Origin of the sequence: Methylobacterium sp. Leaf469, from assembly GCF_001424745.1 — a bacterium.
Lineage (GTDB): Bacteria > Pseudomonadota > Alphaproteobacteria > Rhizobiales > Beijerinckiaceae > Methylobacterium.
On the sequence record NZ_LMRE01000004.1, the window covers coordinates 1 to 57213 of the forward strand.

The 57213-nt window shown below is 69.9% G+C and carries 48 protein-coding genes, 1 other RNA gene and 2 pseudogenes; 29 read left to right on the top strand and 22 right to left on the bottom strand.

Annotation, left to right across the window (positions count from 1 at the left end; translation table 11 throughout):
• Window positions 1–117: 117 nt before the first annotated feature.
• Window positions 118–1545 carry a DEAD/DEAH box helicase family protein gene (locus tag ASG60_RS04970; RefSeq protein WP_056384408.1) on the top strand — a complete coding sequence of 476 codons (1428 nt, stop codon included), beginning with the start codon at window positions 118–120 and terminating at the stop codon, window positions 1543–1545.
• A gap of 191 nt (window positions 1546–1736) precedes the next feature.
• On the opposite strand, the gene ASG60_RS22490 is transcribed toward ASG60_RS04970, so the two are convergent.
• Window positions 1737–1901 carry a hypothetical protein gene (locus ASG60_RS22490; RefSeq protein ID WP_156398795.1) on the bottom strand — a complete coding sequence of 55 codons (165 nt, stop codon included), beginning with the start codon at window positions 1899–1901 and terminating at the stop codon, window positions 1737–1739.
• On the opposite strand from ASG60_RS22490, the gene ASG60_RS04980 reads away from it, so the two are divergent.
• Window positions 1888–2238 carry a hypothetical protein gene (locus ASG60_RS04980; RefSeq protein ID WP_056384409.1) on the top strand — a complete coding sequence of 117 codons (351 nt, stop codon included), beginning with the start codon at window positions 1888–1890 and terminating at the stop codon, window positions 2236–2238. The genes ASG60_RS22490 and ASG60_RS04980 overlap by 14 nt on opposite strands.
• 38 nt (window positions 2239–2276) lie before the next feature.
• Window positions 2277–2650, top strand: a transfer-messenger RNA (tmRNA) gene (gene ssrA, locus ASG60_RS21800).
• A 163-nt stretch (window positions 2651–2813) separates the two neighbouring features.
• On the opposite strand, the gene ASG60_RS04985 is transcribed toward ssrA, so the two are convergent.
• The 3 genes from ASG60_RS04985 to ASG60_RS22495 form a co-directional block, all read right to left on the bottom strand.
• Window positions 2814–3467 (bottom strand): general stress protein, encoded by a 654-nt coding sequence (locus tag ASG60_RS04985; protein WP_056359902.1) that lies wholly within the window; start codon window positions 3465–3467, stop codon window positions 2814–2816.
• 44 nt (window positions 3468–3511) lie between these two features.
• Window positions 3512–3898, bottom strand: a complete 387-nt coding sequence (locus tag ASG60_RS04990) for a hypothetical protein (RefSeq protein WP_056168604.1) — start codon at window positions 3896–3898, stop codon at window positions 3512–3514.
• Between the two features lie 255 nt (window positions 3899–4153).
• Complete coding sequence (locus tag ASG60_RS22495; protein ID WP_156398796.1) at window positions 4154–4324, bottom strand: hypothetical protein; 171 nt, start codon at window positions 4322–4324, stop codon at window positions 4154–4156.
• Between the two features lie 379 nt (window positions 4325–4703).
• On the opposite strand from ASG60_RS22495, the gene ASG60_RS04995 reads away from it, so the two are divergent.
• The gene (locus ASG60_RS04995) at window positions 4704–5357 is read left to right on the top strand and encodes a hypothetical protein (protein ID WP_082531617.1); all 654 of its coding nucleotides are present in this window, start codon (window positions 4704–4706) and stop codon (window positions 5355–5357) included.
• Window positions 5358–5360: 3 nt separating this feature from the next.
• Here the strand turns inward: ASG60_RS04995 and pgl are convergent, their stop codons facing one another.
• From pgl to ASG60_RS05025, 6 genes are all read right to left on the bottom strand, one after another.
• Window positions 5361–6083 (bottom strand): 6-phosphogluconolactonase, encoded by a 723-nt coding sequence (pgl, locus tag ASG60_RS05000; protein WP_056384410.1) that lies wholly within the window; start codon window positions 6081–6083, stop codon window positions 5361–5363.
• 59 nt (window positions 6084–6142) lie between these two features.
• Window positions 6143–7117 carry a phosphogluconate dehydrogenase (NAD(+)-dependent, decarboxylating) gene (gnd, locus tag ASG60_RS05005; RefSeq protein WP_056304721.1) on the bottom strand — a complete coding sequence of 325 codons (975 nt, stop codon included), beginning with the start codon at window positions 7115–7117 and terminating at the stop codon, window positions 6143–6145.
• A gap of 148 nt (window positions 7118–7265) precedes the next feature.
• On the bottom strand, window positions 7266–10118 hold the full coding sequence (locus ASG60_RS05010; RefSeq protein WP_056384411.1) for a bifunctional transaldolase/phosoglucose isomerase: 2853 nt from the start codon (window positions 10116–10118) through the stop codon (window positions 7266–7268).
• A 126-nt stretch (window positions 10119–10244) separates the two neighbouring features.
• Window positions 10245–12320, bottom strand: a complete 2076-nt coding sequence (tkt, locus tag ASG60_RS05015) for a transketolase (RefSeq protein WP_056384412.1) — start codon at window positions 12318–12320, stop codon at window positions 10245–10247.
• Between the two features lie 120 nt (window positions 12321–12440).
• A complete protein-coding gene (locus tag ASG60_RS05020) occupies window positions 12441–14351 on the bottom strand; it encodes a glycoside hydrolase family 15 protein (protein ID WP_082531618.1) in 1911 nt (636 codons plus the stop codon).
• Window positions 14352–14506: 155 nt separating this feature from the next.
• Complete coding sequence (locus ASG60_RS05025; RefSeq protein ID WP_156398797.1) at window positions 14507–15145, bottom strand: hypothetical protein; 639 nt, start codon at window positions 15143–15145, stop codon at window positions 14507–14509.
• Between the two features lie 284 nt (window positions 15146–15429).
• On the opposite strand from ASG60_RS05025, the gene ASG60_RS05030 reads away from it, so the two are divergent.
• The 11 genes from ASG60_RS05030 to ASG60_RS05080 all read left to right on the top strand — a co-directional run bounded on the left by ASG60_RS05030 (window position 15430) and on the right by ASG60_RS05080 (window position 30512).
• Entirely contained in the window at window positions 15430–16017 is a 588-nt protein-coding gene (locus tag ASG60_RS05030; RefSeq protein ID WP_056168611.1) for an ANTAR domain-containing protein, read from the top strand.
• A 13-nt stretch (window positions 16018–16030) separates the two neighbouring features.
• Window positions 16031–17056, top strand: coding sequence for a CmpA/NrtA family ABC transporter substrate-binding protein (locus tag ASG60_RS05035; RefSeq protein ID WP_056384414.1), 1026 nt, complete (start codon window positions 16031–16033; stop codon window positions 17054–17056).
• A gap of 460 nt (window positions 17057–17516) precedes the next feature.
• Window positions 17517–18806, top strand: a complete 1290-nt coding sequence (locus ASG60_RS05040) for a CmpA/NrtA family ABC transporter substrate-binding protein (protein ID WP_056384415.1) — start codon at window positions 17517–17519, stop codon at window positions 18804–18806.
• Window positions 18806–19675, top strand: coding sequence for a nitrate ABC transporter permease (gene ntrB, locus ASG60_RS05045; protein WP_056304734.1), 870 nt, complete (start codon window positions 18806–18808; stop codon window positions 19673–19675). The genes ASG60_RS05040 and ntrB overlap by 1 nt, the downstream gene beginning before the upstream one ends.
• A 10-nt stretch (window positions 19676–19685) precedes the next feature.
• Window positions 19686–20480, top strand: a complete 795-nt coding sequence (locus tag ASG60_RS05050; RefSeq protein ID WP_056168452.1) for an ABC transporter ATP-binding protein — start codon at window positions 19686–19688, stop codon at window positions 20478–20480.
• Window positions 20481–20489: 9 nt separating this feature from the next.
• The gene (locus ASG60_RS05055) at window positions 20490–21704 is read left to right on the top strand and encodes an FAD-dependent oxidoreductase (protein ID WP_056384416.1); all 1215 of its coding nucleotides are present in this window, start codon (window positions 20490–20492) and stop codon (window positions 21702–21704) included.
• A gap of 11 nt (window positions 21705–21715) precedes the next feature.
• The gene (locus ASG60_RS05060) at window positions 21716–23503 is read left to right on the top strand and encodes a NirA family protein (protein WP_056384417.1); all 1788 of its coding nucleotides are present in this window, start codon (window positions 21716–21718) and stop codon (window positions 23501–23503) included.
• Window positions 23500–25098, top strand: a complete 1599-nt coding sequence (locus ASG60_RS05065; RefSeq protein WP_056168459.1) for a sulfite reductase subunit alpha — start codon at window positions 23500–23502, stop codon at window positions 25096–25098. The genes ASG60_RS05060 and ASG60_RS05065 overlap by 4 nt, the downstream gene beginning before the upstream one ends.
• 254 nt (window positions 25099–25352) lie before the next feature.
• A complete protein-coding gene (locus ASG60_RS05070) occupies window positions 25353–28022 on the top strand; it encodes a nitrate reductase (RefSeq protein WP_056384418.1) in 2670 nt (889 codons plus the stop codon).
• A gap of 39 nt (window positions 28023–28061) precedes the next feature.
• A complete protein-coding gene (gene cysG / locus ASG60_RS05075; protein ID WP_056384419.1) occupies window positions 28062–29555 on the top strand; it encodes a siroheme synthase CysG in 1494 nt (497 codons plus the stop codon).
• 378 nt (window positions 29556–29933) lie between these two features.
• Window positions 29934–30512, top strand: a complete 579-nt coding sequence (locus ASG60_RS05080; protein WP_056168470.1) for an SCO family protein — start codon at window positions 29934–29936, stop codon at window positions 30510–30512.
• A gap of 59 nt (window positions 30513–30571) precedes the next feature.
• On the opposite strand, the gene ASG60_RS05085 is transcribed toward ASG60_RS05080, so the two are convergent.
• Window positions 30572–32425: a glycosyltransferase family 2 protein gene (locus ASG60_RS05085; RefSeq protein WP_082531619.1), complete on the bottom strand. Its 1854-nt coding sequence runs from the start codon at window positions 32423–32425 to the stop codon at window positions 30572–30574.
• A gap of 140 nt (window positions 32426–32565) precedes the next feature.
• Here ASG60_RS05085 and ASG60_RS05090 point away from each other — a divergent pair, with 140 nt between their 5' ends.
• From ASG60_RS05090 to ASG60_RS05110, 5 genes are all read left to right on the top strand, one after another.
• On the top strand, window positions 32566–33387 hold the full coding sequence (locus tag ASG60_RS05090) for a transporter substrate-binding domain-containing protein (RefSeq protein WP_082478973.1): 822 nt from the start codon (window positions 32566–32568) through the stop codon (window positions 33385–33387).
• Window positions 33388–33750: 363 nt separating this feature from the next.
• Window positions 33751–33936: a hypothetical protein gene (locus tag ASG60_RS05095; RefSeq protein ID WP_056168573.1), complete on the top strand. Its 186-nt coding sequence runs from the start codon at window positions 33751–33753 to the stop codon at window positions 33934–33936.
• Window positions 33936–34154: a hypothetical protein gene (locus ASG60_RS05100; RefSeq protein ID WP_056168577.1), complete on the top strand. Its 219-nt coding sequence runs from the start codon at window positions 33936–33938 to the stop codon at window positions 34152–34154. The genes ASG60_RS05095 and ASG60_RS05100 overlap by 1 nt, the downstream gene beginning before the upstream one ends.
• Before the next feature lie 75 nt (window positions 34155–34229).
• Window positions 34230–34550 carry a hypothetical protein gene (locus tag ASG60_RS05105; RefSeq protein ID WP_056384420.1) on the top strand — a complete coding sequence of 107 codons (321 nt, stop codon included), beginning with the start codon at window positions 34230–34232 and terminating at the stop codon, window positions 34548–34550.
• A 131-nt stretch (window positions 34551–34681) separates the two neighbouring features.
• Window positions 34682–36361 (top strand): lysine--tRNA ligase, encoded by a 1680-nt coding sequence (locus tag ASG60_RS05110; RefSeq protein ID WP_056384421.1) that lies wholly within the window; start codon window positions 34682–34684, stop codon window positions 36359–36361.
• A gap of 280 nt (window positions 36362–36641) precedes the next feature.
• Here ASG60_RS05110 and ASG60_RS05115 read toward each other — a convergent pair whose 3' ends face one another.
• The 7 genes and pseudogenes from ASG60_RS05115 to ASG60_RS05145 form a co-directional block, all read right to left on the bottom strand.
• Window positions 36642–37523, bottom strand: a complete 882-nt coding sequence (locus ASG60_RS05115; protein ID WP_056384463.1) for an SDR family oxidoreductase — start codon at window positions 37521–37523, stop codon at window positions 36642–36644.
• A 34-nt stretch (window positions 37524–37557) separates the two neighbouring features.
• Window positions 37558–37737, bottom strand: coding sequence for a DUF1328 domain-containing protein (locus tag ASG60_RS05120; protein ID WP_056168587.1), 180 nt, complete (start codon window positions 37735–37737; stop codon window positions 37558–37560).
• Between the two features lie 113 nt (window positions 37738–37850).
• Window positions 37851–39173 carry a chloride channel protein gene (locus ASG60_RS05125; protein WP_056168590.1) on the bottom strand — a complete coding sequence of 441 codons (1323 nt, stop codon included), beginning with the start codon at window positions 39171–39173 and terminating at the stop codon, window positions 37851–37853.
• Window positions 39174–39271: 98 nt separating this feature from the next.
• Window positions 39272–40669: a deoxyribodipyrimidine photo-lyase gene (locus tag ASG60_RS05130; RefSeq protein ID WP_056384422.1), complete on the bottom strand. Its 1398-nt coding sequence runs from the start codon at window positions 40667–40669 to the stop codon at window positions 39272–39274.
• 448 nt (window positions 40670–41117) lie between these two features.
• Window positions 41118–42227, bottom strand: coding sequence for a TRAP transporter substrate-binding protein DctP (gene dctP, locus ASG60_RS05135; RefSeq protein ID WP_056264708.1), 1110 nt, complete (start codon window positions 42225–42227; stop codon window positions 41118–41120).
• A 136-nt stretch (window positions 42228–42363) separates the two neighbouring features.
• On the bottom strand, window positions 42364–43449 hold the full coding sequence (locus ASG60_RS05140) for a branched-chain amino acid ABC transporter substrate-binding protein (protein ID WP_056264711.1): 1086 nt from the start codon (window positions 43447–43449) through the stop codon (window positions 42364–42366).
• 420 nt (window positions 43450–43869) lie between these two features.
• Window positions 43870–44945, bottom strand: a pseudogene (locus ASG60_RS05145) (polysaccharide biosynthesis/export family protein); the annotation flags it as partial.
• 441 nt (window positions 44946–45386) lie between these two features.
• On the opposite strand from ASG60_RS05145, the gene ASG60_RS05150 reads away from it, so the two are divergent.
• The 8 genes from ASG60_RS05150 (at window position 45387) to ASG60_RS05185 (ending at window position 52762) form a co-directional block, all read left to right on the top strand.
• Window positions 45387–46691, top strand: a complete 1305-nt coding sequence (locus tag ASG60_RS05150; protein ID WP_056262418.1) for a hypothetical protein — start codon at window positions 45387–45389, stop codon at window positions 46689–46691.
• Between the two features lie 160 nt (window positions 46692–46851).
• Window positions 46852–47406 carry a gluconokinase gene (locus ASG60_RS05155; RefSeq protein ID WP_056384423.1) on the top strand — a complete coding sequence of 185 codons (555 nt, stop codon included), beginning with the start codon at window positions 46852–46854 and terminating at the stop codon, window positions 47404–47406.
• A 7-nt stretch (window positions 47407–47413) separates the two neighbouring features.
• Window positions 47414–48238, top strand: a complete 825-nt coding sequence (locus tag ASG60_RS05160) for a Cof-type HAD-IIB family hydrolase (RefSeq protein WP_056262423.1) — start codon at window positions 47414–47416, stop codon at window positions 48236–48238.
• 214 nt (window positions 48239–48452) lie between these two features.
• Window positions 48453–49340, top strand: a complete 888-nt coding sequence (locus ASG60_RS05165; protein ID WP_056169013.1) for a transglycosylase SLT domain-containing protein — start codon at window positions 48453–48455, stop codon at window positions 49338–49340.
• Between the two features lie 444 nt (window positions 49341–49784).
• A complete protein-coding gene (locus tag ASG60_RS05170) occupies window positions 49785–50675 on the top strand; it encodes a helix-turn-helix transcriptional regulator (protein ID WP_056169010.1) in 891 nt (296 codons plus the stop codon).
• A 271-nt stretch (window positions 50676–50946) separates the two neighbouring features.
• Window positions 50947–51804 (top strand): serine O-acetyltransferase, encoded by an 858-nt coding sequence (cysE, locus tag ASG60_RS05175; protein ID WP_056169069.1) that lies wholly within the window; start codon window positions 50947–50949, stop codon window positions 51802–51804.
• A gap of 179 nt (window positions 51805–51983) precedes the next feature.
• Complete coding sequence (locus ASG60_RS05180; protein WP_056096383.1) at window positions 51984–52196, top strand: DUF3126 family protein; 213 nt, start codon at window positions 51984–51986, stop codon at window positions 52194–52196.
• Between the two features lie 236 nt (window positions 52197–52432).
• Window positions 52433–52762, top strand: a complete 330-nt coding sequence (locus ASG60_RS05185; protein ID WP_056169007.1) for a hypothetical protein — start codon at window positions 52433–52435, stop codon at window positions 52760–52762.
• A gap of 3 nt (window positions 52763–52765) precedes the next feature.
• Here ASG60_RS05185 and ASG60_RS05190 read toward each other — a convergent pair whose 3' ends face one another.
• The 4 genes and pseudogenes from ASG60_RS05190 to ASG60_RS05205 form a co-directional block, all read right to left on the bottom strand.
• The gene (locus ASG60_RS05190; protein ID WP_056169005.1) at window positions 52766–53467 is read right to left on the bottom strand and encodes a transglutaminase-like cysteine peptidase; all 702 of its coding nucleotides are present in this window, start codon (window positions 53465–53467) and stop codon (window positions 52766–52768) included.
• Window positions 53468–53643: 176 nt separating this feature from the next.
• Window positions 53644–54211 (bottom strand): annotated as a pseudogene (locus ASG60_RS05195) (transglutaminase-like cysteine peptidase).
• Between the two features lie 224 nt (window positions 54212–54435).
• The gene (locus tag ASG60_RS05200; protein ID WP_056168998.1) at window positions 54436–55062 is read right to left on the bottom strand and encodes a PilZ domain-containing protein; all 627 of its coding nucleotides are present in this window, start codon (window positions 55060–55062) and stop codon (window positions 54436–54438) included.
• Window positions 55063–55424: 362 nt separating this feature from the next.
• Window positions 55425–56030, bottom strand: a complete 606-nt coding sequence (locus ASG60_RS05205) for a PAS domain-containing protein (RefSeq protein WP_056169067.1) — start codon at window positions 56028–56030, stop codon at window positions 55425–55427.
• Window positions 56031–56290: 260 nt separating this feature from the next.
• On the opposite strand from ASG60_RS05205, the gene ASG60_RS05210 reads away from it, so the two are divergent.
• Entirely contained in the window at window positions 56291–57103 is an 813-nt protein-coding gene (locus tag ASG60_RS05210; protein WP_056384424.1) for a rhomboid family intramembrane serine protease, read from the top strand.
• The last annotated feature ends 110 nt before the right edge of the window (window positions 57104–57213 follow it).

The window sequence follows — 57213 nt, forward strand, 5'->3', positions numbered from 1 at the left end:
TCATAACCTGAAGGTCACAGGTTCAAATCCTGTCCCCGCAACCAACATCACAACAACAAACCAAAAGCCCCCAACCTCACGGTCGGGGGCTTTTCGCTGTGCCAAGGAGCCCGTCCCATCGCCGAGTCGCCAGACCTCCTCGTTCCTCGTCCGCATCAGGAGGAGGCGGCTCGGACCATCCTTGAGGCGCGGGCCGACAGGAAATCCGGTTTCCTGCTCGGAGACATGACGGGGCTGGGAAAGACCCTGTCGGTGTGGAGCGCCCTGGCGCGCATGCCTGAATCCGAGATCCTCATCGTCTGCCCGAAGGGCGCCATGCCGCAATGGCGGCGGACCATCGCGCAGGCGGGCCTGGCGCCAAAGGCCGTGACGCTCATCAATTACGAGCGCACCAAATCGCTCATGGCTCCCCCGGCCACGAGCACGAAACGGTCGACGCGGGCGAAGAACAACGAACTCGCCAAGCGCGGGGTCCTGAAACGGACCTGGCCCATCGTCGCCTTCGACGAGAGCCACCGCCTGCGCAATCCGACGGCCCAACAGAGCCTGGTCTGCCGCCAGATCGCGGAAGCTGCCACCTTCACGGTCTATCTCAGTGCCACCGCGGGTCAGGCGCCGCACGAACTGTCCTATCTCGGCCGACTCCTCGGGGCTGCCGCCGGCTCGCCCTGCGAGACCCTGGCCGACTTCCGCATCCTCCTGCGAAGCCTCGGCATCGGTGGGGCGAAGGGCCGGTGGGTCAATTGGAGCTGGACCGCCAATGCGCGCGACTGCGCCGTGATGGCGGATCTTCTCTATGGGGGATCGAAGGCCATCGGCCTGCGCCGGCGTCCGGGCGACATCGCCGGTTGGCCCGAGGTGCAGCGTGAGCTCGCCGCCACCGCCCTCGATCCAGCGGCGCGCCGGCTCTACGATGCCAACTGGCGGGAGTTTCGCCGGGCCTGGGGCCTGCTCGGCGGGAGCGGCCGCCGCCCGGCCGGGTGGGCGGCCGATCTGCGCTTTCGGCAGAAGGCCAGCCTTCTGCGCGTCGACGGCACGGCGGATTTCGTCGAGACCTTGCTCGAAGCCGGCCAGGCTGTGGCGATCTCCGTCGCCTTTCTGGAAACGGGCGCCGCCCTCACCGAAATTCTAGCCCGACGCGGCTGGCGTGTGGGCAGCATCGACGGAACGCGGGACGCCGGGACGAACGAGAGCGAACGGGTGGCATTCCAGTCCGGTGCACGCGACGTCATGGTCTTCACCGTCACGGAATCGATCTCGCTCCACCGCAACGAGATGGCGGGGGGCGAGGCGGTGCGTGCCCTCGTCATCCACGACATGCGCCACAGCGCGATCCAGGTCGCACAGATCGAGGGCCGCTGCCATCGCGACGGGGAGCAGGCGACGATCTACTATGCGTTCGCGGAAGCCACGGTGGAGGAAGCCATCGCCGGTACGGTTCTGCGCCGCATGAGAGCCATGGACGCGATGGCCGGCGAGGATACGGCGCTGCTCGATGCGATTGCGGTCCTCATCGAACGGTCCCCCGAGCCTTGCGACCTCTGATCCCTGTTTCCGACCGATGCGAATTCCGAGCGCTTTCGGAGACTGGCTTCGACGATTCCGGCGAAACGTCTTCGGATGAACCCGATCGGCGAACGACGTTGCGGACAAGTCCGCAGGCAGTCGTCGGCCGGGTCGGCTTTCGCCAGAATCGGATTCCACTTTGCCGAGCGATGCCGTAAGGCGAGCCCATGTCAGACTTGGAAGCTCTTCTCGACCGCCTGAAGAATGCTCAGCGCGATCTCATCCTGGACGCTGCGAAAGTCGCCATGTTGCCACCCGACAGCATGTTGCGCCGGATCGCCGATCTGGAGAATACCATCGCGGCCGTCGAGGCGCTCATCGATGAACAGCGTCACGCCCGCGCCTGACCGTCGGGTCCTGGAGACGCCGGACGGTCGCTACATCGTCGTGCGGGGACGGCTCTGGCGACGGGCCCGGCCGGATCTGCCCGCAGATGTCCGCGATCGTCTCGTGCATGGTCTCATGGATGCCCGGCGTGCGGTGAAGGCCGGCCGAAAGGGCGACGACGCGGCCGCCGTCGCGGGCGCCCGAGCGGCCGTCGATCGCGCCAAGCGAGGTCTCGGCGAGCGTGGACCGGTCTGGTGGACGGATGGGGCGCCGGATCTCAACCGCCGCCTCGCGCGCAACACGCCTTACGCGGACTGGTATGCCGGCCAAGATGAGACGGCATAGGGCGGGAGCGGACCGTGGGCATCGTTTTGGTGCAGCCCGGACTGGACCCGGAGCGAGGCATCACCTATATTCCGAGTGCGGTTGATGACCGGTTCATAATAACGTTTCAGGACCCGGAGGGCAGTACTCCGGCGCCTCCACCAAAAGCCCATCGCGGGACATTCCGGTAGCGTTGGGCTTCTGATGGGGGCGAAATAGGATCGACTGGGCGGTAAAGGGATCGCGAGTTCAGTCTCACTTCGGTGGGATACGATGCGACTGTCGGTAAGGTTTCGACCGGTTTGGCGTAGGTAACCCCTATTCCAGGCATCTGACCAAAACTCTAAATGCCAACGATAACGTTGTCATGGATGCCCGCCTCGCGGCGTAAGCATCTTGCGGTAGGGTAACCGTCGAAACAGAACCCGGGGCTTCGGCTCCGGGACCCATCTTTCTCCTTGCAGCCCTGTCAGCATCCGGATCGCACGAAGTGCGGTGCGGTTCTTTCGCGTGCGTGGCGCGACCGGGGGTTCGGTCACGAAAAACGCCCCGCGACGGATCGCGGGGCGTTGTCTTTCACCGAAGCGGCGCGAACCTCAGACGGGGTTCGTCGGGTATGCCCGAACGCGGGTCCGTCCATCGGCAGCGCTCGGAAGTGCGCTCGGATGCGCGGCGGAAGCGGCCTGCGGTGCCGTCCAACCCTCGGCGCGCCAGCCCTGAGCGCGCTCGTCGATGTCGATGGAGCCATGCTCCTCCAGAACGTCCATGACGGTCGCCGAGCGGGTCTCGTCCGCGCGCACCGTCACGAGGGTGCCGCCGCGGCGCACGCCCTCGGAATAGGTGTGCGCATCCGTCTCGCTCAGGCCCGCACCGGTGAGACCACCGGCCAGACCGCCCGCTGCCGCGCCGATGCCGGCACCCGTGAGGGTGGCGACGAGCCAGCCGGCCGCGACGACGGGGCCGACGCCCGGTATGGCGAGGAGACCGAGACCGGTGAGGAGGCCGGCGGCACCGCCCAGGACCGTACCGACGGTCGCGCCGGTACCGGCGCCGGTGGCCGCGCTTTCCGTCGTATCGGTGTGGCCGGTCGTGGTCGCGTGCGTACCGACGCGTCCGCTGTGGCGATCGCCCTCGTTGCTGCCGACGATGCTGATGTCGCTGTGGGGAATGCCCTGCGCTTCGAGCTTGGCGACGGCGGCGCTCGCATCATCGTAATTGTCGTAGAGGGCCGTGATGGTCTGGTGTGCCATGGTGGACTCCTGTTCGGATCGTGAAGGATTGGTCGAGCTCGCGCTTACTGCGCGGCGACGTTGCCCTTGAAATCGACGCCGACCTTGACGGGCTTGCCGTCGAGCATCGCGTTGGCGCGCCAGATGCCCTTCTCGTCCTTGGTCAGACCTTTGACGTCCTTGTACCCGGCTTCCGTGAGGCGGTGATGCGTCTGGGCCTCGGTGAAGCTGTTCGCGCCCTCTTCGAGCTTCGCACCCGTGGCGGCGTGGGCCGTTCCGGGCTTGGTGGCATCGGGCTTGTCGGTGTTCGGCCGGGTCACGGCCTCCTGGCCGCCGGACGTGGCGCTGGACTTGGCGTCGGGGGCGGGAGTTCCGGTCACGGTGGTCTGGGCCAAGGCCGGGCCGGCGCCGAGGACCGTCAGGATAGCGAGGGTTTGCAGGGTCCGGTTCACGGTATTCTCCTTGAGCTGAGGACCCAATCAATCATCGGGATCGCCCAATCGTTCCGCTTGCACAGCGATTGGGTCAGTCTTGATCGCCACGATGCATGCGTTTGACCGGGCGTCGTTCGCCGGCTCACCGTAGCGATCGGGCCTAATCCGACCTGGATACGAAAAACCGTCCCCCGCCGAATGAACCTGATCCTTCCCGATACGGTGGCTTTGCTGTGCCGAGCACCCGAGCGCGGCGTCGGGCGTCCGAGCGGATCAGGATGCGGCGTCCGATCCCTCTGCGTCCTGCGGCGTGGCTTCGTCGCCGGCGAGTCCCGCCGGGTGCTCCACGGGCGGAAACATCTCGGACAGGCCCTGGGCGACGCCGTAGGTCACGGGATCGAAGGCGGCGGCACCGCAATAGAGAAGGGAATTGGTTTCGTTCACGGACCGCTTGCTCCCGGGGCGATCTCTCCCACCGCGGCGATCCATTCGCCGGGAGAGATGAGTTACAGGGACGTTCAAGTCGTCAGATGCCGATCGTTTCCCATGTCCCAATAAAAAGTCGTCGGTGTGGCCTTGCATGCCGCCTCGCGCTCCCGCCTCACGACGGATGCATCGAGGATCTATCGGTGGCGGGAAGAGCTATATCCGGAGTCCGGCCATCGGCACTCCCGACCCGCCGGAGGAATTCGCGCGATCGGCCTCAGACGATCCTAAGCATTCGCGACAAACCCCACGAATCGGTGGGAACTGTTCAGATTGAGGATCCGTTAACGGCTCATCCCAGCGTGCAGCGGGGATTGACAACGAGAGCCGAATTCCCATGACCCGAGCCCGGCCTTTCGTGCGTGGCGCCGCTGCCGCCACCCTCCTCGCCAGCCTGTGCCTCGCCCTGTCGAGGCCCGCCTTCGCGGCCGATGACGGATTGGGCGGCCTGTTCCAACGACTGTTCCAGCCGAGCCCGCCCGCGGCGGTGCAACCCGTGCCCGCACCGGACACCCTGGGCGCGCGTCAGACGGATGTCCGCCGTGCCGCCCGGGCCCTGAACAGGCGGCCACGCCCGATGACGCGCTACGCCGCCCTGCCGAAGGCAGAACCGCTCAAGCTCCACGTCGGCGACCGCCAGGTGCCCCTGGACATGAGCGCGGGTGCCGCCGCCGCGTTCATGAAGGATCCGACCTTGCGACCCGGCGACATCGTCGTTCTGAAGGACGGCGTGAAGGTGTTCACCGGCGATCCGGACAAGCGCCACGCGGCGCGCGATTTCGAGAGCATCGGGCGGTCCGCCTTCATCGACAGGCATACCCGGACGTTGCTCTCCGCCATGGTGATGCCCGCCGGAGCGATCCCGGCCGCGGAAGCCCGGCGAATGACGGCCCAGGCACGCAAGGTTCCGCCGACCGCCGTCGCCCCGGTCCAGGCCGAGACGGCGTCCATGCGCATCATCTCGCCGTGGATCGTCGCGACCTCGAACTGATCGTCAGGCGTCGGCGGCGGCGCGATCGAGGAGCCACGTCACCGGTCCGGCGATGCGGGCCGCCGGCAGGTCTTCACCATCGGCGAGGCGCTCGAGCGGTCGTCGCTTGGACGCCCCCGTGACCAACACCAGAACATGCCGCGCGGATGCGAGGGCCGGGAAGGTCAGGGTAATCCGGGGAACGAACGGGGCGAAGCCCGCCTCCGGCACCGGAGCGACCCAGGCGCCGCTTTCCTCGACGGCCGGTTTGCCCGGGAACAGCGAAGCGGTGTGCCCATCCTCGCCGAGGCCGAGGAGAACGAGGTCGAACAGGGGGCGGTCGGGATCGAGGGTCTCGGCTCCGTAGAACGCCTTCAGTACCGATTCATAGGCGGCGGCGTCGGCCTCCAAGGCACCCCCCGTGGGGATGGGATGGAGGTGCCCGGGCGGGATCGGCGCATCCCCGAATGCGTCCTGGGCGGCGCGGACATTGCTCTCCGGATCGTCCCACGGCACGTGCCGGTCGTCCCCGAAGAACCAGTGCAGGCGCGCCCAGGGGAGGGCGTCCGCATACTCGGGGCGAGCCAACAGGGCGTAGAGGCGCTTCGGCGTCGAACCGCCCGAGAGGCAGACGGCGATGGCCCCCTCGGGCGATGCTTCGCAGAGGGCGACGAACCGGTCCGCCGCCGCCCGTGCCACGGCGTCCGCATCGGCGAGAAGGTCTGCATCGTCGGGCAGGGGGATCATCGCGGCTCCTCGTTTCGGAAGGTCTCGGCGCGTCGATCGAAGGGGATGCGGTGCGGCCCCTATTTCGGCTCCTGGTGTCCGCCGAACCCCTTGCGCATGGCGGACAGCAGCTTGTCGGCGTAGCTCGCATCCTCGCGGGAGCGGAAGCGGGCGTAGAGGGCCGCCGAGAGGACGTTGGCGGGCACGGATTCCTCGATGGCCGCATTGAGGGTCCAGCGACCTTCACCGGAATCGGCAACGAAGCCCGAGAAGTTCGACAGGCTCTCGTCACCCGCGAGTGCCCCGGCCGTGAGGTCGAGGAGCCAGGACGAGACGACGCTGCCGCGGCGCCACACCTCGGCGATGTCGCCGATGTTGAGGTCGAAGCGCTGGCCCTCGGGGAGGTCCGTCGAGTTCGCATGCTTGAGGATGTCGAAGCCCTCGGCATAGGCCTGCATCAGGCCGTACTCGATGCCGTTGTGGATCATCTTGACGAAGTGGCCGGCGCCGCTCGGGCCCGCATGGATGTAGCCGTCCTCGGCGCGGGCATCGCGCCCCTCGCGGCCGGGGGTCTTCGGGATGGTGCCGGGGCCCGGCGCCAAGGTCTTGAAGATCGGGTCGAGGCGCGCGACGGCCGCGGCGTCGCCGCCGATCATCATGCAATAGCCGCGCTCCAGGCCCCAGACGCCGCCGGAGGTGCCGACATCGACGTAATGGATGCCCTTCGGCTTCAGTTCGGCGGCGCGGCGGATGTCGTCCTTGTAGAACGAATTGCCGCCGTCGATGATCACGTCGTCGGCGGCCATGAGGCCGGCGAGGGTGGCGACCGTGCCCTCCGTGACGGCGCCGGCCGGCAGCATCACCCAGGCGGTGCGCGGCCCATCGAGCTTGCCGACGAACTCTTCCAGGCTCGCCGCGCCGGTAGCGCCTTCGGCGACGAGGGCCGCCACGGCCTCCGGACTCTGGTCGAACACCACGGCCGTGTGCCCGTCGCGCAGCAGCCGGCGGACGATGTTTCCGCCCATCCGGCCGAGGCCGATCATGCCGAGTTGCATGGGTGATCTCCGTCGCGTGAGGAACGCGGGGCGCCGAGGCCCCGCGCCGAAACAACCAATAGAAGGCTCTTCATCACCGGCGCCGTCATTCCGGGGCGCCAGAGGCGGACCCGGAATGACGCAGCGCTGGAACGTCGAACTGCCCGCCCTACGCCAAAGCCGCCTTCAGCGCGGCGGCGATGCGCTTCAGGCCGGCCTCGACCTCGCCGCCCCTGATGTGGACGCGCAGGGCCCGCCGGCCGCGTTCGGCGAGCACCGAAAAATCACCACGCGCCTGGGCGGCCACCACGGTGCCGAAACCGAGTTTACGGCCCGGGATCGACAGGTCCTCCGAGGGATCCGCGGTGATCTGCAGGAAGACGCCGGTGTCGGGCCCGCCCTTGTAGGCCTGGCCCGTGGAGTGAAGGAAGCGCGGGCCGAATTCGAGGCAGGTGGCGAGCCGGGTCTTGTCGCGCAGCGCGACGCGGGCATCCTGCAGGATCGCGTGATGCTTCGGGTTGCGCGCCACGTAGGCGAGCAGGGCGACGTAATCGCCGGCCTTGGTGCGGGCGAGGTGCGCCTTCAACGCCGCGTCGAGACCTTCGCCGGCCTGGGGCAGGGCTTCGGCGTTCTTCGCATCGGCGTAGAGCGCGAGGGTGTCGTCGGAGAAGAGCGGCGTCTCTGCGGGCAGGGACCCGCTCGCCTCGGCGGCGTCGAACAGCTTCTTCGTCTCGATCTTGCTCGCTTCCACGTCGGGCTGGTCGAACGGATTGATGCCCAGCATCGCGCCGGCCACCGCCGTGGCGATCTCGAAGCGGAAGAACTCCTGCGGCAGTTGCTCCTCGTTCGCCAGGGTGATGTGGACGACGGGATGGCCCTCGCGCTCGAGGTTGCGCACGGCCTCGTCCTGACGGGCGTCGGCCCGGCTGTCGAGGCGCAGGTACACGAAGATCCGGTCGAGGCCGTAGACGGCCGGCACGTCGACGGGCTCGCCGTCGATGGGGATCAGGCCCTTGCCGTCCTTGCCGGTGGATTCGGCGATGAGCTGCTCGGCCCAGGCGCCGAAGGTGTCGATCCCCGGGGAGGCGATGAACGTGACCTTGTCGCGCCCGGCTGCGAGCGCGGCGGCCCCGAGCGCCGTTCCGAGGAGGACGCCGGGGTTCTGCGCCGGCGGCACGGCCGGTCCGCAGGAGCGGACCATGGTGCGGGCGGTGTCGAGGAACGCCTTCACGTTGATGCCGGAAGCCGCCGCCGGCACGAGGCCGAAGGCCGAGAGCACGGAGTAGCGTCCGCCGATCTGCTTCACGCCGTAGAAGATCTTGCGGAAGTTGTCGGCCTTGGCCGCCGCCTCCATGGCCGAGCCGGGATCGGTCACGGCGACGAAATGCGCTCCGGCGCGCTCGCCCACCGCCGCCTTCATCCGGCCGAGGAAGTAGTCGCGGAAGACGTTGGGCTCCAGGGTGGAGCCGGACTTCGAGGCGACGATGAACAGCGTCGTCTCGAGGGTGATCGCGGCCTCGGTCTCGCGCACCTGATCCGGGTCGGTGGAATCGAGGATGCGTAAGCGTGGGAAGCTCTCGCGTGTGCCGTAGGTCTCGGCCAGCACCTCGGGGCCGAGGCTCGACCCGCCCATGCCGAGCACCACCACGTCGGTGAAGCCGGTCTGGCGCACGTCGTCGGCGAAGGCGGCGTAGTCGGAGACGCGGGCGAGCTCGTCCTCGACGATGCGCAGCCAGCCGAGCCAGGTGTCCTCGTCGGCATTCGACCACACGGTCTTGTCGTGGGCCCACAGGCGGCGGATGGCGCCGGACGCGCGCCAGGCTTCCACGGCCTTCTTGGCTTCCGCCGCGATGGGCTCGGGGAGCACCAGGGTCTGGCCGTCGAGCTTGGGCCCGAGGAAGTCGATGCGCTTGCCCGCGACCGCGCCGAGGAGCTTGTCTGCGGCGTCGATGAAGAGCTGCACGCCCTCGTCCACGAGCTGGTCGCCGACCGTCTCGATGTCGATGCCGGCACGGGCCAAACCGTCCATCACGGCCTTGGCCCCAGGAACGTCGGTCTCGATGGCGGCCTTCACGGTGCCGTGATCGCGAAAGGCGTCCATGGTGGCCGGCGGCATGGTGTTGACGGTGTCGGGGCCGATGAGCTCCTCGACGTAGAGCACGTCGGAATAGGCCTTGTTCTTCACGCCCGTCGACGCCCACAGCAGGCGCTGCGCCTTCGCGCCCCTGGCAGCGAGGCCCTGCCATTTCGGCTCGGCGAAGACCGCCTTGTAGCGCTGGTAGGCGAGCTTGGCGTTGGCGATGGCGACCTTGCCCTTGAGAGCCTCCAACGCGGCCTTCTCATCCGCGCCTTCCGTGGCGGCGATCCTGTCGTCGAGGGCCTTGTCGACGGCCACATCGATGCGGCTGATGAAGAAGCTCGCGACGCTCGCCACCTTCGAGACGTCGCCGCCCTTGGCGCCGAATTCCTCCAGGCCGTCGATGAAGGCGCGGGCCACGGCCTCGTAGGTCTCCACCGAGAACAGCAGGGTGACGTTGATGCTGATGCCGTCGGCGGTCAGCGCCCGGATCGCCGGGATGCCCTCACGGGTCGCCGGCACCTTCACCATCAGGTTGTCGCGCGCCACCGTCTTGTGGAGCCGCCGGGCCTCGGCCAGGGTCTCGTCGGTGTCGAGGGCGAGGTAGGGCGAGACCTCGAGGCTGACGTAGCCGTCGGCCCCGTCGCTCGCCTCGTAGACCGGCCGAAGCACGTCGGCCGCCGCCTGGATGTCGGCGATGGCGCAGCCCTCGTAGAGGTCGATGACCCGGGCGTCCCCCTGGTCCATCACCGATTTGAGGGCGGCATCGTATTCCTGCGAGCCGCCGATGGCCTTCTCGAAGATCGACGGGTTCGAGGTCACGCCGCGCAGGCCGTCCTCGTCCACCAGGGCCTTGAGCTTGCCGTCGAGGACGAACCCGCGGGCGACGAAGTCGAGCCACACGGCCTGGCCCTGTTCGGGGAAGAGAGCCTTGAGCGGATTCATGGAAACTCCTCGTCGTCCGTCGCGGTGCGTGGCGCTCACGCGGGGGAGCGCCGTTCAGCAATCGTGTCGGGATGCGCGCCCCTCCAACGAGGGGAGCGCATCCCACCTTCGAGAAACCCCCGAACCCTACTTCTTGTGCCGCGCGATCTGGTCGCGTGCGGCCTGAAGCACCTTCTCGGGGGTGAAGCCGAACTTGGCCTGCAGGTCCTTGATCGGCGCCGAGGAGCCGAAGGTGTGCATGCCGATGATCGTGCCGGCGGAACCGGCGTAGCGGTCCCAGCCGATGACCGAGCCCTGCTCGACGGCGACCCGCGCCAGCACGTCCGGGATGAGGACGGAGTTGCGGTAGGCCTCGTCCTGGCGCTCGAACAGGTCCCAGGAAGGCATCGAGACCACGCGGGCCTTCACGCCCTCGGCCTTGAGGGCCTCGTAGGCGCCGACGCAGAGTTGCACCTCGGAACCGGTGCCGATGAGGATCACGTCGGGCGTGCCTTCACAGTCGGCGAGCACGTAGGCGCCCTTGGCGGTTCCGGCGGCGCTCGCATACTGCGAGCGGTCGAGGGTCGGCAGGGGCTGGCGGGAGAGGGCCAGCACCGCCGGCTGGTTCTTCAAGCCCATGATCACCCGGTAGGCTTCCGCGACCTCGTTGGCGTCGGCCGGGCGCAGGGTGACGAGGCCCGGGATCGCCCGCAGGGTGAGGAGCTGCTCCACCGGCTGGTGGGTCGGCCCGTCCTCGCCGACCCCGATGGAATCGTGGGTGAAGACGTGGAAGACCGGCAGCTCCATCAGGGCCGCGAGGCGGATGGGCGGGCGCATGTAGTCGGCGAAGACCAGGAAGGTGGCGCCGTAGGCGCGCAGGCCGACGAGGCCGAGGCCGTTGACGATGGACCCCATCGCATGCTCGCGCACGCCGAAATGGATGTTGCGGCCGCCCGGCTCGAACGGCGTCAGGGTGCCGGCGCCCTCGAATTCGAGCTTGGTCTTGTTGGACGGGGCGAGATCGGCCGAACCGCCGAGCAGGTGGGGCACGTTCTTCGCGATCGCGTTGAGGACCTTGCCCGACGATTCGCGCGTCGCCATGCCCTTGGCGTCGGCCGGGAAGACCGGGATGTCGCGGTCCCAGCCCGCGGGCAGGCGGCCGGCGTGCAGGGCGTCGATCTCCTCGGCCAGCGCCGGCTCGGCGGCCTTGGCCTCCCCCATGAACCGCTCCCAGTCGGCGAAGAGCGCCGCGCCGCGCTCGCCGATGCCGGCCTGGAAGTTTTCGCGCACCCCCTCGGGCACGAGGAACTGCGCGTCCTCGGGCCAGCCATAGGCGCGCTTGGCTCCCCGGGCCTCCTCCTCGCCCAGCGCGTCGGAATGGGCCTTGGAGGTGTTCTGCTTCTTCGGGGCGCCGAAGCCGATGATCGAGTTGACGACGATGAGCGTCGGCCGGTCGCTGGATTGGAGGAAGGTCTCCAGGGCCCCCGAGATCGCGTGGACGTCGTTGGCGTCGGCCACCCGCAGCACCTGCCAGCCGTAGCCGAGGAAGCGTGTCGCGACCTCCTCGGAGAAGGCCAGTTCCGTATGCCCCTCGATGGTGATGGTGTTGTTGTCGTAGATCCAGCACAGGTTCGACAGGCGCAGGTGCCCGGCGATGGAGGCGGCCTCGGAAGCGACGCCCTCCATCAGGTCGCCGTCCGAGCAGATCGCGTAGACGTTGAAGTCGAACAGCGGCAGGTCGGGCCGGTTCAGGGTCTCGCCGAGGAAGCGCCCGCCCATGGCCATGCCGACGGAATTGGCGACCCCCTGGCCGAGCGGCCCGGTGGTGGTCTCGACGCCGGTGGTGAAGTGGTATTCCGGGTGGCCCGGCGTCTTGCTGTCGAGCTGGCGGAAGTTCTTGATGTCGTCGAGGGACACCGCCGGCTCGTTGCCGCCGTCGGTCTGGGCGACGCCGGCGAGATGCAGCAGGCCGTAGAGCAGCATCGAGGCGTGGCCCGCCGAGAGCACGAAGCGGTCGCGGTTGGGCCAGTGCGGATGCGCCGGATCGTAGCGCAGGTACCGGTTCCACAGGGTGTAGGCCACGGGCGCGAGCGCCATCGGGGCGCCGGCATGACCGGAATTCGCCTTCTGCACGGCATCGATGGCGAGGGTGCGCAGGGTATCGATGCTGAGCTTGTCGATGGGGCTCAGGGCCTCGCTCGGCTTGGTGTCGGCTCCGCTCATGATCTCACGTCTTCCTTCGTGTCGCCTGGGCCGCCCGCGCCGCGGATCCGGCCCTCGTCCCGTGGGGGGTCGCCGACGCGACGCCGGACCCGCCCACCTCGATTCCCATAGTGCCGGCCGTCAGGCCGACATCTCGACCGCCTTGATTTCGTCGACCTTGGGTTGGTCGACCTTGGCCTCGCCGGCCTCGTCCCCCTGGAAGCATGCCCCCTCGGACCCGGTTCCATCCTCCGCGCCCGCGCTGCGTTCCCGGGCCGGCCCGTTGGCGCGGCTGTAGTTCAGGATGGTGTTCACCAATGTGACGTGGCTGAACGCCTGTGGGAAGTTGCCGACGAGGCGCTTGGCCTTCACGTCGTACTCTTCCGAGACGAGGCCGACGTCGTTGCAGACGCCGATGAGTTTCTCGATCAGGGCCCTGGCTTCCTCGCAGCGGCCGAGCCCGATGAGGTTGTCGGCGTACCAGAAGCTGCACGGCAGGAAGGCGCCCTCGTCGCCCGGCAGGCCGTCCGTGGTCTGGTCCTCGGTGTCGTAGCGCAGCACGAACCCGTCGCGCATCAGGGTCCGGCCGATGGCCTCGACGGTGCCGACGACGCGCGGATCGTGCTGGGGCAGGAACCCCATATGGGCGATGAGCAGCAGGCTCGCGTCGAGGCGCTTCGAACCGTAGGACTGCACGAAGCTGTTCAGCTCCGTGTCGAAGCCCTTCTCGCAGACCTCGGCGTGGATCTGGTCGCGGATCTCGCGCCAGCGCTCCACCGGCGCCCCTGGGCGGGTTTCGCCCTCTTCCTGGGAGCGGATCGCCCGGTCGAAGGCCACCCAGGCCATCACCTTGGAATGGACGAAGTGCCGACGCCCGCCGCGCACCTCCCAGATGCCCTCGTCCGGCGTGCTCCAGACCTTCTCGAGGTGGCGCAGGAGCGCCAGGCCGACGCGCCAGCCATCGGCATCGCCGAGCAGGCCGCGCTGGCGCGCCTGATAAAGGGCGTCGAAGATCTCGCCGTAGACATCGAGTTGGAACTGCTCGACGGCCGCGTTGCCGATGCGCACGGGCTTCGAGTTCTCGTAGCCGGGCAACCAGTCGAGTTCGATCTCCGGCAGCATGCGCTCGCCGGCGATGCCGTAGAGGATGTGGGCCTGCTCGGGGTTGCCGGCCACCGCCCGCACGAGCCAGTCGCGCCAGGCGCGGGCCTCGTCGAGGTAGCCGCCATCCATCATCGCGATGAGGGTGAAGGTGGAATCGCGGAGCCAGCAGAACCGGTAATCCCAGTTGCGCACGCCGCCGAGGTCTTCCGGCAGGGAGGTGGTGGGCGCGGCGACGATGCCGCCGGTGGGATGGTAGATCAGCGCCTTCAGGGTCAGCAGCGAGCGCTGCAGCATGGCGTCCCACGGCGTGCCGCGGGCGCAGCGGTTCGACCAGTCGCGCCAGTGGCGATCGGTCTCGAACAGCACCTTGCGCGGCTGCACCGGCGGGGGGTCGTCCTCGTGGGAGGGGCCGTAGCTCAAGGTGAAGGCGACGCTCTCGCCCGCCGCCACGGTGAAATCGGCCGCCGTGGTCTGGCCCTCGCCGTGGAGCGACACGAGGGTGCGCAGGACCACCTTGTGCGGCCCCGAGATGGCGCGCAGGTCCCCGAGCTCGTTGTGCGACACCCACGGCACGGCCAAGCCGTAATCGAACCGCACGGCGAGATGCATCCGCATGGCGACGTCGCCGCGCAGTCCCTCGACGATGCGCACGAGGTGCGAGCCGTCGTTGGCCGGCATGTAGTCGGTCACCCGGACGCATCCGGCCTCGGTCTCGTGTTCGGTCTCGAGGACGAGGCTGCCGGTCCGGTACTGCCGCGAGGTCTTCGCCGCCGGGTCGGCGGGGCCGAGCTTCCAGAAGCCGTGATCCTCGGTGCCCAGGAGGGCGGCGAAGCAGGCGGCGGAATCGAACCGGGGCCAGCACAGCCAGTCGACGCTGCCGTCGCGCCCGATCAGGGCAGCGGTGCGGCCGTCACCGACGAGCGCGTAATCCTCGATCCGTCCCGCCATTCACGCCCTCGTCGCGGCCACCTCTCGATGGGCCCCGCCGCGTGGCGCCGCACCATCGATGGCGTCCACCTAGTCCCCCGAGGGGGCAGGGTCCAGGGTCCATTCGGCGATTGCCCGAAGCCGGGCGGCGAAACCGGGGTGAAACCGGACTGCGTTCAGCGCAGGGTCCCGACGAAGTCCACCACCGCGCCGCCCAGCGCAGAGGCCTGCGTGCGCGCCGCAGCGCCCTGAACGCCGACGAAATCGCGAGCCCGGCCCACGGCCCGGATCGCCGGGGCGAAGGGCAGGGCGAGATCGGGCAGGAGGCCGCCCGCCTCGACGGGCACCTCCGCCTGCGCCACGGTCCCGACCGGATCGGCGTGCTGCGCCGCAGCGGGGGCGGCAATGGCCTTGGCGGGGGCGGGCCGACGCAGGGCGGCGACACGGGGCCCGGAGGGCCGGTGCTGCGCGACGGCGGGCGCCGCGACGGTGCCTTGTACCGGAGGGGTGCCTTGTACCGGAGCGGCGACGTGCGCCGCCACCATCAGGGGGAACTGGCGCGGAAAGGTGAGGGCGGCGGGCACGAAGGGCGTCGCGGGAACGGCCTCGGACACCAGGGTCGCGGGCGCCGAAGCGATCCGCGCCGCGAGGGTCGTGGGGGCCGGGGCGGGCACCTCCGGTTCGCGGCAGAACAGCGAGGCCGCGCCGAGCACGAGGGCCATGACGAGGGTGGGGAGCAGGGGCGGGGTGACGCCGGAGGTCGCATCCATGGCGAGGCCGTCATTGGCACACCCGCACTGGCTTCGCTCCGTCATGCCGGCGTCCTCGCAATCCATCGTCTTCGAAACCCCATTAGCGGCGCCGTTTACGGCGGAAGCTGGGCTATTTCCTTTCGCAAAGGTAAACCACGCCGGGCGCGATGCATCCCGCTCCCCGCTGCTTCGGGCCGAGGCCGTTGCCGACACGACGAACCGCCCGTGCCCAAAACCTCGCCTTGCCGAGAATCGTGAGGCCGTGCGATCAGCGGAAGGGCGGCCTTCCCCCAATGTCGGACCCCGCGCCCTTCGCTTCGGACACCCAGCCCCGCTTTCGGACACCGATGACCGAGCCGTCCCTCACCGTGGCCGTGATCGACCCGAGCCCGGCGCGCGCGGCGATCCTCGAAGAGGGTCTGGCGGCGGCCGGCATCGCCCGCGTGGTGATCCTGCCCGACACCGCCGATCTTCCCGCCCGCGTCGCCGCCCTGAACCCCGACGTGGTGGTGATCCATGTCGAGAGCCCGAGCCGCGACATCCTCGAGCAGATGTCCGGCCTGTCGCGCCACGTCGAGCGGCCGGTGGCGATGTTCGTCGACCGCTCGGACGTGCCGATGATGCAGGCGGCGGTGGATGCGGGCATCTCGGCCTACGTGGTCGACGGCCTGCACCCGCAGCGCATCCGCTCGATCCTCGATGTCGCGATCCTGCGGTTCAACGCCTTCGCGCGGCTGCAGCGCGAACTGCTGGAGGCGCGGGGCGAACTCGCCGACCGCAAGCTCATCGAGCGGGCCAAGGGCATCCTGATGACGGCCAAGGGCCTCCCCGAGGAGGAGGCCTACCGGCTGATGCGGCGGAAAGCCATGAACGAGAAGCGCAAGATCGCCGACATCGCCCGCGCCATCGTCACGGCGGCGGATCTGCTCGGATGAGAGCCGTGGTCAGATGAGACTCGCTCTCGGATACGTGCCCCTCGTCGATGCGGCGGCGCTCATCGTCGCCGTGGAGCGCGGGTTCACCGCGGCCGAGGGGCTGGCGGTGGATCTCGTCCGCGAGCCCTCGTGGGCGACCCTGCGCGACAGGCTGGCCCTCGGCCACCTCGACGGCGCCCACATGCTGGCGCCCCTGGCCCTGGCCAGCAGCCTCGGGATCAGCGGACCCGAGACGCGCCTCGCCGTGCCCCTCGCCCTCAACCTCAACGGCAACGCCATCACGGTGTCGCGGCCGCTCTGGGCCGCCATGATGCGCGACGGACCGGGGGACGAGGGCCTCGACACGGTGGCCACGGCCTTCGCCGGGGTGGCCCGCGCGCGCGCGCGGGAGGGGGCTCCGTTGACCCTCGGCACCGTGCATCCGTTCTCGAGCCACACCTATCAGCTCCGCCTGTTCGCCGCGCGCGGCGGCCTCGACCTCGATGGGACGGTGCGGATGGTGGTGATCCCGCCACCGCGCATCGCCGAAGCCCTGCGGGACGGCCACATCGACGGCTTCTGCGCGGGAAGTCCCTGGAACAGCCTCGCGGTGGAGGAGGGCTACGGCCGGATCGCGGCCTTCGGCTGTGCGCTCGCACCGGACTGCCCCGAGAAGGTGCTGGCCCTGCCCGCCTACGCGGCGCCGACCTGCGGAGCCCTGGTGCGGGCGGTGCGTCGGGCCGGCCGCTGGTGCGCGCGGCGCGAGAACCACGAGGAACTCGCACGCCTGCTCGCGCGGCCGGACCACCTCGCCATCGCGCCCGCCCTCGTCCGCCGCGCCCTGGCCGGCACGGTGGTGGTGGATCCCGACGGCACGCGACGGGACGCGCCGGACTTCGTCCTGTTCGGCGAGACGGCCGAGCGGCCGAGGCCCGCCCAGGTCGATTGGCTCCTCGACCGAATGACGGAGGCCGGCCAGATCGTCGCCACGCTCGAGGTGAGCGAGCGCGCCCACGCCCTCTATCGCCCGGATCTATACGACGCCGCTCTGCCGGATTGATGCGGCTCGCACTGGGCGGGCACATGCCCGTGCCACCGGCATTCTGCACGCGGATTGTGCAGTGCGGGAGCGAGGCTCTCCACCGAGTCGGAGGACGATATGGTTCCGGCACGTGGAATCACAGGTTCGTGAGGCCGTGGGTCGCGCTCGGGCCCGTCTCGCCCGACCATTACGGAGGGGCCTGAGACAAACTCGAAAAATTCCAGAACTGGCATCCGCTTAGGTCGCGCGCAGGATCCCCGACAGGATCGCCGGGACGCACGCACGGAGGCCGTCCCTTCATCCTGGCACGCCTCCTGCTAGGAGCTGGAGGCCCGTCAACGACGACGGGCCTTATCCGTCGGCAGAGCCGCTGACCCGAGTCTCCCCAAGGCACGCACCGTTATGCGTCCGACGGATGTGCTTGGTCGGCGGCTTTCTGTTTTGGCGCTTTGCAGTCCTGGCGAGGATTCCGGTTTCGATGAGTGATGGTTTTCGCAACAGCCGGCGCAACGTCCTGAAGGGGGCCGCCGCGACCCTCTCCCTGGCGGCACTCGCCCGGACGGCCTTCCCGGGCGGCGCCTTCGCGCAGGGGGCGGGCCCGGAGGTGAAGGGAGCCAAGCTCGGCTTCATCGCCCTCACCGATGCCGGTCCGCTGTTCGTCGCCAAGGAGAAGGGCTACTTCGCCAAGCACGGCATGCCCGACGTGGAGGTGCTGAAGCAGGCGAGCTGGGGCACCACCCGCGACAACCTCGTGCTCGGCTCCGAGGGCAACGGCATCGACGGCGCCCACATCCTCTCGCCGATGCCCTACCTCATCACCGCCGGCCGGGTGACGCAGAACAACGTCCCGGTGCCGATGCAGATCCTGGCGCGCCTCAACGTCAACGGCCAGTGCATCTCGGTGGCCAAGGAATACCTCGACCAGAAGGTCGGGCTCGATTCCAAGGTGTTCAAGGCGGCCGTCGAGAAGAAGAAGGCCTCGGGCAAGTCCGTGAAGGCGGCCATGACCTTCCCGGGCGGTACCCACGACCTCTGGATCCGCTACTGGATGGCCGCCGGCGGCATCGACCCCGACAAGGACATCGAGACCATCGTCGTGCCGCCGCCCCAGATGGTGGCGAACATGAAGGTCGGCACCATGGACTGCTTCTGCGTCGGCGAGCCGTGGAACGCGCAGCTCGTGCAGCAGGGCCTGGGCTACTCGGCGCTCACCACCGGCGAACTCTGGAAGGACCACCCCGAGAAGGCCTTCGCCATGCGGGCCTCCTGGGTCGAGAAGCATCCGAACGCCGCCAAAGCCCTGACCATGGCGGTGCTCGAAGCGCAGATGTGGTGCGACAAGCCCGAGAACCGGGACGAGTTCGCCGCCATCGTGGCCAAGCGCCAGTGGATCAACATCCCGGTGGCCGACGTCGCCGGCCGGATGAAGGGCACCATCGATTACGGCGACGGCCGCATGGTCGAGAACAGCCCGCACATCATGAAGTTCTTCTCCGACAACGCCTCCTACCCGTACCAGTCCCACGACCTGTGGTTCCTCACCGAGGACATCCGCTGGGGCAAGTTCGATGCGCAGACCGACACCAAGGCCCTCATCGCCAAGGTGAACCGCGAGGACATCTGGCGCGAGGCGGCCAAGGCCCTCGGCGTCGCCGCGATCCCGACCTCCACGTCGCGCGGCCAGGAAACGTTCTTCGACGGCAAGGTCTTCGATCCGGCCGATCCCGCCGCCTACCTGTCCAGCCTCGGCATCAAGAGGACCGCGTGATGGCCAACACCTCCACCATCGCCGCCAGCCCCGCCGTCGCGAAGGCGGCCGCCAAGCCCAAGCGCGCGCCGTTCGTCACGATGGCCACCCTGAACACCATCGCGAAAAACCTGATCCCGCCCGTGGTGGTGCTCATCGCCTTCCTGGTGATCTGGGAGCTGCTGTGCTCGCGCCCCGGCGCCGGCCTGCCGCCGCCCTCGCGCGTCGTCACCGAGGCGTGGGACATCATCGCCCACCCGTTCTACGACAACGGCGGCACCGACAAGGGGCTGTTCTGGCACATCTCCGCCAGCATCCAGCGCGTGGCCCTGGGCTTCGCCCTCGCCACCGTGGTGGGCATCCTCGTCGGTACCCTGATCGGGCAGTCGGAATGGGCCATGCGCGGCCTCGACCCGATCTTCCAGGTGCTGCGCACGATCCCGCCGCTCGCCTGGCTGCCGCTCTCGCTCGCCGCCTTCCGGGACGGCCAGCCGTCGGCGATCTTCGTGATCTTCATCACCTCGATCTGGCCGATCATCATCAACACGGCGGTCGGCATCCGCAACATCCCGCAGGATTACCGCAACGTCTCGGCGGTGCTGCGCCTCAACCCGCTGGAGTTCTTCTCCAAGATCATGCTGCCCTCGGCGGCGCCGTACATCTTCACCGGCCTGCGCATCGGCGTCGGCCTGTCCTGGCTCGCCATCGTGGCGGCCGAGATGCTCATCGGCGGCGTCGGCATCGGCTTCTTCATCTGGGACGCGTGGAACTCCTCCCACATCTCCGAGATCATCGTCGCCCTCGTCTATGTCGGCATCATCGGCTTCATCCTCGACCGCTTCGTCGCCTTCGTCGGCAATCTCGTCACCCGCGGCACCGCGACGGCCTGAGGATCATCCCATGACCTATCTCAGCATCGAGAACGTCGGCATCTCCTTCACCCGCGGCGGCCGCACCAACGAGGTGCTCCGCGACGTCAGCGTGAAGATCGACAAGGGCGAGTTCGTCTCGCTCATCGGCCATTCCGGCTGCGGCAAGTCGACGGTGCTCAACATCGTCGCCGGCCTGCTCAAGGCCTCGACCGGCGGCGTGCTGCTCGAGGACAAGGAAGTGAACAGCCCCGGCCCCGACCGCGCCGTGGTGTTCCAGAACCACTCTCTCCTGCCCTGGCTCACGGTGCGGGAGAACGTGGCGCTCGCCGTCGACAAGGTGTTCAAGGGCAAGAAATCGCGGGCCGAGCGTGGGGCCTGGATCGACCACAACCTGGCGCTGGTGAACATGACCCACGCCGCCGACCGGCGCCCGAGCGAGATCTCGGGCGGCATGAAGCAGCGCGTCGGCATCGCCCGGGCGCTGGCCATGGAGCCGAAGGTCCTGCTCCTCGACGAACCGTTCGGGGCGCTGGACGCGCTCACCCGGGCGCATCTCCAGGACTCGCTCATGGACATCCATGCGCGGCTGAAGAACGCCGTGATCATGATCACCCACGATGTCGACGAGGCGGTGCTGCTCTCGGACCGCATCGTGATGATGACCAACGGCCCCTCCGCCACGGTGGGCGAGATCCTCACCGTCGATCTCGAGCGGCCGCGTCGCCGCCTCGATCTCGTGGAGGACGCCACCTACACCCACGCCCGCGCCGCCGTCCTCGAGTTCCTCTATGCCCGGCACGCCAAGCCGGCCATGGCGGCCTGAGACGCGGCGATGAAGGATCGGCTGGTCGTCATCGGCAACGGCATGGCGTCGTTGCGGTTTCTGGAGCGCCTCACCGAGCGCGCGCCGGGGCGCTACGACGTCTGCGTCGTCGGCGCCGAACCGCAGGCGGCCTACAACCGTGTCCTGCTGTCGTCGCTGCTGGGCGGCGAGGTCGACGAGGCCGGTTGCGCGTTCCGGGGCCTCGACTGGTACGAGAGCCACGGCATCCGCCTCATCACGGGCGCGCCGGTCACCGAGATCGACCGCGAGAACGGCCTCGTGATGGTGGGCGAGACCCACGTCCTGCCCTTCGACAGGCTCGTGCTCGCGGTCGGCTCCGTGCCGATCCGGCTGCCGAAGCCCGGCATGGACCTGCCCGGCGTCCTCACGTTCCGCGATCTCGCGGACGTGACGGCCATCCGCAAGGCGGCCGTGGAGCACGCCCGCGCCATCGTCATCGGCGGCGGCCTCCTGGGGCTCGAGGCCGCCGTCGGCCTCGCGCGCCTGGGCGTCGACACAACGCTTCTCCACGTCATGGACCGGCTGATGGAGCGCCAGCTCGATCACGCCGCCGCCGGCCTGGTGAAGCGCGCCATGGAGGCGCGGGGCGTCAAGGTGCTGCTCAAGGCCGACACCGCCACCGTCGAGGGTGACGGAAAAGTCGAGCGCCTGATCCTATCGGACGGCACCGTGCTGCCCGCCGACCTCGTGGTGATGTCCGTGGGGGTGCGCCCCAACGTGGCCCTGGCCCAGAATGCCGGGATCGCGGTGGGCCGCGGCATCAAGGTCGACGACCGGATGCAGTCGTCCGATCCCCGCATCTTCGCGCTCGGCGAATGCGCCGAGCATCGCGGCCAAGTCTACGGCCTCGTCGAGCCCGCCTACGAGCAGGCCGAGACCTTGAGCCGCCACCTCGTCGGCGAGGAGGCGGCCTATACGGGCACGTCGCTCGCCACCAGCCTCAAGGTCTCGGGCCTGCCGGTGTTCTCGGCCGGCGCCATCGAGGCGCCGGAGGGCTCCGAGACGATCCTCATGAGCGATCCCGGCCTCGGGCTCTACCGCAAGCTCATCGTCGCCGACGACCGGCTGCTCGGCGCCGTGTTCGTCGGCGACATCGCCGAGCAGGGCTGGTGCAAGGACCTCATCCGCACCGGCGCCTCCGTCGCGGCGCATCGCGACGACCTGATGTTCGGGCGAACCGCCCCCCAACCCCTCGCAGCCTGACGGAGGCTTTCATGGCTGACGATTTCAACGCCGAGCAGAAGCGCTACCTCGAAGGTTTCGCCTCCGGCATCTCCGCGGCCCGCCTCACCGGCGGCCTCGCCCTCGGGCAGGCAAGCGCCCCCCCGGCCGAACCCACTGGGCCCGACGCCATCCACATCAAGGCCCAGGACGCCACGGTGAAGGCCGGCGGCAAGCTCTGCGACCAGGAGAAGTGGAAGCGCGCCGAGAACGCCTTCGACGGCCACAACCGCCTCATCGCGGAGGCCGCCACCGGCAAGGCCCCGAAACCGGAGGACAATTTCCGCTGGCGCTATCACGGCCTGTTCTGGGTGGCACCGACCCAGAACTCCTACATGTGCCGCCTGCGCATCCCCAACGGCATCCTGCAGCACTGGCAGTTCGCCGGTATCGCGGATCTCGCCGACGCCCATGGCGGCGGCTACAGCCACGTCACCACCCGGGCGAACCTCCAGGTCCGCGAGATCACGCCCGAGCACGGCCAGCCCTTCCTCGACGGCCTCATCGACCTCGGCCTGACCGCGCGCGGCGCGGGCGCCGACAACATCCGCAACGTCACCGGCTCGCCGGTCGCCGGCATCGACGCCCAGGAACTGCTCGACACCCGGCCGCTGGCCAAATCCTGGCACAACCACATCCTCAACGACCGCTCGCTGTTCGGCCTGCCGCGCAAGTTCAACGTCGCCTTCGACGGCGGCGGGGTCATGCCGGTGCTGGAGGAGACCAACGACATCGGCTTCCAGGCCATCCGGGTTCTCGACGGCGCCGCCGTGGCGCCCGGCATCTGGATGCGCCTCGTGCTCGGCGGCATCTCGGGCCACCGCGATCTCGCCCGCGACACCGGCGTCGTGCTGAAGCCCGAGGATTGCAACCGGTTGGCGGACGCCATCCTGCGGGTCTTCATCAAGAACGGCGACCGGACCAACCGCAACAAGAGCCGGATGAAGTACGTCCTCGACGCCTGGGGCTTCGACAAGTACCTCGCCGCCGTCGAAGACGAACTCGGCCGCAAACTCGACCGCGTCGATCCCGCCCATGTCGCCCCGCGCGGCCCCATGGACCGCTTCGCACATGTGGGCGTGCACGCCCAGGTGCAGCCCGGCCTCAACTGGATCGGCGTGATCCTGCCCGTCGGCAAGCTCACCACCGACCAGATGCGGGATCTGGCCAGCATCGCGACCGAATGCGGCGACGGCGCCATCCGCATGACCGTCTGGCAGAACTTCCTGTTTTCCGGGGTTCCCGACGCGAAGGTGGCCGAGGTCCAGGCACGGGTCGCCGCCTTGGGCCTCACCACGGAGGCGTCGAGCATCCGCGCCGGTCTCGTCGCCTGCACGGGCAACCGGGGCTGCAAGTTCGCCGCCTCGGACACCAAGGGCCACGCCCTCGTCATCGCCGATTACATCGAGGCCAACCTCAAGGAACTCGACGTGCCGGTGAACGTGCACCTCACGGGCTGCCACCATAGCTGCGCCCAGCACTACATCGGCGACATCGGGCTCATCGGCGCCAAGGTGGTGGTCTCGGAGGAGGGCGACACCGTCGAGGGCTACGACATCGTCGTCGGCGGCGGCTTCGGCGACAGCCCGAAGATCGGCACGGAGATCTGGAAGGCCGTGAAGGCCGAGGATTGCCCGGCCCGGATCGAGGCGCTCCTACGCAGCTACCTCGGCAGCCGCGAGGGCCCGCAGGAGAGCTTCCAGGCCTTCACCCTGCGCACCGGTCCCGAATCCCTGCGCCACAGTGCCGAAGAGCAACCCGTCCTGAAGGCAGCCGCATGAGCGAGCACGTCACGCCCCCGCTGGTTCTCATCCCCGAGAACGCCCCGTTCAACCCCGACCAGCGCTCGTGGCTGTCGGGCTACTTCGCCGCCCTTCTGGGCCCCGCCGTCGAGGGCGCCACGGCGCTGGCCCCCGGCGACATGGGCGGCGGCCAAAAGCTCGCCGACAACGACGACGCGCCGTGGCACGACCCGTCGATGCCCCTGCCCGACCGGATGGAGCTCGCGCGTGAACGGCCCGAGGCGCAGAAGCTCATGGCCGCCATGGCGCAGCAGGATTGCGGCCAGTGCGGCTACAACTGCGCCGACTACGCCAACGCCATCTTCCTCAAGAGCGAGGAGCGCCTGAACCTGTGCCAGCCCGGCGGCAAGGACACGCTCCGGATGCTGAAGAAGCTCGACGAGGAGTTCGGCGCCGGCGGCGGGGCCGCCCCGAAGACCGCCGGCGACACCGCGCCCAAGGCCGAACCGACCCTCGGCCCCCTCGGCTTCTGCCGCGAGAACCCCGTGGAGGCGACGTTCCTGTCTCGGCTCCGCTTGAACGCGCCTGGGGGCGAGAAGGAAACCTGGCACGTCGAGATCGATCTGACCGACACGCCCATCGAGTACGTGGTCGGCGACTCCCTCGGGCTGTTTCCCGCCAACGCCCCGGCCCTGGTCGACGCGGTCATCGCCGAGCTCGGGGCCCGTCCCGAGCGCAGGATCGGACGCAAGACCCTGCGGGATTGCCTGCTCACGGACTATGCGCTGGGCGGCGCGCCCGACGGGCTCTACCAGCTCCTCTCCCTCCTCACCTCGGGCGAGGCGCGCAAGAAGACCCAGGCGCTCGCCGCCGGCGAGGATCCGGACGGCGACGCCGCCCATCTCGACGTGCTCGGCGCGCTCCACAAGTTCCCCGGCGCGCGGCCCGACGCCGAGGTGTTCCTCGAAGCCCTCGACGAGTTGCAGCCCCGGCTCTACTCGATCTCGTCCTCGCCGAAGGCCGATCCCGGCCGGGTCTCCCTCACGGTGGACGCGGTCCGCTACAGCCACCGCTCGCGCCTGCGGCTGGGCGTGGCCTCGACCCATCTCGGCGAGCGCATCCCCGAGGGCATGAAGGTCAAGGTCTACCTCCAGAAGGCGCACGGCTTCGCCCTGCCCGACGACCTGTCGAAGGACGTGATCATGGTCGGCCCCGGCACCGGCATCGCGCCGTTCCGCGCCTTCCTGCGCGAGCGCGACGCCACGCAGGCGCCGGGCCGCAACTGGCTGTTCTACGGCCACCAACGCCAAGCGAGCGACTTCTTCTACAGGGACGAACTCAACGCCCTGAAGGACAAGAAGCTGCTCACCCGCCTGTCCCTGGCCTGGTCCCGCGACGGCGGCGAAAAGACCTACGTGCAGGACCGCATGCGCGAGAACGGCGCCGAACTCTGGAAGTGGTTCGAGGGCGGTGCCCATTTCTACGTCTGCGGCGACGCCAAGCGCATGGCCAAGGATGTGGAGCGGGCGATCATCGACGTGGCCGGCCAACACGGGGGCAAGAACCCCGACGAGGCCGTGGCCTACCTCGCCCATCTGAAGAAGACCGGGCGGTATCAGGCCGACGTGTACTGAGAGGCAAAACCCTCCCGGCGCCGTGGGCTATCGAACTCCGCATATCTGGCGCTCTTCAGAACGGGCGCGTCCCTCTCCCCCTTGTCGGGAGAGGTTAGGAGTGGGGGCGGTTCCGCCAGACCCCGCAGCATGAGGGGCACCCGCCCCCCCCACCTCCAACTCCTCCCCACAAGGGGGAGGAGGGCTGGCCGGCGCTTCAGGCCCGACTCTTGCTCCCATCCATGCTGACAAAAAACCCCGCCGAGGATCACGCCATGAACGCGCACGTCCAGGCGCCCGCCCCCGTCAAAACCACCTGCCCGTATTGCGGCGTCGGCTGCGGCGTACTCGCGACGCCGGACGGGCAGGGCGGGGTCGGCATCGCCGGGGACACCGCGCATCCGGCCAATTTCGGCCGCCTCTGCTCCAAGGGCTCGGCTTTGGGCGAGACCGTCTCCCTGGACGGCCGCCTGCTCCATCCGCAGGTCGACGGCGCGCGCGCGAGCTGGGAATCGGCGCTCGGCACCGTCGCGGGGTCCCTGCAGAAGATCGCCGCGCAGCACGGGCCGGAGTCCATCGCCTTCTACCTGTCGGGCCAGCTCCTCACGGAGGATTACTACGTCGCCAACAAGCTCGCGAAGGGCTTCCTCGGCACCCCCCACGTCGACACCAACTCGCGCCTGTGCATGTCGAGCGCCGTGGCCGCCCATCGGCGCGCCTTCGGCTCGGACACCGTGCCGGGCTGCTACGAGGACCTCGACGAGGCCGACGTCATCGTGCTCGTCGGCTCCAACACCGCCTGGTGCCACCCGATCCTGTTCCGCCGGATGATCGACGCACGCGCCAAGCGCGGCACCAAGCTCGTGGTGGTCGATCCCCGCCGCACCCAGACGGGGGAGGAGGCCGACCTGTTCCTCGGCCTCGCGCCCGGCTCCGACACCGCCCTGTTCTCGGGCCTGCTCGTGCATCTCGCCGCCACCGGCGCCGTCGATGCGGCCTACGTCGCCAACCATACCAGCGGCTTCGACGGCGCCCTGGAGCGCGCCGCCGCCATCGCCCCGAGCGTCGCCGCCACCGCCGCCGCGACGGGCCTCGCCGAGGCCGATGTCGCCCGGTTCTTCGCCCTGTTCGCCGGCACGAAGCGCGTGGTCACGGCCTTTTCGCAAGGGGCGAACCAGTCGGCGCAGGGCACCGACAAGGGCAACGCCATCATCAACTGCCATCTCGCCACCGGCCGCATCGGTCGGCCCGGCGCGGGGCCGTTCTCCCTCACCGGCCAGCCCAACGCCATGGGCGGGCGCGAGGTCGGAGGGCTCGCGAACATGCTCGCCGCCCACATGCACTTCGCCCCCGAGGAGGTGGACCGCGTCCGCCGGTTCTGGAAGGCGCCCAACATCATCACCGGCGAGGGCATGAAGGCGGTGGCCCTGTTCGAGGCGGTGGCGCGCGGCAAGATCAAGGCCCTGTGGGTGATGGGCACCAATCCCGTCGTCTCCATGCCCCGGGCCGACGCCATCCGCGAGAGCCTGAAGGGCCTCGACCTCTACGTGGTTTCCGAGGCCGTGGCCGACAGCGACACCGCCCGCGCGACGGGGAAGAAGACCGTGCTGCTGCCAGCCTTGGCCTGGGGCGAGAAGGACGGCACGGTGACGAATTCCGAGCGCCGGGTCTCGCGCCAGCGCGCTTTCCTCAAGGCGCCCGGCGAGGCGCGGGCCGACTGGCAGATCATCGCGGACGTGGCCAAGCGCCTCGGCCACGGCGAGGCCTTCGCCTATCCCAACGCGGCCGCGATCTTCCGCGAGCACGCGGCCCTGTCGGCCTACGAGAACAACGGCACCCGCGATTTCGACATCGGCGCCCTCGCGGACATGCCCGATGCGACCTATGCGGGAACGCCCCCCCTGCAATGGCCCCTGCCGAAGCGCGGCAAGGGCCGGGCCCGCCTGTTCGCCGACGGCCAGTTCTACACCTTCGACAAGCGTGCCCGCTTCGTCGCCGTGCAGGCGCCCGCCCTGGCCCAGCCCGTCACGGAGGAACACCCCTTCGTCCTCAACACCGGCCGGGTGCGCGACCACTGGCACACCATGACGCGCACGGGAAAGAGCCAGCGCCTCTCGGCCCACCGCGCCGTGCCCTTCGTCGAGATCCACCCCGACGACGCCGCGCGGCTCGGCGTCGCGGAGGGCGATCTCGCCCGCGTCTCCACGCCCCACGGCACTGCGATCCTCGAGGCGATGGTCACCGAGGGCGTGCGCCGGGGCGATCTCTTCGCCGCCTTCCATTGGAGCGACGCCACCGCGTCGGATGCCCGCGTCGGCGCCCTGGTGCTCGGCGTGCCGGACCCGGTCTCGGGCCAGCCCGAACTCAAGGCGACGCCGGCCGCGTTGAGCCCAGCGCCCTACCGCAATCGCGGCTTCCTGCTCACCCGCGAGGCGCATACCCCGCCCGCCGGCTGGTGGTGGGCGCGCGCCACGGTGGAGGGCGGGTCCGGCCTGCACTTCGCCACCCAGGAGAGCTCGCGCGCCGTCGCCCTGATGATGCGCGGCCTGTTCCAGGGCCTGGAACTCGCCGAGTACGCCGACCACGCGCGGGGGCATTACCGCTGCGCCGTCTATGACGGAGTTCGCTTGGTCGCCTGCCTGGCGCTCGCCCCGAGCGAGGCCCGACCGAGCTGGGAGGCGGCCAAGGCGTACTTCGCCGCCGAGGAGATCGAGCCCGCCGCCCGCCGCGCCCTGCTGTCGGGCCGGGCCGAGACGGCCTCGGCCGGTCCGACGATCTGCGCCTGCCACGGCGTCGGCCTCGACGTGATCACGGGCGTGATCGCGGCCGGCGCCGGCTCCGTCGAAGCCGTCGGCGTCGCCTGCAAGGCCGGGACGAATTGCGGCTCGTGCATCCCCGAGATCCGCAAGCTGCTGCCGCAGGCGCTTGCGCGCAACGCAGCATAGGCTCACTTTGTGGGTACGAAGGACCCCGATCCGAGATCCATGAGCACACCTCGCCAGCCCCGCGAAACCCGCCCCGCCAGTCCCGAATCCGCCCGCGGCGCCAATGCCGCCGGCCTCGAGCCCCTGGCCGTCCTGCCGGTCTTCGTGCCGTTGCAGGGCAAACGCGCGGTGCTGGCCGGCTCCAACGGCGGCGCGCCCTGGAAGGTGAAGCTGCTGGCCGCCGCCGGGGCGGACGTGGACGTCTACGCCCCCGAGTCGAGCGAGGAACTCCGCGCCGTGCCGGGCGAGATCGTCGCCGGCTCCGTCACCCTGCACGCGCGTCAGTGGGCGGAGGCCGACCTCCAGGGCGCGGCCTTCGTCATCGGCGCCATGGAGGACGAGGCCGACTGCATCGCCTTCGTCGCCGCCGGACGCCGGGCCGGCGCCATCGTCAACGCCGTCGACCGCCCGCATCTCTGCGACGTGAAGTTCGGCGCCATCGTCAACCGCTCGCCCATGGTGGTGGGCATCTCGACGGAGGGCGCCGCCCCGGTCTTCGGCCAGACCGTACGCGCCCGCATCGAGGGCATGCTGCCGCGCGGCTTCAAGGCCTGGATCGGCGCCGCCCGCGACTGGCGCGAGGAGGTCACCGGCCGCTTCCACGGTTTTTCGGACCGCCGCGCCTTCTGGGAGCGGTTCACCGACCGCGCCTTCGCCGAGCCGGACCGGGCGCCGACCGCAACCGATCTCGCCGAGTTGCTGGGCGAGACCGAGGCCGCGCCGAAGGGCGGCGCCGTCACCCTCGTGGGTGCCGGACCGGGCGACGCCGAACTCCTCACCCTCAAGGCGCTCAGGGCGCTGCGCAATGCCGACGTGATCCTCTACGACGACCTCGTGGCGCCCGAGATCCTCGACTACGCGCGCCGCGAGGCCCGCACCATGCTGGTGGGCAAGACCGGGCACGGCCCCTCCTGCCGCCAAGACGACATCAACGCCCTGATGGTGCAGCTCGCCAAGTCCGGCAAGCAGGTGGTGCGCCTGAAATCCGGCGACCCCCTGGTGTTCGGTCGGGCCGGCGAGGAGATCGACGCCTGCCGCGAGGCCGGCATCCCCGTTTCCATCGTGCCCGGCGTCTCGGCGGCCCAGGGGGCCGCGGCCTCCCTCTGCGTCTCGCTCACCAACCGCGACGCGGCGCGGCGCCTGCAATACGTCACCGGCCACGACCGGCGCGGGGCGCTGCCCGAGGACCTGAACTGGGGCGCCCTCGCCGATCCGAGCGTGACCACCGTGGTCTACATGCCGAAGAAGACCCTGCGCGTGCTGCTGGAGCGCGCCATGACCGAGGGCCTCGCCCCCGGGACCCCGGCGCTCCTCGTCTTCAACGCCACCCGGCCGAACCAACAGGTGGTGGAGGCCAGCGCCATCGACATCGCCGACCGCGTCGAGGCCTTGGGCCACGAGGGGCCGGCGCTCCTCATGGTCGGCGAGGCGCTGCGTCGGACGAGTGCGCAGGCCGCCCCCGCGATGGCCGAGCCGGACAAGCTCGCGATCTGACGGGCGCCCAGTTGCGGCGCGGCGTTCAGTTCGGCCACGGCGAACGTATCGGGCTCCGAACCGCATTCCCCATGATCGCGAAGTCCCCGCCAGCGGAGACGTGAAGCACCGCGACCCAAGAAGCTATCGTCCCCGAGAACCCATCGTCCCCAAGAACCATCGCCCACAGGGCCCTTCTGCTCCGGTGGTGACCCTGTGGAGATCCGCGGCGTCGGGACCGGAGCGAGCCCGTTCATATCGCGCGCGACGCCGGGGCCGGTTGCCCGAATCCCGGTCGCGTGGTCTTGCAGACCTGAGAATTCCGGATTCGGGATTCGCGGCTTCGGGTTCCGGATCGGTCTCGAGGGTCGCCCAGAGAATCCCCCGCCAAGGTGTCCCATGCGTCGCGCTCTGCCGCTCATCTTTTTCGCCGTCGGCCTCGTCGCCCTGGGCGTCGCCGCCGTGTTCGTTCTGGTGCCCCAGGCCAACGTCGTCGCCACCAGCACCGTCGGCGGACCGTTCACCCTCACGGATCAGAACGGGCGCCGCGTCACCGAGCGTGATTTCACCGGCCGGACCCATCTCGTGTTCTTCGGCTTCACCCATTGTCCGGACGTGTGCCCGACGACCCTGCAGCAGATCGGCGACGTGCTCCGTGCACTGGGACCGAAGGGCCAGGACACCAAGGCCCTGTTCATCGCCGTCGACCCCGAGCGCGACACGCCCGCTGCCCTGAAAGCCTATCTGGCGAGCTTCGACCCGCGCATCGTCGGACTGACGGGCACGCCGGAGGAGATCGCCGCGGCGGTGAAGGGCTACCGCGCCTATGTCCGCAAGGTGCCGACCAAGGACGGCGACTACACCATGGAGCACACGGCCCTGGTCTACGTAATGGATGGCCAGAACCGCTTCCTCAACGCCCTCAACCTGACCAAGCCGCCCGAGGCCGCCGCCGCCGACCTCGCCAAGATGCTGTGAGCGCTCTGTCTCCGCATCGGCTTCTCCCGAAAACCGGCGTTCACTTTTGGGGCTGAGGGTCAGGTTCGATGCAGCGCCCCGCTGCGGGAGCTGCGCGACAGGCCGTGCTCGGTCTTGTTCCAGCGGTCGGGGGCGAGGACGAGTTCGACGAGCCCGAGCCAGGCACCGGCGCTGACGAGGAGGAAGTAGGCCGGCATCAGGGGCACGTAGGGCAGGAGGTCCCACCAGCCCCGGCGCACGCAGCCGAGGGCGGCCGGCAGCAGCATGGCAAGGAGGCCGGACACGAACACCGTGACCGCCGTGCCGGTGGGCAGGTTGCTCCAGAACCCCGCGACGGGTTCGACCCCGGCGAACACGAACCGGTAGGCGGCGTGCCCCATCAGGAACGGGTAGGCGAGGGCGCAGACGACGGTGCCGGGCACCAGGGCGATGGCGGCCAGGGTCCCGAACGCCCCGAGCTGGCGGAACGTCTCGCGCGGCTGACGGCCGTGGGTGAAGCTCGTCTGGATGAAGCCCTTCATCCAGCGGGCGCGCTGGTGCAGCCATGCGCCGGGCCGCGCCGGAGCCTCCTCGAAGGTGCTGCTCGGCAGGTCGCCGACCCGGTAGCCCGCCCGCGCGAGGCGCAAGCCCAGATCGGCATCCTCGGTGACATTCCACGCATCCCAGCCGTGGACGGCCCGGAGGATGTGGGTCCGGAAATGCGTCGACGTGCCCCCGAGCGGAATCGGGACGTTCCAGGCGGCGAGCGCCGGGATCAGTACATCGAACAGGGCGGCGTATTCGAGGGCGAAGCATTTCGGCAGCGGGCCGTCGCGCTGGTTGTCGATGACGAGGCGCCCCTGGAGACAGGCCGTCCTCGGGTCGCTGCGGGCGAACAGCGCGGCGGCGGCGCGGAGCTGGCCCGGATCGGGCACGTCCTCGGCGTCGTAGACCACGAGGCAGGCGCCGCGGGCGAGGGGCAGGGCGCAGTTGAGGGCACGCGGCTTCGTGCGCGGCAGGCCGGGCGGCACCACCACGATCTCCGCCCCGGGCGGCAGGGCTGCGGCGGCGAGGGCAGCGGCCGTCTCGGCATCGTGCGCCTCGATCACGAACTTGATGTCGAGCTTGGCCGCCGGATAGTCGAAGGCCGAGAGGGCCGCGGTGAGGCGTGGGACCACGGTCGCCTCCCGGTGGAGGGCGACGAACACCGTGTAGACGGGGAGGTCGGCATCGGCCAGGCACGCGTCCGCCGCCACGCCCTCCGCCTCGACGCTGACGGCGGCGACCCGCAGGGTCACCATGGCGAGGAGCACGAGTTGGACGGCGGTCCAGAGGCCCACGACCAGGGTGGGCGGAAGTTCGACCATGGCGACCACCGCGAGTCCGGCGATCAGGCCGGCGATGGCGAGGGTCGGTCCCATGGGACGGGCCTTCAGCGCCCAGTCGGGCCGGTGGACCTGAAGGGAATCCGCCGCGGCGGCGGCGATGCCGGCGGGGTTGGCGCTGAAGACGGCTTCGCGCAGGGCGCGCGGCGTGGTCAGCGCCGGCATCCGACCCATGGGGCTGCGCCCGCCCAGCACTTCCGCGATGGCGGCGCCGCGCGGCGCCAGGACGAAGGCGGCCGGCGCGCCCGGCAGCAGGGGGGCGACGCCGGCGACCACGCTCTCGGGGTAGCGTGCGCCGGGCCCCAGGGGGATCGCGCCGGCGAGGAAGGGGGTGCCGAGTTCGGCCGCGAGCGCCCGGTAATAGGCCTCCTCCGTGACGGTGCCCGACGCGAGAAGGGCGGAGGCTCCGTCGGTGCCCCAGGCGCAGGCGCGGTCGGCGGCCTTGGCCAGGGCTGCCGGATCGACACCGTGATCCAGGAGGAAGGCGAGGTCGGGCGGCAGGGGCGAGACGCCGGCCTGCGACACGAAGGGTAAACCGAGGATCGACAACGGGAGCGTCTCCCGGCGGCTCGAGAACGTGCTAGGGAGACGGCGTGAGCCAGACCGCGTCCGCGCACAACCAGCGCACCACGAATACAACCCTGAGGTCAAGGACGCGCTGGATTTCTCCGGCGCTCCTCGCCGTGGCGATGGCCCTGCTGGTGGGACGCGCAGACGCGCAGACGCCTCCCGCGCCGGGACAGGGGGTCGCCATCCCGAACTTCTGGAACCCGCGCGCGCGCCAGGAGCGCATCGACGCGCCCCAGACGAGCCGCACGGTCCGCTTCCTCACGGACGACGAGTTCCCGCCCCTGCACTTCCCCGGGCCGGACGGCACGCCCACGGGCTTCTCGGTGGAGCTCGCCCGCGCGGTCTGCGAGAAACTCGCCCTGACCTGCACGGTCCAGGCCCGGCGCTTCGACACGCTGCTCGATGCGCTGGCCGACAAGCAGGGCGACGTGGTCGCCGCCGCCATCCCGCTCACGCCGGCCCTGCGGGCGCGGTTCCTGGCCACCCGGCCGTACTTTCGCTGGCCGGGCCGGTTCGCGGCGCGCACGGACAAGGCGCTGCCCGTCCCCTCCGCCACGGCCCTCGCCGGCCGCAGCGTCGGCGTGGTCGCGGGCAGCGCCCACGCGGCCTACCTCAAGGCGTTCTTCCCCAAGGCGGAGGCGCGCGACTTCAACGATCTCGCCGCCGCCGAGGGCGCCCTGCGGCGCGGCGAAGTGGAGTACGTCTTCGCCGACGGCCTCAACCTCGCCCTGTGGGTCGGCGGCATCGAATCGGCGCAGTGCTGCGCCCTCGTCGGCGGCGACTACCTCGAGAACCGCTATTTCGGCGAGGGCATCGGCCTCGTCACCCGACCCGACGACGCGGCCTTGGCCCGCGCCCTCGACGACGCCCTGCAACGGGTGTGGGACGACGGCAAGTACGCCGAACTCTACCTCAGGTTCTTCCCCGTCAGTCCGTTCTAGAGCGTTCCGCGAACGGCACCGTTCTGCCCGGGGAACTCGCTCCCGGCAAGGGTATCGCGCGCATCCCAAGGGCATCGCGCGCATCCGATGCGTATCGCACCTCAAAACGACGACTTACAGCAAGCTCACACCGGCCGACATTACGTCATCGCCCGACAAGGCGCGATCAGGTCCGCAACTTCTAACGGACCATAGCTTCGCCATGACAGCCTTGTCGGAAGGCGATGCATCGCCAGCGGGGCCGGTCCTTCGCCGTTCGCCGCGAAGTCTTGCGGCGCGACCGCGAAGACCAGTGCATCCGGAACCGGCGCGCGACAGTCCGGTTGAGTCCTCATCACCCGTTCGATGCCCAGAGGAGGCCGCATGACCACCAAGGCACCGCCCGTCCCCCCGGCCAACCAGTCCGACAAGGGGCCCGGAAGCGCACCCGACGCCCCCCTCGCCACCGGGCCCAAGGGTTCGGGTCAGACCCGGAACCCCGACACGATCGGTCAGGCCGGCAATTCCAAGGTGAACACCACCCATCAAGGCCATCAGCAGGATCGGTAATGAGCACCTCGAAGAAGACACCTGCCGCCGACCGGCATCACGGCGGCCCCGGCAGCAGTCACCAGGACGCGAGCAAGCCGCAAGCGGAGACGCGTGACGGCTCGAATCCCGGCAGCCCGACCAGCGATGCCAAGTCCCACGTCTCGGGCGGCGGCGGAGAACGTGACCGTCACCACGCCCACGACGCGGACGGCAACAGTCCCGCCCGGTCGCACTGACATCGTTCCCCCAACGCGATCTGCCCCGGCGCGGATTCGTCCCGGGGCGAAGCCGAATAAGAGAGTGAGCGCAGCATGGCGAACGCGAACAAGCACAAGATGGGGCCCGGCACCCAAGGCAAGAGCTACGGAACGGGCGCGATGACCGATCTCCCGGAGGGCATCCTCCCGGAAAACATGGTCTTGAGCAATCGCGACAAGGCCCAGCACAGCGACGAGCGCGGCCTCGACAGCAAGAACGTCCAGACCGAGCAGTATCAGGACCACGTCGGCAACCGCCTGGCCGACGACGTGGGCGCCGCGGCCACGGGCGGCGACAACGTCAGCGGATCCACGAGCCCCATGACCGATACGTCCGGCGACGCGAGCAGCCTCACGCGTCAGCAGAACGGCTGAAACGCCCGCCGCCGGAACCGGTCCGCATGCTTCAGGGGTTCGAAGACGGGATTGCGTTGGCCTGCCGGCGCAATCCCGCTTAGGGTGACGCCCTTCCGCCAAGGCGCTCACTGGAACCGAACCCCGGCCTCATGTCGTCCTCGACTTCGTCCCCGCTCGCCCTCGACCCCGCCCTCATAGAGGCCGCCGTCTCCGCCACCGCGTGGCCGTTCGAGGAGGCGCGCAAGCTGTTGGCACGGCTCGAGCGAAACCCAAAAAGCGAAGTGCTGTTCGAGACCGGCTACGGCCCCTCGGGCCTGCCGCATATCGGCACCTTCGGCGAAGTCGCCCGCACCTCCATGGTGCGTCACGCCTTCCGGGTCCTGACGAAGGACAGCGTGCCGACGCGGCTCATCGCGTTCTCGGACGACATGGACGGCCTGCGCAAGGTGCCGGACAACGTGCCGAACAAGCCGATGCTCATCGCGGCCCTCAACCAGCCCCTGACCAAGGTGCCGGACCCGTTCGGCACCCACGAGAGCTTCGGCGCCCACAACAATGCCGAGCTGCGCCGCTTCCTCGACGCGTTCGGCTTCGACTACGAGTTCCGCTCGGCCACGGAATGCTACAAGCAAGGCCTGTTCGACACGGCCCTGCTGACGGTGCTCGACCGTTACGAGGCCGTGATGGCGATCATGCTGCCGTCCCTGCGCGCCGAGCGCTCGGCGAGCTACTCGCCGTTCCTGCCGATCCACCCTGTGACCGGGGAGGTGATGCAGGTGGCCATCGACGAGGTGCGGTCTGGCGCCGGCACTCTGGTGTGGCGCGACCCGAAGACGGGGGAGGCCTACGAGACCCCCGTGACCGGCGGCCATGCCAAGCTTCAATGGAAGCCCGACTGGGCCATGCGCTGGGTGGCGCTGGGCATCGACTACGAGATGGCCGGCAAGGATCTCATCGATTCGGTGAAGCTGTCGGGCGAGATCGCCCGCGCCCTCGGCGGCGAACCGCCGGAGGGCTTCAACTACGAGCTCTTCCTCGATCGTGAAGGCCGCAAGATCTCGAAGTCGAAGGGCAACGGCCTGTCCATCGACGACTGGCTCGTCTACGGCACCGCCGACAGCCTGGCGCTGTTCATGTACAACAAGCCCCGCGAGGCCAAGCGCCTGTTCGTGGAGATGATCCCGCGCCAGGTCGACGACTATCTCGGCTTCCTCGAGAAGTTTCCTGGCCAGGAGCCGGCCCAGCAGCTCGGCAACCCGGTCTGGCACCTGCACGCCGGCCGGCCGCCGGCGGCCGAGGCGGTCGGCAAGGGCGGTGCGCTCAACTTCGCCATGCTCCTCAACCTCGCGGCGGTGGCCAACACCGAAGATCCGGCAGTGCTGTGGGGCTTCATCCGCCGCTACGATCCGGATGTCGGCCCGCAGACCCATCCGGTCCTCGCCCGGCTGGTCGGCCACGCACTCGCGTATTTCCGGGACGTGGTGCGGCCGCAGAAGACCTACCGGGCGGCGACGGAGGCGGAAGCGGCCGCCCTCTCGGACCTGTCCGAGACCCTGGCGGCGCATGAGGGCTCGACCGATCCGGAAGGGCTCCAGGCCATCGTGTACGAGGTCGGGCGGCGGCACTTTCCCGACCTCTCGGGCAAGGCGAAGAGCCCGGACGGACGGCCCGGCGTGTCGCAGGCCTGGTTCACCACCATCTACAACGTGCTGTTCGGCGAGGCGCGCGGCCCCCGCTTCGGTTCGTTCGTCGCCCTCTACGGCGTGGCCGAGACGCGGGCGCTCATCGCGGAGGCCCTGTCGGGGGCCTTCGTGCCCACGGAAGCATGAATCGGCTGTCCGCACGAAGAATTGCGCAACAAAACACCACCCCTTCGGCGGCCGGCGCATCATTGTGCTTGTCGCCAGGGGGCCGGGAGGCTAGAAGCCGCTCCACCGAAGACGAAAAAAGGCCGCCCCGGTGAGGGAGCGGCCCGAAGTCTAGGGAGGAAACGCCCAAGAAGGGCACACCGCAGCGACGCCATCGCTGCGGTGCATGTGACTGAGATGCCATTTTGCACTGCACCCTACAACGCCCCCGAATGGGGGGATGGGTATGCGCGGAATGCATTCAGACCGGTCCGGTCCCCGCCGCTCCGGATGACGCGGCCGTCGAAGGCAGACCGAGCTGGTCGAGGCTCAGGTGCCAGATCCGTTCCTGCAGATCGGGATCGGCGGCCCGGCGCGAGGTCGCCACCGGACGCGAGCGCGCGAAGTAGAGTCCCGTCACACCCGCGAGCTCCGGTGCGCTCGCCACGTGGATCGACGTGGCCGCGCCGTCGGCCGGCGAAGCCATGAACGGGCGGATCAGGCGCCAGCCGAAGCCGAACCAGCCCCCGGTGCCGCCGGCGAACCCGCTGGCGATGACCCCGGGATGCAGGGCGTTCACCGTCACGCCCGTGCCGTCGAGGCGGCGGGCGAGGGCCTTGGTGAACAGCACGTTCCCGAGCTTGGCCTGGGAATACACCGTCATGGCGGAGAAGCCGCGCGCATGGCCGATGTCGTCGAAGGCGATGCGTCCGCGGGTGTGCGCCGCCGAGGCGACGTTGACGATGCGCGACGGCGCGCTCGCCTTCAGCAGGTCGAGAAGTTCGAGGGTGAGGCACACATAGGCGAGATGATCGAGCGCCCAGGTGCGCTCGATCCCGTCCTCCGTGAGCCGATGGCTGTCGAAGATCGCGCCGGCGTTGTTCACGAGCACGTCGAGGCGCGGATAAAGCGCCCGGACTTCGCCGGCGAGACGCCGGATCTCAGCCTGTGCGGAGAGGTCCGCCACGAAGGCATCGACCTGTGCACCCGGGACCGCCGCCTGGATCGTCCCGACCGCGTCACGGGTGCGGGCGGCATCGCGACCGACGAGGCCGACCCGGGCGCCCCTTCGGGCGAGGCCGAGAGCCGTCTCGAAGCCGATGCCGGAGGTCGCGCCCGTGACGAGGCAGATCCGGTCCCGCATCGGCGCCGCGCCGGTCATGCCGCCCGCCACGGGATCAGAAGACCGCCTGCCCGACGGCGAAGGCCACGACCACGATGACGATCGCCACCACGAGGAACAGCCCGAACAGGATGCGCGCCAGGGAGCCCGCGCCCGAGGCGATGCCGGTGAAGCCGAGACCACCCGCCACGAGGGAGATCAGGAAACAGATGAGGGCCCATTTCAACAGGGTCATGCGCAGCACTCCAGCACGCGGGAACGAGCGATAACCCTGCGGTCACGCTTCCGTTCCCGCCAAGCTCACGGATTCGGTCGGGCGTCCGGGGTCGGCCCGGCCGTCGGGCCGCATCAGCCGGCCTGGCGGTTCTCCGCCCGCGCCAGCAGGCCCGCGGCCAGGGCATGGTAGAGCCCCTCCGGGCAGATGGATTTCGAGACGGCGTCGCTGATGAGGGCGGCGATCATGAGGGGGATCATCAGGGCGTGGCCCTGGGTCATCTCGGTGACGATGACGAAGGCCGTGATGGGCGCCTGGAGCACGCCGGTGAGGTAGGCCACCATGCCGACGAGGACGAGGGCCGCCACGGGCACCCCCGGGAAGGCGCCCTGGAACACGGCGCCGAGGCCGGCCCCGACGCTGAGGGAGGGCGCGAACAGGCCGCCCGGAATGCCGCTGATGGCCGAGAACAGGGTCGCGAGGAACTTCAGGGGCGCGAAATCGAGGGCGCCGCCGCCGGCGCCATGGAGGAGGGTGCGGGCCTCCTCGTAGCCGGTGCCGTAGACGGCGCCGCCCGAGGCGAGGCCGCACAGGGCGACACCGAGGCCACAGGCCACCGCGAACACGATGGGCCGGCGCGCGATGACGGCGCCGGGACGCCCGGGCAATCCGCGGGCGAACAGGATGACGACGCGGGCGAACACGCCGCCCGTCAGCCCGCCGAGGACGCCGATCACCGGCACGGCGATCCAGCCGGGGCCGAACGGGAGGGCCGCGTCGGTGGTGCCGAAATAGGTGTAGTTGCCGGTGATCGCCAGGGCGGTGAGGCCGGCCGCCACGATGGCCGCCACGATCAGTCCGCCGGTCCGGGCCTCGTAGGCGCGTCCGAGTTCCTCGATCCCGAAGACGATGCCGGCGATGGGCGTGTTGAAGGCCGCGGCAACCCCGGCGGCCCCACCGGCGAGGATGAGACCGGGCTGGCGATTGGGGGTGAGGTGGCCGACGGCGGCCATGATCGCCGCGCCGACCTGGACGGTCGGGCCCTCGCGTCCCGTGGAGGCGCCGAACAGCAGCCCAAGCGCCATCACGACGATCTTGCCCGCGGCCGTGCGCAGGGAGACCAGGGCCCGCCGCAGGGACGCCGTCGCCGTGTGGCGCGCCGCGATCACCTGGGGAATGCCCGAGCCCTGCGAATTCGGGAACACCGTGCGGGCGAGGTAGGTGCACAGGCCGAACCCCACGGGCGTGACCGCGAGGGCCATCCAGGGCGACAGGGACAGGATCATCCGGAACCCCTCCTGCGCCGCATCGGCGAGCTTGGCCATCAAGACGGCGGCGAGGCCGACGCCGATGCCGCCGAGGAGGAACAGCAGCCGCCGCCGCCAGACCGCGAAGGCATCGACGGCCCCACTGCGCAAACGTGTGATGGCGGGGCGGATGCGGGAACGGGACGGCATGGGTGGGGGATCCGGCGTTGCGGCGCACGGCGCCTCAGGCAAGGCGCATACCCGGCGCCGGCGCGCCTTGCATCACCCCTCTCGAATCACGCCTTGCATCACGCCTTCACGCCTTCCGCTGCGCACAGCTCCGCGACGGTCTTCAGGTAGGCCTTGGCGTCGAACTTCCGGAGGGAATTCTCGCTCTGGTAGCGCACGGTCCCGAAGACCTTGCGCCGGGCCCAGGGGCGGTCGTGCAGGCCGTAGACCCAGGCGACGTTGGTGAACGAATTGGCGTCGCGGCCGTCGAGGAAGTAGCGGTTGTTGAGGCGCAGGGTGCGCCTGAATCCTTCCTCGGGGGAGGGCGACCAGTCGAGGATCTTCTTGCCCCAGTACATGCGCAGGTGGTTGTGCATGTAGCCGGTCTCGCGCATCTCGGCCTGGGCCGCGTTCCAGTGGACGTCGTGGGTCTCGCCCGCGGCGAGTTCGGCCTCGGTGTAGGTGTGCGGACGCGGATCGTCGGCGTGCTCGGCCAGGGTCTTGCGCGCCCATTTGGGGACCGCGTGGGCGTAGGACTCGTAGCCCTTCGTGTAGTGGACGTGGTTCATGGCGAGCTCGCGCCGCACGATGAGCTCCTCGAGATAGGCGGTCTTGTCGTCGTCCCCGCCGGTCCTGGCGGCGCGCACGGCGAGCGCGATCTCCACGGGCGAGATCTGGCCGAAATGCAGGTAGGGGCTCATGTGCGAGGCCGCGCCCGCCTCGGGCTTGTTGCGCTCGGCCCCGTAAGTGGCGAACGGGCCGGCGAGGTAGGCCTTGAGGCGCCGCCGCGCTTCCGTCTCGCCGCCCGTGAAGCGTTTGACCGGGGGAACGTCCCGGTCGAGGGTCATGCCGGCCAGCACCGCGTCCGGGTCGGCGATGTCGATCTCGGCCTTCGGCAGGCCGCGTCCGGCCCTGTGCTTCACTGTGCGCTCGGACAGGCCGAGGATATAGTCGTCGAACAGGCGGTTGAGCTTCGGCCGCAGGGTGCGGGCGGCGTATTCGTGCTTGGTCGAGGCCACCTCGACGGGGACGACGACATCGCCCTCGACCTGGACGATGCGGGTCTTCACCGCCGCCACGATCTCCCCGTACCAGCGCTTCTGGATGGCGAGATAGCCGCGGTCGAGGACGAGCAGGGCGGCGTCGCGGGCGAGGTCGATGGCGATCTCGGCGGGGGAGGCCTTGCGCAGGCAGAAGCCGATCCCGCGCCGGTCGAACCCGGCCCTGGCGTCGGCGAGGCCCTGCAGCAGGAAGGCATAGTGCCGGGCGTTGGCCTCGGGAAAGCCGTTGGCCCCGTCGAGGAGGCCGAAGCACGCGACGACCGGCACGCCGAGGCGGTTGGCCTCCGCGACGGCGTATTCCAGCGCCGGGTTGAAATGGGCGCGATTCGCCTGCTGCAGAAGGTAGACGACGTAGGCCCCGTCCGCGCGGGGTTCCACATCGTTCAACACCCTGATTCGCCCTGCCTGTATCGTCATCGTGCCCGCTGCGTCCCGTGTGGTGCTGAAAATGTAGAGCCTCGGCGACACGCGCGGCGGCGGCGGATGAGCACGGCCTTCGGCCAGATCCGCACCGCGGACCGGTCTTTGTCGCGCTCGAAAAACCCCTTGGCATCAGGGCGTTGACGCTGGCCCCGCCCGTCTCGATGTGGCTCGGCGACGTTGCAGGGACGCCACCGGGGGCCTGCGACATTTTGGAGACAGGCGGATTACAACGTGTCGGGTTGCACGAAAAGCGACAGGGGTGCTGCCCCAACGGCCTTGCATTTCCGAGCGGGAGGATCAGATTGTGCATTGCGGGAACGCGATGGCGTCGCGCTCCCGTTGCCCTTCTTGGGCGTTTCCTCCCTAGACTTCGGGCCGCTCTTCGGAGCGGCCTTTTTTTCGGCGCGATGCAGGTCCCCCCGCGCGGGCGCGGATCGTGAAGTCATCCCCGTGCGCGGGCGCGGATCATGAAGTTGTCGTAGGTGTACTCGGCGACCTGGAACCAGAGGTATTCCTCGTTCCGGAAGGTCCGCATCGCTTCGTAGATGCGCTTGAAGTCCGGATTCTTGCCCGCGATCTCGTTGTAGACATCCGTCGACGCCTTCAAGGCGGCTTCCATCACCTCCTGGGGGAACGGACGCAGCTGCGCCCCGGCGGCGACGAGGCGGCGCAGGGCCTTGGGATTGCGCGCATCGTACCGGGCCTGAACCTCGGCGTGGACCTGCGCGGCCGCAGACCGCAGGATCGTCTGATACGCCTTCGGCAGGGCCTTCCACGCTTCGGCGTTGAACCAGACGTGGATGAGGGCGCCGCCCTCCCAGAAGCCCGGATAATGGTAGATCGGCGCCACCTTCTGGAGGCCGAGCTTCTCGTCGTCGTAGGGGCCGATCCATTCGGCGGCATCGAGGGTCTTGGCTTCGAGGGCGCCGTAGATCTCCGGACCGGGCGTCGCCTGCGGCACGGCGCCGAGCTTGGCCAGGACCTGGCCACCGAGGCCGGCGATGCGCAGCTTGAGGCCCTGGAGATCGGCCGTTGCCTTCACCTCCTTGCGGAACCAGCCTCCCATCTGCGCGCCGGTGTTGCCGCCCGGCAGGGCCACGAGGCCGTTGCGGGAGAAGATCTCGGCGAACAGGTCGGCGGCGCCGCCGTCGAGCCACCACGCGGACTGGCCCCGGGCGTTGAGGCCGAAGGGGATGGCGGTGGCGAGGGCGAAGGTCTGGTCCTTCGCCACCCCTTGCGTCGCGGGCGCATAGCCCATCTCGACGGTGCGGGCCGCGACGGCATCGAGGATTCCGTCCCCCGGCACCGGCTCGCCCGGTCCCTGAACCTGAATCTGGAAACGGCCGTCGGTCGCCTCGGCCACGAGGCGGCCCAGGGTCTCGGCGGCGCCGTACAGGATATCGAGGCCCTTGGGGTACGCGCTGGCGAGGCGCCAGCGCAGCTCCGGCGCCCCTTGCGCGAGGGCGGGCGCGGCGACGGCCGCCGCACCGCCGAGACCGGCGGCGAGGAGCGCGCGCCGGGGGAGGGCGCGTCCGGAGAGGGGTGGGGGCATGACGCCTCGCTTCACAATCGATCCACGCACCGGAGAATCGGCGCGGGCGGCCCGTCCGGCCATCGGTTCACGAACGGGGACGCGCCCGAAACGATCCCGTACCGGGTCATTTGGCGAAGAATCATCGGGGCCTGGATCATTTGGCGTAAGCGAAGGTCCCGTCGTTCCAGACGTAGAGAACGTAGCCCTGCGCCGTGACGTCGCCCTTGGCGTCGAAGCCGACGGAACCGAGCACGAGGTCGAAGCGCTCGGCATGCAGGGTCGCGGCGAGGCGCTTGGAATCCTGGCTGTGGGCGAAGTTGCCCGCCGCCACCAGGGCCTGGAGGGCGGCGTAGCCGTAGATCGTCGAGCCCTCGGGCTCGACGCCCTCGGCCTTGAAGGCTGCGACCACGGCCGCCGCCTCGGGCTTGCGGCGCGGGTCGAGGTAGAAGGTCATCAGCACGCCGTTGCTGGCCGGTCCCGCGATGGTGGCGAATTCCTGGGTGGCGATGGCCGAGGTGCCGAACCATTGCGGCCTGTAGCCCCGCTCGGCCGCGATCCGCACGAGACGGCCCATCTCGCGGGCGTCCCCGCCGTAATACGCCACCGCGATGCCGGCTTCCTTGAGGCGGTCGGCCAGCGCCGCGTCGTCGGCATCGCTGGAGGCGAAGGCCGTGGCGAGGGCCTCGTTGATGCCGATGCGGTTGAGGTTCTCCTTCGTCGCGGCGGCGAGGTTGCGCGAGCCCGGCGTGAGGTCGTTGAGGATGGCGATCTTCTTTTCGCGGAAGCGCTCGGCCAGGATCGTCGCCGACAGCTTGGCCTGGTCGTCGTCGCGCCCGCAGACCCGAAAGATCGTCGGCAGGCCGCGATCGGTGAGCTTGGCGGCCACGGACGCCGCCGTGATCATCAGGGTGCCGTTGGCGGCGTAGACTTCCGAAGCGGCGAGCGAGGCGTTGGAGCAGACATGGCCGACCACGAGGCGCACGCCCTGCGCGGCGTAGTGGTTGGCCACCGCCACGGCCTTGTTGGAATCGCAGGCGTCGTCCTGCACGTCGAGGACGATGGTCTGGCCGTCGAGGCCGCCCTTCGCGTTGGCATCGCGGGCCGCAGCCTGGACGCCGCGCAGAACCTGCTCGCCCACCGCCACGTAGGCGCCCGAGCGCGGCACTGCGACGCCGATGACGACGTCCGCCCGCGCGGCCCCGGCCGGCAGGAGGCTCACCGGCACGAGGCTCAACAGCAGGAGGCCGGCCGCCCACCGCCCATCGAGCCCGAGGCGCCGGGTCGCGCGTCTGAACCTCGTCTCGCCCCGTCTCACGCCTCGTTCGACCTCAGGAAGGTTTCAGCGGATCTACCGAAGACAATGCGGGGCTCGCACCCCTTGGACCGCCCGACCCGTGCGGGAAGCCGCACGAGAACGCAAGTCTGGATTCGTGCCGCGATCCGCAACGGGCGAACCCGCCGCGGACCATCGCCCCGTGGAAGACCGCTCCGGCCCGCATCGTCCTCTCAGCGGGCGGTGGCGTAGAGGGAGGCACCGGCGGCGACGGGCGCGGTGACGGTGGAGAACACCGACAGGACCTTCTGAACCTCGGTGAAGGGGGCGTTGGAGACGTAGACGAGGTCGCGGTTGCGCATGCGGAAGGCCTGGGTGAGGAACAGNGAGAACACCGACAGGACCTTCTGAACCTCGGTGAAGGGGGCGTTGGAGACGTAGACGAGGTCGCGGTTGCGCATGCGGAAGGCCTGGGTGAGGAACAGGCTGTTGGGGTCGCGCATGTTGATCCGGTAGACCACGGGTACCAGCGGGGTGCCCAGCAGCGGGCTGCCGGGCTTGAGCCGGCGCACCACGGCGGCCGGCTCGAACCGGAAGATGAAGGTGCCGGCCGGGTCCGCCTGGAAGTCGGACAGGCCGCGCGCCTTGGCCAGCGCCTGAGCGAGAGTGATGCCTTCGGCCTGGAACGGGATCTCGGTGGAGTTGCCGAGCGCGCCCACCGCCAGGAAGGTCTGGGGATCGCGCACCAGGGTCAGGACGTCGCTGGGGCGCAGRAAGATGTTCTCGCGCGGGTTGGAGACCACGGTGGTGAGCGGCACCGTGGCGGTGAGGTTGCCGCGCGAGAGCCGCACGAAGGTCTCGTTGACGGGCACCTTCACGCCGCCCGCGGTGGCGACGACGTCGAGGAGGCGGTCGCCCTTGCCCGACAGGGGCACGCGGGCGCCGGTGACGGCCTCGCCCGAGACGGTGACGGATTGCGAGACCGCCTTCGTCACCGASACGAGAACCTGGGGCTGGATCGCCTTGCCGGCGAGYTCGGTCTCGATGAGGGCCTGCACGTCCTGGGGCCGGCGYCCGGCGACGGGGATGCGCCCGGCATACGGCACCGAGATGGCGCCGTCGCGCGMGACCACCTGCTCGGGAATGGTGGCGGCCTTGGAGCCGGCGGAGAAGCGGTCGGAGGCGAGCGGCCCGGAGAACAGGCCGCCCGAGCCGGCCTCCCATACGGAGACGGCGACGAAATCGCCCACCCCGATGACGGGCTCGAGGGACGGGCGGTGATCGCCGAACGAGGCCAGCAGGCTGTCCAGCGGCCGCCCGCGCAGGGCCTCGATGGTGGCGGCGGTCAGATCCACGAGTTCGTAGCGCGCGAACGTGCCCTCGCTCGTCGACACGTCGGCCCCGTCCACGATGGCGCCCGTCGTCGGGCCCGCACCGGGTAGGATCGAGGAGCAGCCCGACACTGCGGGACGCCCGACCCCTCNGGTCAGATCCACGAGTTCGTAGCGCGCGAACGTGCCCTCGCTCGTCGACACGTCGGCCCCGTCCACGATGGCGCCCGTCGTCGGGCCCGCACCGGGTAGAATCGAGGAGCAGCCCGACACCGCCAGGGCGGTGCAGAGGGCCAGGGGCAGAACGCGCATGCAGGATCGCCTGTCGGTTTCTCTCACCTGCTGCCTAGACCATCGCCACCGCCCTGTCCGTGGCGGGGGGGTCACAGTCCCCCGTGAGCGGCCGAGCGCCCGCGCCATCCCCGCTGTACACCGGCCGGACGGGCCGTCGATCCGCCGGGGCGCGATACTTGCCACAACCTTGTCTCGGCGCTTGCCGGAACCTCAGCGCCGTGCCCCTTGTCTCTGACCGTGCAGGCTTCGACCTCCCGAAGCCATGAAAACCGATGCGCCATGCTCTCGTTCGACTACACCCCACCGGCCCTGCCAGAGGCGATGCCGGGTGCCGTCCGGCGGCGCCAGATCTTCTATGTCCCGGGCTACGACCCGGAGGGGCGCACCCGCTACCGGCTGCTGTTCGTGCGCGAACTCACCCGCTACGCCAAGCGCTTCGGGCAGCCCAAGCCCAGGATCGGCCCCGCCACCCTGGAGGCGGACGGCCTGGTCCAGAGCTGGACCGTCGCCGACGAGCCGGCCACGGGAAGCGCGCGGACCCATTACGACGTTCTGCTGTGGGACGACCTCGTGGTCCGGGACTTTCGCCGCTGGCGCCTCATCAGCGCGGGGCTCCTCGTCCTCGGCACCCTTCACGCCGTCTTGGCCGGACAGATGCTGCGGTTCTACCGGCTCAACTGGAAGTACGGCAACGTCATCCTCTATCCGTTCGTCCTCCTCGTCGGCCTCGTCCTGGCCACCCTCGCCATCGCGGGCTTCGTCCATGCGCATCTCGGCGACGGATTCGGGCACAGCCTGGGCTGGCCGCTCTGGGCGACGGTGCCCCTCGGTCTCCTCGCTGGGCTCGGCTGGGTGAAGGCCATCGAGGCCATGCTCAACCGGATCTTCTTCTGGCAGCTCCTGAACGACTGGGTGTTCAACTGGCAGCACGGGCAGGGCTGGCGCCCGGATTACGAGGCCCGCCTCACCGCCTTCACCGACCATGTGATCGCCCGCCTCGCCGCCTTCGCGGAGGCGGGAACCCCCATCGACGAGGTGATGCTGCTCGGCCATTCCTCCGGCGCCCTGACGGCGGTCGAGGTCGCCGCACGGCTGCTGGCGCGCGACCCGGACCTCGGCACGGGGAGCACCAGTCTCGCCCTCGTCACCCTCGGGTCGGGCCTGCCCCTGGTGGCGATCCAGCCGCGGGCGCACGGCCTGCGCGCCGAGATCGCCGATCTCTGCACCAGTCCGCGCCTCGTCTGGGTCGATTATCAGGCGCCGCAGGACTGGATGAACTTTCCGGGCTTCAATCCCGTGCGCGATCTGCCCCTGGCCCTCGGGGACCGGCCGATCGCCAATCCCCTCGTGCGCTCCGCGCGGTTCCGGGAGATCATCGGCCCGGAGACCTACCGCAGGGTCCGGTGGCGGCCGTTCCGCATGCACTTCCAGTTCCTCATGGCGAACGACCGGCCCGGCGCCTACGATTTCTTCGCCATGACCCTCGGGCCCCAGCGCGTGCGCGCACGGGTGCTCGATCCCGCGCCGATGCCCAGCGCCGAACCGACCGGGCGCGCGGGCGAGGCGGCTCTCGCGACGAAGTGAAGGCCGGTCCGCCCCGGGATCCTGGGACAGGGACTTCGGAATGTGGTTCGATCCTGCCGCGTCGGGCACGGCTCCGTGCCCCTTTCCCCGTGTCCCTTCCCCCCTTGACCCGCGCCTTCGGGGCAGGCGACACGGCCCACCTGACGGACCTGGGTACAGCATGCAGGCAGGCCTTCTCGCGTCCCTCGATGGCGGTCCCGGCGTGATCGTGGTGATGGGCGTCTCGGGCTCGGGCAAGAGCACCGTGGCGGCGTGCCTGGCGGAACGTCTCGGCTGGGCTTTCGTCGATGGGGACGATTTCCACAGCGCCGCGCACGTGGCCAAGATGCACGCGGGCCATCCCCTGGACGACGACGATCGCGCGCCCTGGCTCGCGGCCATCGCGGCCTGGATCGACACCCGGCTCCAGACCCGCGAGCCCGGCGTGGTGGTCTGCTCGGCCCTGCGGCGGGCCTATCGCGACGCCCTCGTGCGCGGGCGTCCCGAGGTCCGGATCGCCTACCTGGCGGGGGACCGCGCCCTCATCGAAGGGCGGCTCGCCCAGCGCAGGGGACACTTCATGCCGTCCTCCCTCCTCGACACCCAGTTCACCATCCTGGAGCCGCCGGCGCCCGAGGAGAATGCCGTCGTGGTCGGCATCGACGCGCCCGCGGTGGATGTCGCCGCAACGATCGCGGCCCGCCTGGGATTGGAGAAGAACCGGAACGAGACATAGGCCGCCCATGGACGCCTCCGCCCCGCCCATCGCCCTCGTCATCTCCGACGTGGACGGCACCCTGGTGACCTCGGACAAGCGCCTGACGCCGGCCACCCGGGCGGCGGTGAAGCGCCTCGGCCTGGCCGGCATCGGCTTCACCGTCGCGTCGAGCCGCCCGCCGATGGGGCTCGGAAGCCTGGTCGCGGCGCTCGACCTGCGCCTGCCGCTCGGTGCGTTCAACGGCAGCACCCTGGTGGCACCCGATCTCACCGTGCTGTCCGAGACCCTGATCCCGGCCGCCGTCGCGCGGGAGGCCGTCGATCGGCTCGCTCGGGACGGCCTCGACATCTGGGTGTTCGCCCACGGGGCCTGGAACCTGCGCGATCCGCGTGCGCCCTACACCGACCTCGAACGGCGGACCCTCGGGGCCGAGCCGAACGTCGTGGCCGATCTCGACCCGCTCCTCGACCACGCGGCCAAGATCGTCGGCGTCGGCGCCGACGTCCAGCACCTCGCCGCCTGCGAGACGGCCCTGGTCGCCGCCCTGGGGGAGGGGGCCGACGTGCACCGCTCCCAGGCGTACTACCTCGACGTGACACCGGCCGGCGCCGGCAAGGGCGGCTTCGTCGACGCCTTGAGCCGGCGCCTCGGAATCGACCGCAGCCGGATCGCCACCCTGGGCGACGCGGGCAACGACGTGCCGATGTTCGCCCGCAGCGGCCTGTCCATCGCCATGGGCAACGCGGGCCCGGACGTGAAGGCAGCGGCCGGGGCCGTCACGGCCGACAACGACAGCGAGGGGTTTTCCCGCGCCATCGAAGAATTCGTGTTGCACCGCCCGTCGGCCTGAACCCCGTGGCGCGCCTGGGTTGGGCCAGGCCGTTGCGCGGACAGGGAAAATCCGCCGCGGGACCGCCCCCCACGTTTCCCGAGTGTGTATCATGTGCGCCACAGCACGTGGGGAAAGCCCGGCCGGGTCGCCGCAATCGGGGCACCGGGTCGCTTTCCAGCCTTATTTGACCCCGACCTTGGCCCCTCAGAACAAGGACGATCCGGGTCACCGCATGAACCAGCGCCTCCTGCTCCTCGCCGTCGCCGCGCTGGTCGTCCCGACCCAGATCCTGTCCACGCCGGCTTGCGCCCAGGGCAAGACCGCACGGGACAACATCGACGCGCTGATCGAGGAGCAGGCCCGCGCGGCCGGCGTGCCTGCGAGCTTCGTCCACGCGGTGGTCAAGCGCGAGAGCAACTACAATCCGAACGCCAAGGGCGGCAGCGCGCTCGGCCTCATGCAGATCAAGCCCGCCACGGCGCGCGGCCTCGGCTACCAGGGCGACGCGGCCGGCCTGTTCGATCCGGCGGTGAACCTGCGCTACGGCGTCGCCTACCTCGCCGGCGCCTACAAGACCGCCAAGGGCGACCTCGCCCGGGCCTACGGCTACTACAACCGCGGCTACTACTACGCCGCCAAGCGCCTCGGCATCCCGGCGGATGTCCCCGAGGGCGTGACCATTGTCGCCTCCGGGGCGAAATCCGGCGCCGCCTTCACCAGCGCCTTCGATCGCACGGCGGCCCTCGATCCCAACCTCGCCGCCGCCAACACCGCCCTGGCCTATGCGCCGAGCCCGACGGCCAACGGCGTCCCGACGGAACGCGTCGAGGTTCCCCTGCCGCCGCGCCGGCCGGCCTCGCTCGCGGGCGCACCCACGGCCATGGCGAGCCTCGACCCGGCCCCCGTCGCCATCGCGCCCAACGCACCGGCGCCGACCACTCCGATGTCCATGACGGCCCCCCATGCCGTCGACGCCGCCCCGAGCGACCTGGTGGAAGTTCCGCTGCCCCCACGCCGTCCCTCCGCGGTGCTCCTCGCCGTCTCGGGGCGGCAAATTGTCGCGAGAAAGACCGGCGGCGCGATGGTCCTCGAAGCTACGGCCCTGCCTGCCGACCAGTGAGACGACCCGTCTCGCGCTCGAATTTCGATCGATCGCGGGTCCGGCTGGTTCGATCCCGCGTCGGGCAGCCCCGTTTTCCCGACTTTTCGTCGGTCTGACGTTTTTCGGGGCCAGTGCCGCGCAGCGGACGACACCGTGTTTTTTCCTAATCCGCCTCCGGGAAGCGCTTGCGCTCCTGCACCCGCAGCCTCACATGCTGCGCTGCACAGGAACTCCGCCGCCAAGCGGCTTTCCGAAAGCCGTCGCGGCCTCGAGCGATGCGATCTGCATACGAGGCGGCTGGCACGACCTGATATTCGGGGTTTGTTCCGACGGCGTCATCCATCCTCCACCCGAATTCTCACGATGCTGTCGTCGTGGGTTGATAATGGGTGATGGTCCGTTGAGATTCAGTAGTTGCGCAGGCGTCGGGCCTGCCAGCGCATTAGGAAGACGAACGACGGCATGGCCGGCGCTGCAGAACAAGAATCGCTCTTCCTGACGGAACTCGGCCGGCGCGTCCGCCACGCCCGGACCCTCCGGGGACTCTCGCGCAAGCTCCTGTCCCACACGTCCGGCCTGTCGGAGCGCTACATCGCGCAACTCGAGAGCGGCCAGGGCAACGTCTCGATCATCCTCCTGCGCCGGGTCGCCAACGCCATGGGCGTGCGCCTCGACGACCTCATCGCCGATCAGGACAATGCGGCCGACTGGCACGTGGTCCGCGACCTCCTCGGCAACGCGTCGAGCGAGCAGATCGCCCTGGCCAAGGGCATCCTGTCCGGCCAAGCCCCCGCCGGGGGCGACACGCCCCAGCCGCGGGTGGCCGTGGTCGGCCTGCGCGGGGCGGGAAAATCCACCCTCGGGCGCCGGGTCGCCGAGCGCCTCGGCTGGACCTTCGTCGAGCTGAACGCCGAGATCGAGCGCGAGAACGCCCTGTCGGTGAAGGAGATCTTCGCGATCTACGGCCAGGAGGGCTACCGCCGCCTGGAGCAGGCGGCCCTGCGCCGCCTCACCGAGCATCCCGGGCCCCTCATCCTCGCCACCAGCGGCGGCATCGTCGCCGAGCCCCTGACCTACGACCTCCTGCTGCAGGCGTTCTTCACGGTGTGGCTGCGGGCCCGGCCCGAGGAGCACATGCAGCGCGTGCGCGAGCAGGGCGACCTCGCCACCACGGGCGACCACCCTTCGGCCATGCAGGAGCTACGGGCGGTCCTCGCCAGCCGCGAGCCGCTCTACGCGCGGGCCCCCTCCGTGGTCGACACCTCCGACGTTCCCGTGGAGACGATGGTCGACCGCCTCGCGGCCGCCATCGAAGCTCGCTTCGGCAACCTGGGCCAGACCCACCGCGCCTGAAACGTCCGTCGCGCGGAGGCTGCGTCCACCCGGCGCCCTTGATCGGCATGGCCTCGCACCACACGCTAAGGACGGGCCTCGTGCTGCACCGCACCGGGGCAAACGTTCTCCGTAGGGCTCGCCGCACGCGGCCCCTCACCTTCGGCAGTGATTCCGCGTAGTGTACCGCCCTCGTGGCGGCCGAACCGATTTTTCGACGAACCAGGTCTCCATGGACCGGGATCCCGGTGAACCCGATTCCGTTTCAGAGGCCTGTTTCGAGGAGGAGCCCATGTCCGTCCGTTCTTCCCTGACCAGACCCGCAGACCGGGAGACGGTCGCGAGCTTCGATCCGATCTGGACCCGCGTGCGCGCGGAGGCGGAGGCCCTCGTGCGCGAGGAGCCCCAGCTCGCCTCCTTCATCGTCGCGACGCTGCTCAACCACTCGACCCTCGAAGCGGCGATCGCCCATCGGGTCGCGGCGCGCCTCGGCCATCAATCCCTGCCGGCCGAACTCGTGGCCCACGGCTTCCACGAGGCCATCGCCGACGATCCGCGTCTCGGCGAGATCTTCCGCGCCGATATCGGGGCGGTCCTCGACCGCGACCCGGCCACCACCCGGGCCATCGAGCCGGTGCTGTACTTCAAGGGCTTCCACGCCCTCCAGGCCCACCGCCTCGCGCACTGGTACTGGACCCACAACCGGCGCGACCTCGCCCTCTACCTGCAGAGCCGCTCGTCGGAGGTGTTCCAGACGGACATCCACCCGGCGGCGCAGATCGGGCGCGGGGTGTTCCTCGACCACGCCACCGGCCTCGTCGTCGGCTCCACGGCGGTGATCGACGACGACGTCTCGATCCTGCACGCGGTGACGCTCGGCGGCACGGGCAAACAGGGCGGCGACCGCCATCCGAAGATCCGCCGCGGGGTGATGATCGGCGCCGGCGCCAAGATCCTCGGCAACATTGAGGTCGGGGAATGCGCCCGGGTCGCGGCCGGCTCGGTGGTGCTGCGCGCCGTTCCGCCGCACACCACGGTGGTGGGGGTGCCGGCCCGCGTCGTCGGCACCGCCGGCTGCGCCGAACCGTCCCGCGCCATGGACCAGCTGCTCGGCTTCGACGCGTTCATCCACATCGCCGACGGAATCTGAGCGCTTTCGGAATCGGACGCGCGCGGGCATCGGTCCGACGCCGTCCGGGGAAGAGGACGCCGCCCGGGGAAGAATCTGCCCCGTGCTTGCCCGGGCCCCGGCGGCGTGGCAAGCGGTCCCGGACGAACCCGCCCACCGGGTGCGGGCCGATCCGACCCCGAACGCGAGAGGCGATCAGCGTGACCAAGACCGACATCACCAAGGTACAGGACTTCCTCCGCCGGACCTTCGCCAACGCCAACATCCGCCTCGTGCCCCGCCCGAAGAAGGACGATTCGGCCGAGGTCTATATCGGCGAGGAGTTCCTGGGCGTGGTCTCCGTGGACGACGAAGACGGCGACCGCTCGTTCAACTTCGCCATGGCGATCCTCGACATCGACCTGGAAGACTAGAGCTTCGTCCTGGATATCGTATCCAGGACGAAGCTCTAGTGCCATGTTTTTGCGTCGACTTTTCCGAAATCCGGCGTCCACCTCTCGGGTCGACGCTCCAAGGGTCTCCGGCGCGACGGGCCATCGGCCGATGGCCTGTGCGCGGACTTAACCCTGAGACGAAGAAAGTCTTAACGTTTCGTAAACGGCAGGGCAGAGTGGGCTTCACGGTTCGTTAAGCGTGGAGCGTTTGCGTGATGACCCTCAGCCCCTCGGCCCTCGACTCCCTCCAGACCCTGTGCGTCGGCCTCGCCCTGTCGGGTCTGCTCGCCAGCGCCTTCGAACTGTTCACGGAGCGCCGCGCGAGCTTCAGCCTGCTGGAGCGCGGCGGCGTCACCGCCGTGGCGGCCCTGCCGATGCTGGCCTTCGGCGCCCCCTTCATCATCCTGCGCAACACCGTGCGGGGCCGGCGCTTCGAGCGCCGGCCAATCCCCTTCGTGATGATCGCCACGATGATCGCCTGCGGCTGGAGCCTGATGTCGGGCCGGGTCGCCCTCGATCTCGCCCACCTGATCGTCGGCGCCTGACGCCTACCGGTTGGCCGTGGCGACGGGCGAGGCGCCGCCGTTGAGGGTGACCCAGGCCGGCCCGTCCTGGCCCTCGCGCTTGATGAAGGTGTAGCCCGTACGCGGTCCGGACAGGATCGCGTTGGTCTTGTTATCGAGGATGAGGTCGCCCCGGTCGGTCCGCACCATGAGGACCGCATGGCCCTCGCCGATGTCATCGATGACCACGGTCATCCGCAGGGCGCGCCGGGGCAGGCCGCGTTCCACCAGCATCCGCCGCTTCAACAGCTGGAAATCCTCGCAATCGCCCGCGCCGTCGTCGGGAAAATCCCAGCGATCGACGACGCCCCAATGGGCCATATCGGTGAGGGGGCGGATGCGCGCGTTGACCCGGCGGTTGACGCCGTCGAGGGTCGACCGGACCGCCGGCGTCAGGGTGATGCGGGTCGGCTCCGCGAGGTCGACGGCGCATTCGCCGGGGTGGCGCCCGCAGAACGCGTTCCAGGCCGCCACCGGGCGCGCATCGGTGCCGGCCCCCAGGGCGGGCGCATCGGGGAGGGCGGCGAGGGCGCGGTCCTGGGCGGGCCGGGCCTGCGTCCCGGCACCGCCGAGGAGCAGGATCGAGCCGACGAGGGAGCAGCGGGCCAAGCGGCCGAGACGCTCGCGAAGGGCGCCCCCCTGGCTCGTCGTCGGTTCGCCGAGGCTGTGCAGAATCGCGTGCCGCATCCGGGTCGCCCTGCCGTCCATTGCTGATACGGCAAAGTTGGCACGGCGGAGCCCGGCGCTCAATCGTAAAGTTAAACCCCTGTTAACCGCCTCGGCAGCGTCCGGTTCCAATTCGCCGCGTGGGCGGCATCCGCACCCGCATCGCGATCGGAGCGATCGCTGCGGGCGGGCCGGCGTCAGCGATTCGCGGTGGTGGTGGGGGAGGTCACGCCGCCCAGCGAAACCCAGGCCACCGCCTCGGTGCCCTCGCGCTTGATGAAGACGTACCCGGTGCGGTGCCACGGCAGGACGGCACTGGTCTTGTTGTCGAGGACGAAGTCGCCCCGGTCGGTGATCAGGGTGAGCACCGCGTGGCCCTCGCCCTTCTCGTCGATGACCACGGTCATCCGCATGGCCCGGCGCGGCAGGCCGGAAATCCCAGCGGTCGGGGGTGCCCCAGTGGTCGAGGTCGGTCACGGGGCGGATCTGGGCGTTGATCCGGCGGTTCACCGTCGCGATGGTGGTCCAGGCCGCCGGGGTCAGGGCGATCCGCGCCGGCTCGTTCGCGTCGATGGCGCATTCGGCGGCGTAGCGCTCGCAGAAGGCGACCCACGCGGCGATGGGACGGGCGGCCCCGACGGGGGCCGCGAGGGTGGCGGGGGCCGGCAGGGCCGCGAGGGTGGTCTGGGCGCGGGGGGCGGTCGAACCCAGGGCCGTGGCCAGCACCACCAAGGCTCCCAGAGCGATCGTCTTCATCCCGCGCATCGCAACCCCCGTCGTCAACGAGGTCACGATGCGGTGGCGGCGGCTGCCCCGCGCTGAAGCCGATCCGCGCAATTTTATCGATTCGGCCCGGTGGCGTCAGCTCCCGCGCGACAGGACCAACTCGCCGCTTCCGCCATCGTTAGGAAGTGCGGCGTCGGATTCACGGTCCGGAAACCATCGGGCCCGCCCGCGATCCGGTGCGGGCCGGCGCGCGTGCATTCCCGTCAGAGCCGAAGGCCTTCGTGGAACAGATCCGGCGAGATCGGCAGCAGGAAGTTCACGCCGATGCCCCCCTCGAAGTGACGCACCACCCGCCCGGGGGTCCGTCCGACCACGACGCTGCTGCCGAGGGCCGGTACGATGCCGGTGCTGAGGGCGACGCCGGACATCGAGACGTCGACGATCCGCACCGGAATCTCGCGGCCGGTGTCGAAGCGCAGGGTCGTGGCGAGGTTGACGGGCTTGAGGCGCTCGTGGGTTCGGCCCTCGGGCAGCCCGAGGTTCTCGCGGTTGGCGAGCCAAGTCAGCTGGGAGGCGATCTTCTCGCGCTTGCGCGGGGTCGCGCTGAGGCGCACGGCGAAGCCCTCGGGCATCAGGCGGGCGATGGTGCCTTCGAGGCGGCCGATCTCCTCCAGATACAGCACCACGCGTTCGTCGAGCAGACCCGGCTCGACGCAGGTGAGGCGCACGCCGCCCGGGGACATGTCCACGGTCTGGCACGGAAATTCCCGGCGGTCGGTGAGCATGTAGCGGCCGAGCAGGGCGACCTTGACCCGCTGATGGCGGCGAAGGTCCGATGCGCGGATGCCGCGTGTCAGTTTCGCCTCGGGGCGTACGAGGGCCTCAAGCATGATGGACCAAGGTCTCGGTTTCGTAACGGTAACGAACCCTAGACGACCCTTGGTTACGAAACCCTTCAGCAACCCGGCCGAAATCACGCCCTACGTGTAGTTCGCCATCGACGCGATCCGCCCCAGGAACAGAGGCGTCGCGGAGCCGGCAGGCCTATGGTCGCTCTTGCAGAGCGTGGCCGAAACCATGCCTCTCCGGCCATGACGACTTGGCCTCTACGTGAACGATCTCGATGATTTGATCACGGCGGCCCGCGAATTCGAGCCCGGCCCAACCCTGTTGGATCGTTTCAGCCTTCGAAATCCCTGATCGTCGCCCGGGCGTCTCGCCTAAGTCGGCACCGACATCGGCGACGGAGCGCTCAGCCCCGGCCGCCCGGATGGACCAGCAGGTGCCCGCGGCGGAAGGGCAGCGAGTCGTTGGCGGGCGTCGGCAGGTTGCGCAGGGCCGCCTCGGCGTCGTCCATGCGCCGCGGGGCGGGCTCCAGCACGCGCAGGGAGGTGGTGCGCAGGCGCGTGACCGGACGCAGGCCGAGCCAGTGCGGCACGCAATGCGGGCTGAGGGCGCCGAGGATCCGCGTCTGGGTCTGGCCCCGATGGCGCAGGGGGAGGAGGATGAGTTCGAGGTCGATGGTCTCGTTGCGCACCGTCGTGCCGGTGAGCCCGGCCACCATGCCGAGGGTGTCCACCGCGACGGTCTCGACGAGGCGCCACGGGTCGGCGTCGGGCGCGCCCCACAGGTCCGAGAACGCGTCGGCGCGCAGCTCGCGGCCGAACAGGGCGCAGACGCGGGTGCCGGCCAGGCGCACCGACGCGGCGCTGCCCGGCACGTCGACCTCGAGGATCAGGCTGTCGGCGAGGAGGTTGCGAATCGCACCGGGTTCGATTTCGCTGCGCTCGGGGGCGGCCCGCTCCCGGCGCAGACCATCCCAGTAACTGTGGAGCAGGCGACTGGTCGGATGCTTCATGGTGTCCTGCGGTGGCACGGCCCGTGGGGGCATCTTCGGGATGAGTTCCATTTCGGGACACGGGCAACCGTGCCGTGAAGGAATTCTTCATCCCTGCGCACACCCTATGCCGCCCCTTCGGGACGCGCGCGCTTAACTCTTGTGTAAGGTTAATATCCTTAAGGTTAAGGGTTCCGTCCATCCGCCGCGGCAGGTTTCCCCTGCAAGTTTCGCGAATCCGGGGGTTGCCGCGTCCGCGAAAGCCCGAACATGGTGGCGCCATGGATGCCATGCCCGACCTGCCCCGCCAGAACCGCGTACCGATCTTCAACATGCCGGGCGTGGTCACGGCCTCCATCGCTGTGCTGCTGGGCATCCACGCCCTGCGCGAATTCATCCTCCCCGATGCCTGGGACATCTGGGCCCTCATCCACCTCGCCCTGATCCCGGGGCGGTGGAGCGTGGCCATCGACCCGTCGCGCATCGCGGACCTGCTGACGGCGGCCTCCGCCGCCGGCGACCCGGAAGTGATGGATGCCCGCCAGGCCTTCGCCCGCTACATCGCGGCCGAACCGGACGCGAGCCCCTGGACCTTCGCGACCTACGCCCTCCTGCACGGCTCGTGGACGCACGTGATCTTCAACACCGTCTGGCTCGCCGCCTTCGGCTCGCCCGTGGCGCGCCGCTACGGCGCCTGGCGCTTCGGACTCGTCGCCCTCGTGGGCGCGGTCGCCGGGGGGGGCCTGCACGTGGTGCTCGATCCCTTGAGCACGGCGCCCCTCATCGGCGCCTCGGCGGGCGTTTCGGCCCTGATGGCCGCCGCCGCGCGCTTCGTGTTCCAGCCGCCCCCCGCCTTCACGCCGGCCCAGCCGTGGCACCTGGCGCCGCGCCAGTGCCTGCAGACGATCCCGGAACTCATGCGCAACCGCACGGCGGTGGTGTTCCTGGTGATCTGGCTCGCGACCAACTTCCTGTTCGGCATCATCGCTCTGCCGCTCGGCGCCGAGGCGACGGCGGTCGCCTGGGACGCGCATCTCGGCGGCTTCCTCGTCGGGTTCTTCCTGCTGCCGCTGATCGACCGTCATCCGGGCTGACGAACCGGCCATCGCTCGCTGCCTTCGCCGGACGGGCGCGGCGCCCACCCGGTCCGTCGGGAAACGCGCGCCCGGCGTTCGCACGCGCGCTGCCGCTTGCCAGAACGCGA

Coding starts and splice junctions, on each gene's coding strand:
- ASG60_RS05170 (WP_056169010.1), top strand. CDS start 49,785: ATGGCCGGCGCTGCAGAACAAGAATCGCTCTTCCTGACGGAACTCGGC.
- ASG60_RS05165 (WP_056169013.1), top strand. CDS start 48,453: ATGAACCAGCGCCTCCTGCTCCTCGCCGTCGCCGCGCTGGTCGTCCCG.
- ASG60_RS05065 (WP_056168459.1), top strand. CDS start 23,500: ATGAGCGAGCACGTCACGCCCCCGCTGGTTCTCATCCCCGAGAACGCC.
- ASG60_RS04980 (WP_056384409.1), top strand. CDS start 1,888: ATGAACAGCGTCACGCCCGCGCCTGACCGTCGGGTCCTGGAGACGCCG.
- ASG60_RS05055 (WP_056384416.1), top strand. CDS start 20,490: ATGAAGGATCGGCTGGTCGTCATCGGCAACGGCATGGCGTCGTTGCGG.
- ASG60_RS05080 (WP_056168470.1), top strand. CDS start 29,934: ATGCGTCGCGCTCTGCCGCTCATCTTTTTCGCCGTCGGCCTCGTCGCC.
- ASG60_RS05010 (WP_056384411.1), bottom strand. CDS start 10,118: ATGAATCCGCTCAAGGCTCTCTTCCCCGAACAGGGCCAGGCCGTGTGG.
- ASG60_RS05155 (WP_056384423.1), top strand. CDS start 46,852: ATGCAGGCAGGCCTTCTCGCGTCCCTCGATGGCGGTCCCGGCGTGATC.
- ASG60_RS05070 (WP_056384418.1), top strand. CDS start 25,353: ATGAACGCGCACGTCCAGGCGCCCGCCCCCGTCAAAACCACCTGCCCG.
- ASG60_RS05130 (WP_056384422.1), bottom strand. CDS start 40,669: ATGACGATACAGGCAGGGCGAATCAGGGTGTTGAACGATGTGGAACCC.
- tkt (WP_056384412.1), bottom strand. CDS start 12,320: ATGAGCGGAGCCGACACCAAGCCGAGCGAGGCCCTGAGCCCCATCGAC.
- ASG60_RS05050 (WP_056168452.1), top strand. CDS start 19,686: ATGACCTATCTCAGCATCGAGAACGTCGGCATCTCCTTCACCCGCGGC.
- ASG60_RS05185 (WP_056169007.1), top strand. CDS start 52,433: ATGACCCTCAGCCCCTCGGCCCTCGACTCCCTCCAGACCCTGTGCGTC.
- cysG (WP_056384419.1), top strand. CDS start 28,062: ATGAGCACACCTCGCCAGCCCCGCGAAACCCGCCCCGCCAGTCCCGAA.
- ASG60_RS05095 (WP_056168573.1), top strand. CDS start 33,751: ATGACCACCAAGGCACCGCCCGTCCCCCCGGCCAACCAGTCCGACAAG.
- ASG60_RS05120 (WP_056168587.1), bottom strand. CDS start 37,737: ATGACCCTGTTGAAATGGGCCCTCATCTGTTTCCTGATCTCCCTCGTG.
- ASG60_RS05040 (WP_056384415.1), top strand. CDS start 17,517: ATGAGTGATGGTTTTCGCAACAGCCGGCGCAACGTCCTGAAGGGGGCC.
- ASG60_RS05090 (WP_082478973.1), top strand. CDS start 32,566: ATGGCCCTGCTGGTGGGACGCGCAGACGCGCAGACGCCTCCCGCGCCG.
- ntrB (WP_056304734.1), top strand. CDS start 18,806: ATGGCCAACACCTCCACCATCGCCGCCAGCCCCGCCGTCGCGAAGGCG.
- ASG60_RS05190 (WP_056169005.1), bottom strand. CDS start 53,467: ATGCGGCACGCGATTCTGCACAGCCTCGGCGAACCGACGACGAGCCAG.
- ASG60_RS04985 (WP_056359902.1), bottom strand. CDS start 3,467: ATGGCACACCAGACCATCACGGCCCTCTACGACAATTACGATGATGCG.
- ASG60_RS05210 (WP_056384424.1), top strand. CDS start 56,291: ATGGATGCCATGCCCGACCTGCCCCGCCAGAACCGCGTACCGATCTTC.
- ASG60_RS05200 (WP_056168998.1), bottom strand. CDS start 55,062: ATGCTTGAGGCCCTCGTACGCCCCGAGGCGAAACTGACACGCGGCATC.
- ASG60_RS05115 (WP_056384463.1), bottom strand. CDS start 37,523: ATGCGGGACCGGATCTGCCTCGTCACGGGCGCGACCTCCGGCATCGGC.
- pgl (WP_056384410.1), bottom strand. CDS start 6,083: ATGATCCCCCTGCCCGACGATGCAGACCTTCTCGCCGATGCGGACGCC.
- dctP (WP_056264708.1), bottom strand. CDS start 42,227: ATGCCCCCACCCCTCTCCGGACGCGCCCTCCCCCGGCGCGCGCTCCTC.
- ASG60_RS04995 (WP_082531617.1), top strand. CDS start 4,704: ATGACCCGAGCCCGGCCTTTCGTGCGTGGCGCCGCTGCCGCCACCCTC.
- ASG60_RS05125 (WP_056168590.1), bottom strand. CDS start 39,173: ATGCCGTCCCGTTCCCGCATCCGCCCCGCCATCACACGTTTGCGCAGT.
- cysE (WP_056169069.1), top strand. CDS start 50,947: ATGTCCGTCCGTTCTTCCCTGACCAGACCCGCAGACCGGGAGACGGTC.
- ASG60_RS05035 (WP_056384414.1), top strand. CDS start 16,031: ATGAGACTCGCTCTCGGATACGTGCCCCTCGTCGATGCGGCGGCGCTC.
- ASG60_RS05060 (WP_056384417.1), top strand. CDS start 21,716: ATGGCTGACGATTTCAACGCCGAGCAGAAGCGCTACCTCGAAGGTTTC.
- gnd (WP_056304721.1), bottom strand. CDS start 7,117: ATGCAACTCGGCATGATCGGCCTCGGCCGGATGGGCGGAAACATCGTC.
- ASG60_RS05025 (WP_156398797.1), bottom strand. CDS start 15,145: ATGACGGAGCGAAGCCAGTGCGGGTGTGCCAATGACGGCCTCGCCATG.
- ASG60_RS05205 (WP_056169067.1), bottom strand. CDS start 56,030: ATGAAGCATCCGACCAGTCGCCTGCTCCACAGTTACTGGGATGGTCTG.
- ASG60_RS05030 (WP_056168611.1), top strand. CDS start 15,430: ATGACCGAGCCGTCCCTCACCGTGGCCGTGATCGACCCGAGCCCGGCG.
- ASG60_RS05150 (WP_056262418.1), top strand. CDS start 45,387: ATGCTCTCGTTCGACTACACCCCACCGGCCCTGCCAGAGGCGATGCCG.
- ASG60_RS05105 (WP_056384420.1), top strand. CDS start 34,230: ATGGCGAACGCGAACAAGCACAAGATGGGGCCCGGCACCCAAGGCAAG.
- ASG60_RS05020 (WP_082531618.1), bottom strand. CDS start 14,351: ATGGCGGGACGGATCGAGGATTACGCGCTCGTCGGTGACGGCCGCACC.
- ASG60_RS05160 (WP_056262423.1), top strand. CDS start 47,414: ATGGACGCCTCCGCCCCGCCCATCGCCCTCGTCATCTCCGACGTGGAC.
- ASG60_RS05100 (WP_056168577.1), top strand. CDS start 33,936: ATGAGCACCTCGAAGAAGACACCTGCCGCCGACCGGCATCACGGCGGC.
- ASG60_RS05110 (WP_056384421.1), top strand. CDS start 34,682: ATGTCGTCCTCGACTTCGTCCCCGCTCGCCCTCGACCCCGCCCTCATA.